Source organism: Leptolyngbya sp. 7M (genome assembly GCF_018128485.1).
The window spans coordinates 2,210,172-2,267,842 of record NZ_CP070897.1; the positions used below are offsets into that span (position 1 = coordinate 2,210,172).

The 57,671-nt window shown below is 50.3% G+C and carries 45 protein-coding genes and 2 pseudogenes (2 of these 47 cut by a window edge); 29 read left to right on the forward strand and 18 right to left on the reverse strand.

All coding sequences use genetic code 11. From position 1 onward, the window contains the following. On the reverse strand, positions 1–1,660 hold the 5' portion of the coding sequence (gene fusA / locus JVX88_RS10555; protein ID WP_211627266.1) for an elongation factor G. The gene continues 446 nt to the left of window position 1, outside the view; the window shows 1,660 of its 2,106 coding nt (coding positions 1–1,660); its start codon is at positions 1,658–1,660; its stop codon lies off the left edge, out of view. Between the two features lie 491 nt (positions 1,661–2,151). Here fusA and JVX88_RS40540 point away from each other — a divergent pair, with 491 nt between their 5' ends. After that, positions 2,152–2,277 (forward strand): hypothetical protein, encoded by a 126-nt coding sequence (locus JVX88_RS40540; RefSeq protein WP_263975490.1) that lies wholly within the window; start codon positions 2,152–2,154, stop codon positions 2,275–2,277. 162 nt (positions 2,278–2,439) lie between these two features. After that, on the forward strand, positions 2,440–4,281 hold the full coding sequence (locus JVX88_RS41820) for a tetratricopeptide repeat protein (protein WP_211627267.1): 1,842 nt from the start codon (positions 2,440–2,442) through the stop codon (positions 4,279–4,281). 37 nt (positions 4,282–4,318) lie between these two features. Here the strand turns inward: JVX88_RS41820 and JVX88_RS38220 are convergent. After that, a pseudogene (locus JVX88_RS38220) lies at positions 4,319–4,873 on the reverse strand (S1C family serine protease); the annotation flags it as partial. Positions 4,874–4,948: 75 nt separating this feature from the next. Continuing rightward, positions 4,949–6,232, reverse strand: a complete 1,284-nt coding sequence (locus JVX88_RS10565) for a hypothetical protein (protein ID WP_211627268.1) — start codon at positions 6,230–6,232, stop codon at positions 4,949–4,951. A 107-nt stretch (positions 6,233–6,339) separates the two neighbouring features. Here JVX88_RS10565 and rpiB point away from each other — a divergent pair, with 107 nt between their 5' ends. From rpiB to JVX88_RS10620, 11 genes are all read left to right on the forward strand, one after another. Further along, positions 6,340–6,774, forward strand: coding sequence for a ribose 5-phosphate isomerase B (rpiB, locus tag JVX88_RS10570; protein WP_211627269.1), 435 nt, complete (start codon positions 6,340–6,342; stop codon positions 6,772–6,774). A gap of 26 nt (positions 6,775–6,800) precedes the next feature. Continuing rightward, entirely contained in the window at positions 6,801–7,703 is a 903-nt protein-coding gene (locus JVX88_RS10575) for a DUF5996 family protein (protein ID WP_211627270.1), read from the forward strand. 5 nt (positions 7,704–7,708) lie between these two features. Continuing rightward, on the forward strand, positions 7,709–8,194 hold the full coding sequence (locus JVX88_RS10580) for a DUF1772 domain-containing protein (RefSeq protein WP_211627271.1): 486 nt from the start codon (positions 7,709–7,711) through the stop codon (positions 8,192–8,194). Positions 8,195–8,225: 31 nt separating this feature from the next. Then, complete coding sequence (locus JVX88_RS10585) at positions 8,226–9,332, forward strand: DUF2911 domain-containing protein (RefSeq protein WP_211627272.1); 1,107 nt, start codon at positions 8,226–8,228, stop codon at positions 9,330–9,332. Positions 9,333–9,360: 28 nt separating this feature from the next. Further along, entirely contained in the window at positions 9,361–11,082 is a 1,722-nt protein-coding gene (locus tag JVX88_RS10590) for a cadherin-like domain-containing protein (protein ID WP_211627273.1), read from the forward strand. 36 nt (positions 11,083–11,118) lie between these two features. Further along, positions 11,119–14,154: a filamentous hemagglutinin N-terminal domain-containing protein gene (locus tag JVX88_RS10595; protein WP_211627274.1), complete on the forward strand. Its 3,036-nt coding sequence runs from the start codon at positions 11,119–11,121 to the stop codon at positions 14,152–14,154. Further along, positions 14,121–14,645 carry a V4R domain-containing protein gene (locus JVX88_RS10600; protein ID WP_317134620.1) on the forward strand — a complete coding sequence of 175 codons (525 nt, stop codon included), beginning with the start codon at positions 14,121–14,123 and terminating at the stop codon, positions 14,643–14,645. Before JVX88_RS10595 ends, JVX88_RS10600 begins: the two co-directional genes overlap by 34 nt. Continuing rightward, positions 14,642–14,956: a hypothetical protein gene (locus tag JVX88_RS10605; RefSeq protein WP_211627275.1), complete on the forward strand. Its 315-nt coding sequence runs from the start codon at positions 14,642–14,644 to the stop codon at positions 14,954–14,956. The genes JVX88_RS10600 and JVX88_RS10605 overlap by 4 nt, the downstream gene beginning before the upstream one ends. 89 nt (positions 14,957–15,045) lie before the next feature. Next, positions 15,046–15,534: a hypothetical protein gene (locus tag JVX88_RS10610; RefSeq protein WP_211627276.1), complete on the forward strand. Its 489-nt coding sequence runs from the start codon at positions 15,046–15,048 to the stop codon at positions 15,532–15,534. Positions 15,535–15,587: 53 nt separating this feature from the next. Beyond that, positions 15,588–16,250 carry a V4R domain-containing protein gene (locus JVX88_RS10615; RefSeq protein ID WP_211627277.1) on the forward strand — a complete coding sequence of 221 codons (663 nt, stop codon included), beginning with the start codon at positions 15,588–15,590 and terminating at the stop codon, positions 16,248–16,250. Between the two features lie 156 nt (positions 16,251–16,406). Further along, on the forward strand, positions 16,407–18,335 hold the full coding sequence (locus tag JVX88_RS10620) for a serine/threonine-protein kinase (RefSeq protein WP_211627278.1): 1,929 nt from the start codon (positions 16,407–16,409) through the stop codon (positions 18,333–18,335). Positions 18,336–18,355: 20 nt separating this feature from the next. On the opposite strand, the gene JVX88_RS10625 is transcribed toward JVX88_RS10620, so the two are convergent. The 4 genes from JVX88_RS10625 to JVX88_RS10640 all read right to left on the reverse strand — a co-directional run bounded on the left by JVX88_RS10625 (position 18,356) and on the right by JVX88_RS10640 (position 23,115). Further along, positions 18,356–18,715: a thioredoxin family protein gene (locus JVX88_RS10625; RefSeq protein ID WP_211627279.1), complete on the reverse strand. Its 360-nt coding sequence runs from the start codon at positions 18,713–18,715 to the stop codon at positions 18,356–18,358. A gap of 49 nt (positions 18,716–18,764) precedes the next feature. Beyond that, complete coding sequence (locus JVX88_RS10630) at positions 18,765–19,079, reverse strand: NnrU family protein (RefSeq protein ID WP_211627280.1); 315 nt, start codon at positions 19,077–19,079, stop codon at positions 18,765–18,767. A 185-nt stretch (positions 19,080–19,264) separates the two neighbouring features. Beyond that, the gene (psaA, locus tag JVX88_RS10635; protein ID WP_211627281.1) at positions 19,265–21,532 is read right to left on the reverse strand and encodes a photosystem I core protein PsaA; all 2,268 of its coding nucleotides are present in this window, start codon (positions 21,530–21,532) and stop codon (positions 19,265–19,267) included. Between the two features lie 1,127 nt (positions 21,533–22,659). Beyond that, the gene (locus tag JVX88_RS10640) at positions 22,660–23,115 is read right to left on the reverse strand and encodes a toll/interleukin-1 receptor domain-containing protein (RefSeq protein WP_211627282.1); all 456 of its coding nucleotides are present in this window, start codon (positions 23,113–23,115) and stop codon (positions 22,660–22,662) included. A gap of 415 nt (positions 23,116–23,530) precedes the next feature. On the opposite strand from JVX88_RS10640, the gene JVX88_RS10645 reads away from it, so the two are divergent. Then, positions 23,531–24,094 (forward strand): hypothetical protein, encoded by a 564-nt coding sequence (locus JVX88_RS10645; RefSeq protein WP_211627283.1) that lies wholly within the window; start codon positions 23,531–23,533, stop codon positions 24,092–24,094. A 118-nt stretch (positions 24,095–24,212) separates the two neighbouring features. Here JVX88_RS10645 and JVX88_RS10650 read toward each other — a convergent pair whose 3' ends face one another. The 6 genes from JVX88_RS10650 to JVX88_RS10675 form a co-directional block, all read right to left on the reverse strand. Beyond that, positions 24,213–25,001: a hypothetical protein gene (locus JVX88_RS10650; RefSeq protein WP_211627284.1), complete on the reverse strand. Its 789-nt coding sequence runs from the start codon at positions 24,999–25,001 to the stop codon at positions 24,213–24,215. A 98-nt stretch (positions 25,002–25,099) separates the two neighbouring features. Next, on the reverse strand, positions 25,100–25,891 hold the full coding sequence (locus JVX88_RS10655; RefSeq protein WP_211627285.1) for a glycerophosphodiester phosphodiesterase: 792 nt from the start codon (positions 25,889–25,891) through the stop codon (positions 25,100–25,102). Between the two features lie 2 nt (positions 25,892–25,893). Next, positions 25,894–26,556: a class I SAM-dependent methyltransferase gene (locus JVX88_RS10660; protein WP_211627286.1), complete on the reverse strand. Its 663-nt coding sequence runs from the start codon at positions 26,554–26,556 to the stop codon at positions 25,894–25,896. Positions 26,557–26,559: 3 nt separating this feature from the next. Then, positions 26,560–27,990, reverse strand: a complete 1,431-nt coding sequence (locus JVX88_RS10665; protein WP_211627287.1) for a TlpA family protein disulfide reductase — start codon at positions 27,988–27,990, stop codon at positions 26,560–26,562. Between the two features lie 3 nt (positions 27,991–27,993). Beyond that, entirely contained in the window at positions 27,994–28,989 is a 996-nt protein-coding gene (gene thiO, locus JVX88_RS10670; RefSeq protein WP_211627288.1) for a glycine oxidase ThiO, read from the reverse strand. Beyond that, complete coding sequence (locus JVX88_RS10675; RefSeq protein WP_211627289.1) at positions 28,955–29,773, reverse strand: hypothetical protein; 819 nt, start codon at positions 29,771–29,773, stop codon at positions 28,955–28,957. The genes thiO and JVX88_RS10675 overlap by 35 nt, the downstream gene beginning before the upstream one ends. A gap of 323 nt (positions 29,774–30,096) precedes the next feature. Here JVX88_RS10675 and JVX88_RS10680 point away from each other — a divergent pair, with 323 nt between their 5' ends. The 5 genes from JVX88_RS10680 to JVX88_RS10700 all read left to right on the forward strand — a co-directional run bounded on the left by JVX88_RS10680 (position 30,097) and on the right by JVX88_RS10700 (position 36,305). Next, a complete protein-coding gene (locus tag JVX88_RS10680) occupies positions 30,097–30,516 on the forward strand; it encodes a prepilin-type N-terminal cleavage/methylation domain-containing protein (protein ID WP_211627290.1) in 420 nt (139 codons plus the stop codon). Positions 30,517–30,628: 112 nt separating this feature from the next. Further along, complete coding sequence (locus JVX88_RS10685) at positions 30,629–32,143, forward strand: hypothetical protein (RefSeq protein ID WP_211627291.1); 1,515 nt, start codon at positions 30,629–30,631, stop codon at positions 32,141–32,143. Between the two features lie 246 nt (positions 32,144–32,389). After that, on the forward strand, positions 32,390–33,811 hold the full coding sequence (gene glnA, locus JVX88_RS10690; RefSeq protein ID WP_211627292.1) for a type I glutamate--ammonia ligase: 1,422 nt from the start codon (positions 32,390–32,392) through the stop codon (positions 33,809–33,811). A gap of 140 nt (positions 33,812–33,951) precedes the next feature. Further along, positions 33,952–35,754, forward strand: coding sequence for a tail fiber domain-containing protein (locus tag JVX88_RS10695; RefSeq protein WP_211627293.1), 1,803 nt, complete (start codon positions 33,952–33,954; stop codon positions 35,752–35,754). Further along, complete coding sequence (locus JVX88_RS10700; protein ID WP_211627294.1) at positions 35,751–36,305, forward strand: carboxypeptidase-like regulatory domain-containing protein; 555 nt, start codon at positions 35,751–35,753, stop codon at positions 36,303–36,305. The genes JVX88_RS10695 and JVX88_RS10700 overlap by 4 nt, the downstream gene beginning before the upstream one ends. 158 nt (positions 36,306–36,463) lie before the next feature. Here the strand turns inward: JVX88_RS10700 and JVX88_RS10705 are convergent, their stop codons facing one another. Next, complete coding sequence (locus JVX88_RS10705) at positions 36,464–38,893, reverse strand: serine/threonine protein kinase (protein WP_211627295.1); 2,430 nt, start codon at positions 38,891–38,893, stop codon at positions 36,464–36,466. Between JVX88_RS10705 and JVX88_RS40545 the strand changes: the two genes are divergently transcribed. From JVX88_RS40545 to JVX88_RS43990, 9 genes and pseudogenes are all read left to right on the forward strand, one after another. Further along, positions 38,872–39,141, forward strand: coding sequence for a P1 family peptidase (locus JVX88_RS40545; protein ID WP_211627296.1), 270 nt, complete (start codon positions 38,872–38,874; stop codon positions 39,139–39,141). The two genes, JVX88_RS10705 and JVX88_RS40545, sit on opposite strands and share 22 nt — an antisense overlap. Before the next feature lie 13 nt (positions 39,142–39,154). Then, positions 39,155–40,621, forward strand: a complete 1,467-nt coding sequence (locus JVX88_RS10715) for an aldehyde dehydrogenase (protein ID WP_211627297.1) — start codon at positions 39,155–39,157, stop codon at positions 40,619–40,621. A gap of 10 nt (positions 40,622–40,631) precedes the next feature. After that, positions 40,632–41,942 (forward strand): peptidase T, encoded by a 1,311-nt coding sequence (gene pepT / locus JVX88_RS10720; RefSeq protein ID WP_211627298.1) that lies wholly within the window; start codon positions 40,632–40,634, stop codon positions 41,940–41,942. A 4-nt stretch (positions 41,943–41,946) separates the two neighbouring features. Beyond that, on the forward strand, positions 41,947–42,519 hold the full coding sequence (locus JVX88_RS10725; protein ID WP_211627299.1) for a hypothetical protein: 573 nt from the start codon (positions 41,947–41,949) through the stop codon (positions 42,517–42,519). Then, positions 42,516–42,950: a RidA family protein gene (locus JVX88_RS10730; RefSeq protein WP_211627300.1), complete on the forward strand. Its 435-nt coding sequence runs from the start codon at positions 42,516–42,518 to the stop codon at positions 42,948–42,950. The genes JVX88_RS10725 and JVX88_RS10730 overlap by 4 nt, the downstream gene beginning before the upstream one ends. Positions 42,951–42,965: 15 nt before the next feature. Beyond that, positions 42,966–43,880 carry an NAD(P)-dependent alcohol dehydrogenase gene (locus JVX88_RS10735; RefSeq protein WP_211627301.1) on the forward strand — a complete coding sequence of 305 codons (915 nt, stop codon included), beginning with the start codon at positions 42,966–42,968 and terminating at the stop codon, positions 43,878–43,880. Positions 43,881–44,032: 152 nt separating this feature from the next. Continuing rightward, positions 44,033–45,766, forward strand: coding sequence for a caspase family protein (locus tag JVX88_RS38235; protein ID WP_225931382.1), 1,734 nt, complete (start codon positions 44,033–44,035; stop codon positions 45,764–45,766). A gap of 104 nt (positions 45,767–45,870) precedes the next feature. Beyond that, on the forward strand, positions 45,871–47,031 hold the full coding sequence (locus JVX88_RS10745; RefSeq protein ID WP_211627302.1) for a hypothetical protein: 1,161 nt from the start codon (positions 45,871–45,873) through the stop codon (positions 47,029–47,031). A 146-nt stretch (positions 47,032–47,177) separates the two neighbouring features. Next, positions 47,178–48,530: pseudogene (locus JVX88_RS43990) on the forward strand (AAA family ATPase); the annotation flags it as partial. A 151-nt stretch (positions 48,531–48,681) separates the two neighbouring features. Here the strand turns inward: JVX88_RS43990 and JVX88_RS10750 are convergent. Beyond that, complete coding sequence (locus tag JVX88_RS10750) at positions 48,682–50,442, reverse strand: ABC transporter substrate-binding protein (protein WP_211627303.1); 1,761 nt, start codon at positions 50,440–50,442, stop codon at positions 48,682–48,684. Positions 50,443–51,108: 666 nt separating this feature from the next. Here JVX88_RS10750 and JVX88_RS10755 point away from each other — a divergent pair. Next, positions 51,109–52,917 carry an ABC transporter ATP-binding protein gene (locus JVX88_RS10755; protein WP_211627304.1) on the forward strand — a complete coding sequence of 603 codons (1,809 nt, stop codon included), beginning with the start codon at positions 51,109–51,111 and terminating at the stop codon, positions 52,915–52,917. Between the two features lie 46 nt (positions 52,918–52,963). On the opposite strand, the gene JVX88_RS10760 is transcribed toward JVX88_RS10755, so the two are convergent. The 3 genes from JVX88_RS10760 to JVX88_RS10770 form a co-directional block, all read right to left on the reverse strand. Beyond that, positions 52,964–53,659 (reverse strand): serine hydrolase, encoded by a 696-nt coding sequence (locus JVX88_RS10760; RefSeq protein ID WP_211627305.1) that lies wholly within the window; start codon positions 53,657–53,659, stop codon positions 52,964–52,966. Beyond that, the gene (treS, locus tag JVX88_RS10765; protein WP_211627306.1) at positions 53,634–57,023 is read right to left on the reverse strand and encodes a maltose alpha-D-glucosyltransferase; all 3,390 of its coding nucleotides are present in this window, start codon (positions 57,021–57,023) and stop codon (positions 53,634–53,636) included. Before treS ends, JVX88_RS10760 begins: the two co-directional genes overlap by 26 nt. A gap of 502 nt (positions 57,024–57,525) precedes the next feature. Beyond that, positions 57,526–57,671, reverse strand: partial view of an Hsp20/alpha crystallin family protein gene (locus JVX88_RS10770; RefSeq protein ID WP_211627307.1) — the final stretch only. The gene runs 295 nt beyond the window's last position; the window shows 146 of its 441 coding nt (coding positions 296–441); the start codon falls outside the window, past its right edge — the gene reads right to left on this strand; its stop codon occupies positions 57,526–57,528.

The following is a 57,671-nucleotide window of genomic DNA, read 5'->3' on the forward strand; positions in this document are numbered from 1 at the left end:
CTGCGACGTAGCCGGACTGGGCTGCTTCGAGGATCCCTTTTTCAACCGCAGGACGGAAATTTTGTGGGATAGCCCCGCCAAAAATCTTATCGACAAACTCGAATCCGGCTCCGCGTTCAAGCGGTTCGAAAATACATTTGCAATCGCCAAATTGTCCGCGTCCGCCGGATTGCTTCTTGTGGCGGCCTTGCACCTCGACCTGGGCCGTGATGGTTTCCTTATACGGAACCTTAGGTGGGTGAAGAGCGACCTCTACGTGATAACGGTTCTTAAGCTTGTCCACAACGGTCTCGATGTGGAGCTGGCCAGAGCCAGAGAGGATAAATTCTTTAGTTTGCGGGTCTCGGTCGAAATGAAGCGATGGGTCTTCCTCGAGTATTTTATGCAATGCGACGGAGATCTTTTCCTCATCGGCCCGTGACTTGGGCTCGATGGCGAATGCGATGGCGGCCTCAGGGTATTCGACCTTAGGAAATACTATAGGCGATGCCTTATCGCAAAGTGTGTCTCCGGTCTGAGTTTCCTTTAGTTTCACGACGGCGATAATGTCGCCCGTCTGGGCCTCGTTTACCTTATCGAGCGTCTTACCTTGGATCACGTGAAGGGAGCCGAGCCGTTCCTGAGCGTCACGTGTCGAATTGAACACGGTGGCGTCTGCTGCGACCTTGCCGCTAACAACCTTCATCACGTTAATACGACCCGCGAACGGATCAGCGATGGTGCGAAAAACGTATGCAGAGAAAGGTTCATCATTGCTGTATTTTCGCGTGATGCGCTCGCCGCCCTGATCGGCATCGGTAAAGCCGTACTCGGCTTCGTGGGTTGCCGGATTCGGCGCAAATTCAACTATGTGGTCAAGCAAGATCTGTAGGCCGACAAGATTGTTAGCCGAAACGGCATAGACCGGACAAAGCTTGCTGTTTGCGATGGCTTTTGCAAGATTCGGATAGATATCCTCTTCAGGAAGAGTTCCGTCCGAAAAATATTTCTCCATTAGCGCATCGTCTGATTCTGCGACGAGTTCGATCAGCCTTTCACGTGTGCGGTCAAAAATGTCTTTGCCTTCCTCCGGAAGCGGCACCTCTTTGGCCTTGCCTCGGTCGTCGAATTCGTAAGCTTTTTGATGAACAACATCTACAACGCCTTTGAAATCTCCTTCCTTTCCGATCGGAAGCGTAAAGGGAACTATGGAACGGGCAAAGCTGGAGGTTGCGGTTTCGAGTGCGTGGCCGAAATCGGCGTGTTCTTTGTCGATCTTATTGATGACCATGAACCGCGGCAGCAGGAATTCATTTGCATATTGCCAGGTTTTTTCGGTCTGAACCTCAATGCCGTGCACACCATCAACCACGACCAAAGCGCAGTCTGCAACACGGAGCGCAGGCCGTGCGTGTGCGACAAAGGCCGCATATCCTGGCGTATCTATAAGGTTTACTTTTGTGTCCTTATATTCGAGGTGTGCAAAGTTGTTGTTGAGCGTGATCTTTCTTTCGATGGAATCTTCTTCAAAATCTGTAACGGTCGTGCCTTCATCGACCTTTCCCCAGCGTGTTGTTGCTCCGGCGACGTGGAGTAGGCTGGACACTAGCTGGGTTTTACCCGCGTCGCCGTGTCCAATGACAGCCAGATTCCTGAGATTCTCAGTGGTAAAAGCTTTCATGTTCGGCAAGTTCTCCTTTTGGTTGGATTTGGCCTGACGAACCTTTGCCCGCGGATGGCGAGAGCGGAAAAAGATAGTTCATACGGAAAAACGAATATCCCAGGAAACATCTTCCGCTACTCTCGGACACAGATTGTAGGTAAGAACTAAATTTAACGACTTTGTAAACGCTTGGCAAGCATCTCCCGCTCTTCGTGGTTGGAGGTCATCGACTCAAGTTCCACTAAATGTGTTAACATTCGTCATTATTGACCATAAGAGAATTTGGGTCTTTGATCGAAACACTCGGCCTTTTTAGCGAGATAACAAGTCGATCTACTGATTCTAACAAGACATCGCTCCATGCTATTCAGAATGCTATTTGTGGGCTGCAGAGAGAGTAAAAGCGAGTAGATAGATATCTTAGGATCGGCTCATATCTCGGCGGTAGTATTTAGTCGCACCTTTTGGATGAGCGGTAATCTCGCATTCTTTCGATAGATAAACGTCCGATGATGCAGCCCGATGCGGGAGGTTTCAATTGGGGTTATCTAAACAATTCCACCGACCGGATGCTCAAAAATCTTCGAAAGATCGATCCCAACGCGGTCGATAAGATCGCAATAATAGATGGCTGAACGTTAATTCTCGCTTGTTGGCGGCAATGTCAGTCAATAGCATAGAAGTTAGGATAGTGCATATACCGCAAATTCTGTTTCGGGCTTCGTCTTTTATTATTCCTGCATCATATTAATTTGATGTGGGAATATAGTCGCTTTTAGGTTGGAAAGGTCCATACGATGAAAAAGTTTAGGTTAAAGGATCATTTGTTCGCTTTAGTGGTGGCGGTATCTCTTGTTTTCGGAAGCATACCGATTTTTGCCCAGTCGGACCTCGTGCCGGTCAAGGATATAACGGGCGGGTCGAGCGTATTTGTCTTACGTGGTGGTATCAAGGCTGCCCCGAAGACATACGTTTCTAAAGCGAGAGCGAGCCGCACTAAGGAGCAGCGTAATGAAGCAACAAGGCGCGTTAGCCGACAGTATGTTGAACTTGCGAAAGTTGCCCCACGGCGTGATCGCACAAATGCTGTAAATCCTGATCGGCTACCGGACATCCGGAGAATGCCGGCCGCGGAGGCGTCAGTAATGTTTGCCGGTGTGGGGGAATATTGGGTCGATCGCAATGATTATAAACAGGCCGCCGAATTCTTTGACGAAGCGTATCGGCTCGATAAAACAAATAACGTAGCGCGGCTCGGATTGAGTGAAGCTCTTGCTTTGATCGGAAACGAAGAACTTGCTCAGGATAATGTCCCCAGCGCACGGTCGCGTTTCCGCGAGGCTCTCCAGTTCAATGACAAGAACGCGCCGGCATATTTTGGCCTTGCCGAAATAGCAGCCGCGGCAAATGATGAAGAGGTCGCCACCGAGAACTATGAGAAGGCTCTTTCGCTTGATAAGGATCTAACTGAGATATATGTACCGCTCGGCATCTTGTATTACCAGCAGGGACAGATCGCAAAGGCCGAAGATCTGTTGGTGAAAGCGATAGCTAAAGATGCCAACAATGCACAAACGCAGTTCTTTATTGGCCTTATTCGCTTCGCGCAGAATAACAACAATGCGGCGATGGCGGCATTTGAAAAGGCGAGAAGCCTGGATCCGAGCTACGAAGAAGCTTCATATTACATCGGTGAGGTGCATTCGCGACTTGAGCGTTACAGCGAGTCCATCCCTGAATACAGGAAAGCGATAGCTTTACGGGATAATTATTTTGAGGCATGGTTCGGCCTTGCGAATGCTCAGTTCGAACTTGGTCAGTACCAGGACGCGATCGCGTCTTACAACCGGGCACTCAGGTTGCAGAACACGAATGTTGAAGGCTACATAAATCTTGGTGATTCTTATCGCCTGCTCGGCCAATACAATGATGCTGAAGCAAATTACAGCATCGCGACGAGCTTTATGGAGCGAACGCCGGATCAGGATAAGACCGAACTCGCTGAGGTTTACAGCAAGATCGGTTATGTGATCGCAAAGCAGTGTGAGATCGATCGGGCCAGAAATCGCGCGTGCCGGATGGCCGGTTCGCTGACTGCGATGGAGAAAGCGGCCGCGCTGGATTCATCGGTTGTGAGCAACGGGAATCTAGGTTGGGCTTATGCACAGGCCGGACGCGAAGATCTTTACAACAACCGACAGGACGCGGGACGAGCGAAGCTTACGCGGGCTAAGGAATTGCTTGAGCAAGCTGCTAGTTCGGGCGGGCCGAATGCCGAAGGTGCTCTTCTTAACCTTGCCGGTGTGCACAAAGCACTTGGTGATAATGTCGCTTCGGTCAACGTTCTGAAGCGTGCGGCAGACCTAAATTCGCGGTCACCGTTCGTTCTTAAAGCAGGGAATTGCAGAAAGCCGCCTGATACCATGCCTCGGCGTAAGATGCGTCGAGTTCGGCGGCCTTTTCGAAGAAAGGAAGAGCACGGGCATAATCATCACGCGAAAGCTGTGCGACGCCCTGTGAATAGAAACGTTCCGCGGTCGCACGTTTGTTCTGTTGGGTCTCGACGGAGAGCGATGCAAAAGAGCGTGCTTCACCGACGCGAAGCTGCAGGATCCGTTCAGCAGGAACCGCAAAATTAAGACTTTGGCCTTCGGCAGCCTGAAGTGTAGCAACACCGATGACCTGGCCGATCATGTTCACGACCGGCGATCCGGATGAGCCGGGCGAGATCGGAGCAGTTATCTGAATTATTCGTCCGTAGCCCGCAATGTCTCGAACCGCCGAAACTATGCCATTCGACACGCTTCCCTCAAGGCCAAAAGGATTTCCGACAACCACGACCGATTCACCTTCCTGAGGCACTGTGCGCACGATCGGGAGCGGCCTTGCCAATTGAGGCGGAATATCCACCTGAAGCATTGCAAGATCGCCTTCACCATCAATCGCCAAAACGCCTTTGACCGGAAATTTTCTGCCGTCCGAGAGATGTATCACTACGCGAGCTGAACGCTCCAGAACGTGGCGATTCGTTATAACACGGTCATATCCGGTGAAAAAACCGCTGCCGCGCGAGATGGTCTCGCCGCGGACATCAAATGTTTCGATGGCGACTGCGGAAGGTTTTATGCGGCGGACAAGCTCGGGAAGATATTCCTGTGCGTGGGCTGACATAGCTCCTACGAAAGGAGCGACCATCAAAACCACAAAAAAATATCGGGCAATGAAAAACATCGCGAATGAGATCTATCTCATTCGCGATTATATTAGTTTCCGCTTTGCCGAACAAACTATTTTCTCTCGCTGGTGTCAACGGGTGATGCCGTTGCCGTCAAGTGCTGCATAAACATCTGTGCTATAAAGCCCGAGCCAGGGATCGCTGTTCGGTGTTTTGAAAAGGTCGGCATAAACACGTTGATTGAACCGGTCAACGTCGGGCGAGGTTGCTTCATAGTTCAGCCATTCGTAGATCTTAAGGTGATAGACAACGTCATTCCGTGTCGTATCCAGAGCGATGTATTCCTTCAATCTAGCCAACATGGAGCTAAACTCGGCAGTCGTCCGTCCGGTGCCGCGAACCTGCCGGCGGATGAATTCAAGGCTTTCATTGCTCAAACGGATGTTCGGCGAGTATGCGGCCGCGAGTTTTTTCCAATCTGAGAATTGGAGCAAAGGCTCGAAGCGAGCGAAATCATCGTATCGGCGGAGCAGCGTTATCTCATCGGTCACGAACATCTTTGCGACCGCGATCGGTGCGGCACGAAATGCCTCTGTACCGGTTTCCGGTTCCGTAAGTTTGATGTCTTGCTGCTTGATCGCATTTTCCCGGCGTTCGCGTATGCGGTCAAAACTTAGGCCGCGATACCGTCTTATTGCAAGGGACTTTCGGTCCGCGGAATAGCCATCGATAGCGTCATTGACCTGTTTGCCCTGTTCCAGATAGATCAAAAATGCGGCCGGGCTGTAAATCCCCGGGAGCCCATCGATGATACGCCCGTCCTCATCTAGTATGTAGTGTATGGAATTGCCCGTAACTGTGCGCTCTATCTTTCGTCCGTCGCCAAAGTCGATGGTGATACGCGGTGCCGGGCGGACGGAGCTCCAATGCAGCACGTAATTGTTCTTTAAGAATCCGGATAGCTTAGGATCCGCATAAAGTAGAGCGCGAAAAAGACGGCTGTTCGCGCAAGAAAATTCCTCATTCAAATTTCCAAGCAAACGCAGTGAGAGTACAGGCCTGTCCGTTGCCGCTGCCAGTTTTTGTGCGGCTACCAGATCGGTGAACCAATACAGTCCGGATGCATACGCATCCTTTTGCATCGCCACCTTGTCCAATGCACCAGAAACCCGCAGCCATTCTTCGGTCGTTTCGCCTGACCTTGAGAATTCCGCTATCTGCTGTGAATACTTGGCAAAAAGCACATCCAGCCCCGCCTGGCCTTTCGCCCGCAATTCAGATATAGCGGCTTCTGCACGCTCGCGATCCGGCGAGGTCGCACCTGCAGCCAATTGTTCAAGATCCGATGTTGCCAATGCAGACGCATATAAGAATAAAAGGATAAAGACTGCGGCCACAGATCTTGTTAGAACCATTTTCTCTAAATTGCCTCCACGCGGATAGAACGTAACCGTTTTGAGAACTTGCGGATTATTTTGGTTGCTTTTGCCGATTTGAATTCAAGGTGTTATAAAATGCGGTCATGCCAAAAAAGATCGCTATAGCCGCCGACCATGCCGGCTTTGACGAGAAAGAATCTATAAAACAAACACTGAAAGAACTTGGCATCGAGTTCGAAGACCTCGGTACGGATTCACACGAATCGGTAGATTATCCCGATTTTGCCAGGAAGGTCGCGGAGAAAGTTGCCTCGGGCGAGGTCGATCAGGGGCTTTTGGTCTGCGGATCGGGCACGGGAATGGCGATCTCCGCGAACAAGGTAAAGGGAATTCGAGCGGCCGTCGCCTGGAAGCCGGAGATAGCTCGGCTTGCCCGCGAACATAACGACGCGAATGTTCTTGCTCTTCCCGGTAGGTTCACGACACCAGAAGAGGCGGCTGAGATAGTAAAAGCTTGGTTTGCTGCGGATTTCGAAGGCGGACGCCATGCCCGCCGCGTGGAAAAGATCGAATCTTAGATGGATCACCTATCGGCGGTGAAAATATGAAGAATTCACAATTCCCTGAGATACCGCTCGAAGCCTGGCGTCCGACCAAGAATACTCTCCATCTCTATTGCCAGATCGTCGGCAAGATACGGCTCGGAATGCATCCGCATTTGAATCATTGGTGGCACGTTCCGCTGTATGTAACTCCACGCGGGCTCTCAACACATACGATACCGTTTAAGAGCGGTAACTTTGAGATCGAACTTGATCTTTGCCAACACCGCCTAGTGATCAAGACCAATACAGGACGACAGGAGGATTTTGGCCTTTACGATGGCTTGACCGTCGCCGACTTTTACAGCAGCGTCCTTGCCAATCTTGCAAAGCTCGGTATCGAACCAAAGATCAAGCCTATTCCATACGAAGCACCATCGACGACACCTTTTCCCGAAGATATCGAAAATAAGTCTTACGATAAGGAATATATTGAACGGGCACATCAAACGTTGGTCATCGTCGATGGTATATTGAACGAATTCAGAGGACGCTTTCTCGGCAAATCAACTCCCGTTCATATGTTCTGGCATAGTTTCGACCTGGCGTTGACGCGATTTTCCGGAAAGCGGGCACCTGTTCGTGAAGGGGCGAACCGGGTGGAACGCGAAGCGTATTCACACGAAGTGATCAGCTTCGGTTTCTGGTTCGGAGATGACCGAGTTCCGGATCCGGCTTTCTACTCATATACTGCGCCAGAGCCGGAAGGCTTGGCCGCTGAGCCGCTTGCTCCTGCTTCGGCCCAATGGGCTGAGTCAAACGGGGGCCATCTTGCACTCTTGATGTACAGGGACGTCCGAACCGCAGAAGACCCACATGGAAGAATTGTAGAATTTCTCGAATCCGCCTATCAGGCGGGTGCAAAGCGAGCCGGCTGGAGCATCTCCGAGTTTTCAGCTTATTGATCCCGATGCGAAACCTGATCTCCGCACTTATCCTTGTGTCATTGACGATGTCGGGGGTAGTTGGCGGCGTTTTCTTCATATTTTCAACGACGATAATGCGCTCGCTTGCTGCAAGGCCCGTGGAGGAAGCGGCAGAGACGATGAATGAGATCAATCGAGTCATCGTTCGCACACCGTTCATAGCTTTGTTCCTTGGCAACTCGCTCATCTCGATCCTTCTGATAGGGTTAGGTCTCTTAGATAGTGCTGTTCCGGGCCGATGGTTGGTGGTTTCGGGCGCATCGTTTTACCTGGTTGGCGGGTTTCTGGTTACAATAATATTCAACGTTCCGCGAAATAATGCCCTTGTCGCGGCTGATCCCGGCGATCCGGTCGCGGCAGGTCTGATATGGCAAACGTATCTTCGCGAGTGGACGTTTTGGAATCACATTAGGACAATTGCCTGTATCGCATCAACAGTTTTACTAGCGCTTTCGCTGGTCAAAAGGTAGGTTCAGGTCACATTTTTACATGGAGGTTGATATGAAGTTTGGTATTTTGTTTTTTGCTCTTGTCATACTCACCGTCACAGCTTTTGGCCAGGGCCAACAGGGCCCAAGTTTGAAAGTCCCGATCTTGAGTCCCGCGACCGAGATCTCACAGGAAGTTGGGCTTACCGAGGTAAAGCTTAGCTATGCACGCCCAAGCGCAAAAGGCAGAAAGATATTTGGCGATCTTGTTCCTTTCAATGAAATATGGCGGACCGGTGCGAATGCTTCTACCAAATTGACCTTCACCGAAGATGTAAAGATAGCGGGGAATCCGCTGAAGGCCGGAACCTACGCACTATATTCCATCCCTGGCGAGAAGGAATGGACGATGATCATTCATTCTAACCTCCGTCATCGCTCGCTTGCAGGTAATGTTTATAAACAAGACGAGGATGTTTTCCGATTTAAGGCGGTCCCAACAAAGACTGCCGGCTTTGTCGAGACTTTTACCATCGCATTTACGGACATCACTTCCCATTCGCTTAATGTGTCACTTTCCTGGGAGAATACCGAAGTAAAGTTCCCGATCGAATTCGACGTCGATTCGCGCATAGCTGCCCAGATCGCTGAACTTGAAAAAGCTGAAGGCGGTATGAGCGCGATGAATTATTTCCTCGCTGCCGAGTACAACTTTCACAATGACAAAGACCTGGATCAAGCCCACCGCTGGATAATGACGGCTCTTGAAAAGAGTCCTAAGAATTCAAGGTTCGGCCTGCTCCGCGCTCGGATACTTCATAAAGCGGGCAAGAAGGACGAGGCTCTGAAGGTCATTGCCGAGGCAAATGCCTGGGCACGCGAGGCAAACAACGCCAACTACACCGAACAGACCCCCACGGAACTGCGGTTTTCGCTGTTGCCCAATACCAATCGCCTGCAAATTATTCCCTTTGTCGAAGCAGGCCACGGCTGGAACAATGACACTCCTGATCCCGATCCCGATACACTCGTCAGCTTGGGTCTGGGCTTGCGCTGGCTGATTACACCGGATTTATCGGTCCGTGTGGATTATGGCTTTCCTTTAATTGATGTCGAAGACGAGGGTAGTTCATTGCAAGATAGTGGATTATATTTCTCGGTACGTTACCAACCGTTTTAAAGCATCTGTTTAGAGGAGCATCTTTATCATGGCAAAAGATCCAGGCGATACACTTAAAAATGCATTCAGGTTGAGCATTGGCGACAAACCTCGCAACTTCTCAAACCAGATTGGTGGCAGCGATAAGCGTGACCTGTTTCGGATTGTGTTGGAGCGACGTAGCAGCCTCAATTTGGCTCTGACCAGGTTAAAAGCGAATGCAAATCTAGCTTTACTGGATAGTCGAGGCAAAAAAGTGATTGCTCAATCGCGTCGAGCCGGCAAACAAAGTGAATCGATGGTTGTTTCTCTGGAGGCAGGCACTTATTATGTTCAAGTGACGCCGGGGCGTGGTCGAGCCAAAACACGCTACCGTTTGACGGCCTTTAGCGGAAACACCGTTCCCGTCCTGACGCTCAATACTGGTCTAAGTTTAAACCGGGGTGGCTCGGTTGCGATTGGCGCGAATGCCCTAAAAGTGACCGATGCCGAGCAAAGACCCAACGAGGTTATTTATACGCTAACCAGTTTGCCACAAATTGGCAGCTTACAGCTCAATGGTGTGATGTTAGGCGCAGGTAGCCAATTTACTCAAGCTGATATCGACGCCAATCGCTTGAGCTATACGAGCTTTGGGGTAAGAACCCAAATAACAAATAATGCTGTCAATGAGTTATCTGAAGGAGTGGATGGAGCAAATATCATCTGGAATCAAGGCAACAACCTAGGCCAAATCTTTAACGGCTTTTTTGATCGCAGTCAGATTACTAGAGCTTTCTTCTACAACGGTAACACCGGAATAACGACCCCATTGAAAAATCCGAACACAGTTAGTGAAATTGTCCTAGGAATTTCTGGTTCAAATGCAGTCTGGAATGGAATTGACGGCAGTGATATTGAAGTGTTTTTATACAATGGTACAACAGGGTTATCTACTCAGCTAACTAACAACATAGTGGATGATATCGCCGCCGGGATTTCTGGATCCAATGTGATTTGGAATAATTTTGATCAAAATTTTGTTTTTAGAGCATTCTTTTACAATGGAACTACCGGACAGGTGACTCAGTTGCTTCATCCCAATAGCATCAACGATCAAGCGATTGCTATTTCTGGTTCTAATGTGCTGTGGAGTGGTTTTGATGGTAATGACTTAGAAGTATTTCTCTATAACGGTACAACATCCATTCAGCTAACCAATAACAATGTTGATGATATTCCAGAGGAAATTTCTGGTTCTAACGTAATTTGGAACAGCATTGAAAATAATGCAAATAAAGCTTTTTTCTATGATGGTAGTACTGGACAAATTACTCAATTGACAACCCCTGGAAGCACGCAGCAAGCCGCAGTAGGAATTTCTGGAGATAATGTGGTGTGGAGTGCGCAAATCAACGGCACCTCGGAAGTCTTTTTGTATAATGCTTTAACTAGGAGAAGCACAAGATTAACAAACAACGGAGTTAATGACGTGCCGCTTGGGATTTCCGATACCAATGTTGTGTGGGGCACAGAGCAAGCAGGAGTGACGCGACTATTTTTCTACGATGGTGAAGGCACTGTCACACCCATTACTGATCCGAATATCAGGGCAGCCTTCGGTGGTATTTCTGGCTCTAGAGTGGCTCTTACTATATCGCAATCAGATGGCACAGACCCAGAAATCTACTTCTACGATCTCAAGAATTTTGCTCCTACCGACAGCTTTAATTTCACCGTAACCGATCAGCAAGGTAGCATAGAAGGAACCTTCCAATTCACGATTAGTTGACCTTTTGGTACTCAACAAGAGCATTGAATCATGGCAATGAGTAAACGGCGCAAGAAGCATATTACTGGTTTTAGGAGGCTAGTGATCTTTCCGATTGGGCTGTTTGCATTCAATCCGGCTGCTATTGCTCAGATTACGCCAGATACGACTTTAGGTAATGAAGGCTCTAGAGTTATTCGAAATGTAAGAATTCGCGATCTTGAAAGTGACCGTATTGATGGTGGGGCAAGACGAGGGGCTAATCTTTTTCATAGTTTTGAACAGTTTGATGTGCCAGAAGAACAGGGAGCCTATTTCACAAATCCATCTGGGGTTCGCAATATTTTTAGCCGCGTTACAGGAGGCAATCGCTCAGAGATTTTGGGTCAGCTTGGTGTGATTCAGGCTGGCTCCGACAGCATTTTGGGAAATGCAAATTTATTCTTCATGAACCCAAACGGCATTCTATTTGGCCGCAATTCTAGATTAGATGTAGGAGGGTCATTTATTGGTACAACGGCTAATACCATTCAATTTGGAGAAGATTCTTTTAGTGCGAGTAATCCAACGGTGCCTTCACCACTACTAACTGTCAATCCGTCTGCACTTTTGTTTAATCAAATTACTGCTCAAGCAACTGATGGAATTGAAAGTCGAGGATTTCTTTCTGTTCCAACTGATCAGAGTTTGTTATTAGTGGGAGGAGCGGCTGGCCCAAATCTGGCCACTAGAGGTGTTGTCATCAGTAATAGCGCTGTACAAGCTCCAAATGGTCAAATTGAAATTGTAGGCTTTTCAGGACTGGGCAACTTAGGGCTAAATTACACGAATACTGTTCCATACTTAGGAGCGTTTCCAAAGGCTGCGGCAAGATCAGATGTAGCTATTGAGAATTCTACGCTTGACGTTTCTGGGATGGAAGGTGGAATAATTCGAATTGATGCTGAGAATTTGAGGTTGGCTGCTAGTACCTTGCTAAGCAACTCCAGTCAAGGGAATTTTTCAACTGAGATGCCAGCATTCGTTCAATTGGATGCCAATCAAAGACTTGAAATCATCAAAAGTGAGATTGGTAATTTGTTGCTGTCTAATTTGTCTGGTGGCAGTAGCATCAGTATCCGAGCTGGATCGCTGGCTGTGAGAGATTCTCGTTTAGAGACAAGTAATTTGGGAGCAGGAAGGGCAGGCGACATCACTCTGCTGATTCGAGGGGAGGCTCTAATTGATGGTGCAACGACTCGTCTCAGAGCAGCGGCAAGTGGCAATGGTGATGCAGGAGATATTCAAATTCGTGCCCGATCGCTGCAAGTAACCAATGCGGCTCGATTGACCACCAGCACATTTGGCCAAGGTAATGCTGGAAATATTACTGCCACAATTGCAGAAAATCTTGCGCTTGAGGGGTCTGGTCCGAACCGCAGAGGTGGCGGACTTTTTAGTTCGGTTGAACGTGGAGCTAACGGAAATGGAGGTAATATTCGCATTCAAGCCAGATCATTATCAGTACAGGGTGGAGCTGGCATCTTGACTCGAAATAATGATGGTGAAGGACGTGCCGGAAGTATCACCCTTGAAATTAATGGCACTGCCTCTTTTGACGGTACCAGTACTGATTCCAATCCAATTCCGAGCGGAGTTTCTTCTGAAGTTACCGATGATGCCAGCGGCGATGGTGGCAATATCACAATTTGGACGGGTTCCCTGCTGGTGACAAACGGTGCTCAGTTGAGTGCTACAACTAGTGGACAGGGCAATGCAGGTCGTTTAGTTATCCTTGCCCGTGATCGAGTGATCTTTGACGGCATCAATTCCAATCAGGCTGGCAGTGGTGCTTTTACTGGAATCAATCAACTAGGTGCAGGTAAGGCTGGGAATCTCAGAATCTCGGCTAATGCCTTATTTGTAATCAACGGTGCTCAACTTTCCTCAGGTAGCTTGGGGCGTGGCAGTGCCGGTAACGTGGTGATTTCAACAGGTGATAGGGTTGTTGTTCGCAATGGGGGCACGATCTTCAGTAACTTGGGCGCAAGGGCAGTTGGTCGCGGTGGTGATATTCGGATTACGACTGGTGTTCTAGAGATATCCGACGGGTCCCAGCTACGAACCGACACCTTTGGGCAGGGTCCAGCGGGCAACGTGGTCATCCGCGCTCGGGATTCGGTTGTGCTGAATGGCTTAACTCAAGAGTTTTCCAGTAGCATCTTCACGATTGCGGCTCCGGTTGCCGATGGGTCAGGAGGTAATGTTGAAATTATGACTCCACTATTACGAATCTTGAATAATTCTGTTATTAATACCAGCACTGCTAACGCTAATGCAGCAGGTCATATTGTTATTAGCGCTGATGTGGTTCAATTAGTAGATGGTGGTCAACTGGTTACAACGACTTTAGGAGATGGACGAGCTGGCACTATCGACCTGACGGCAGACACGCTGGTTCTCTCTGGACGGAATCCTGCCTTCCGATCTCGTTCTAGTCAAGCAAGACAGGACATTATTCAAGACGATGGTAGAAGTGGTTTATTTGCTAGTACGGGTGAAAACTCTAGCGGCAATGGCGGCAATATCATGGTAAATACAATCTTTTTGGAGTTAGACAACGGAGCGCGGATTTCGGCTCGCAGTCAGGGAAGTGGTATTGCTGGTAACATCAATGTTAATGCGAATGGAGCAATTGTGATTACAGATAGCGATATTACAACCTCTGCGGCAAACTCCTCAGGTGGTTCAATCAACTTAACAAGTGAGCGAATTCGTTTGCGAGGCGATGGTGACATCAGAACCGAAGTGGTGAGTGATGTAGGGAATGGTGGTGACATCACTCTTACAGCCGATTCCGTTGTGGCTTTTGATGATAGCGATATTCTAGCCTTTGCGGGCAACCAGGGGGGTGATATTAGCTTTAATACACCCGCTGTTTTCTTCGAGGGAGGCCGCCAAGCTGTAGCTGCATCCAGTACGGCTAACCTTGATCAAAATAATCAGGTGAATATAAACGCAGATGGAACATTATCGATTGGAACGGAAGTCAAAACATTCTCACAACTGAAGATTTTATTGTGGGTTTGGTTGAGGGACTGCAAGAGGAAGTAGGGGATGCTTCGGCTGCCACGATGTATACGATTGGTTGCGAATGGGGTCAAAAAGATGCTTTCTTCTTCGAAAAATGGTTTGAAAAAGAATTTGATCAAAACATCCGCCAAACCAATTTGCTATTTCTATTGGAAACCTGGTGGTGGCCCTTCACCGCTCAAGGCTGGGGGCGCTGGGAAGTTGACATGGGCGATCGCAAGCAGGGGTTTATGTTCATCAACATTTTTGACTCTGCCGTGGCCCGCACCCTAGGTGATGTCGGTAAGCCAGTTTGCTATCTCTATGCTGGTTTGTTCGCTGGATTCTTTACTGAGTTAGTGCGAAAACAGCTAAGCTGCATTGAGATTCAGTGTTACTCAATGGGTGAAACCTACTGTAAGTTTTTGCTGGGCGGACAGGATCGCATTGATGCTGCTGCCTTTTGGATGAATGAAGGGGCAACAGCCCGCGATATTGAAAAACGTCTACGAGCTGGTGAGGTCTTACGATGAATCAGGCTGCCCTTCTCCAGACTAATGGTGCGGCTGCCCACCCTCCGCAGACTTGGCTGAAACAAACGGTGCAGCAGTTTTTTGGCTCGATCAATTGGGAGGATCAGCCGCCAGAAATCCAGCATTTGCGTCTAGTAAATGCCCAAACCGAACCCCAGCCCCTCAGTTTATTCTTAACCGTAGACCAGTTCTTTAGCGCCTTTAACTGGGCTGGAGATGGCACCATACCCACGCCTCAACCCTTAATCGAGCCAACGCCTAATTCAGAATCGAATGGGTTTACGCTGGAGGATTTTTCCGATTTGTTCTAGTGCGATTTGTTCTAGTCCGCTTGAGTGAGATTCGTACTGGCTAGCATTAGCCTTTTCTCTCCGCAGTCCATCTTTGCCCTTCTACGCTTATGCATCCACAACTTGCCAGTATTTTTGATGAAGCAGAAAATCGCTATCTCAAAGTTGAAGAGCTGAAGCTGATTAGCCAATATGTTGCTTCCATGCCAGAGCGGTTGGACACCTATCGCAACCTACGAGACCGCGAGCTGGAGATTATGCAGGCGGTTGTTGACCAACTGCAAGCCGCTCTACCTGAGGAGTCGGAAGAAAATTTGGAACGCTGTATCAAACATGCACTGCTGATGTTGCGCTACTGTGCGTTGAGTTTATTGATCAACGATGAGAGCTTGATTCAGAAACGGTTTTTGGATTGGGTGGGGCCGCTGGCACAAGCTTACGATACAAAGACGATTGACGCAAAACTCTACCGCCTATTGAACCAGCAATTGTCGAAAATGTTGACGGCCAAGCAAATGGGCTATCTCAGTCCTGGTTTGGCGTTAGCGCAAGAAGCGTTGTTGTCCCAAGCGATGAACCCCGCTAATGGGCGACGTTGAACTGGGGCGTAGAGGTTTGAGATGTATAGTTTTTCCTGGTTTTTCTAATTCCTATGATTTCTGTTGCTGATCTTCTGACAAACAACCGAATTCCGGGTAACTTCTATGCGCCTGATGTTTATGTCCGGGGTGACCTAGAGGTAGGTCTACTGGAAAACCGGCAGGGTGATCGGCTGCTGGCAGTGCCAGAAACCTTAATTCAGGCGATCTATTCGGGGCTAGACAAAGAGACCGGTCAAGCCGCTCGGCTGGTTTTGTTTAACTGCGGCAAATGGTGGGGCAAAAGTTTCTATACCCGCTTTTGTGAACAAATCAGCGGCTACTATGGGACACCGCTTGCCAATGTTGCCATGATCGAATTCCTGCAAGCTTTGCAAGCCTGTTGGATCGCCCATGGCTGGGGCCAGATCGATCTGGATCAAACCTATCAGCAGCGGGGATTCTTGATTGTAAAAACCTGGAATTCTGCCTTTGCGCGGCTGGCTCCTAGCCAAAATCAACCGGTCTGCTATTTAGAAGCAGGAGCCTTGGCCTCTTTCTTCAGCCGACTTACGGGTAGAGAACTGCACTGCGTTCAAACTAGCTGTGAGTCGATGGGAGCTGACTGTAATCGCTTTTTGCTGGGACTGCCGCAGCGGCTAGAGCCGGTGGAAACAATGGTGACTCATCTAGACCACGATGCCATCATGCAGCAGATGTGCCAGTCTGGGCTATGAGTTGCTGAGTGGGTTTGAGGCTTTGCAACTAATGCCTTAAAACCTCTAATTTCGAGAATCTTCATAGCGAGGCACAATAGAAGAAAGCACGCGCGAGTCGGTTCTTGAGAGTAGAGAGGACATGCTGCTCTCGCCCTGGATCAATAGCTTCTACAGGTGTTACATCCATCAGAAACCGAAATAAAGCGTTCCAAGTATCGCCTGCTAGGTCTGATTGGGCAGGGACAGTTCGGGCAGGTATATTGTGCAGTGCATCGCCTGACTGGTCGCTTGGTGGCGCTAAAAAGTTTAGCTCATGAACGGTTCCCAACCCATAAGTTTCTGCGGGAACTGCGGTTTCTGTTAAGTTTGCAGCATCCCAATATTGTTACTTGTCAAGCGTTGGAGCATACAGCAACCGGGCGCTATCTGGTAATGGACTACTGCGAAGGCGGAACCTTGCGAACATTGATGACTGAAGAATCCCGTCTAGCCGCGCCCTACAGTTTGAAGATCGTGGCAGATGTGTTAGCAGGGTTGGAGCATGCCCACAGTCGCGGTATTGTCCATTGCGACATCAAACCCGAAAACATTTTGCTGCATGTGCATACGGGCGGTTGGACGGCTCGGATCTCGGATTTTGGCATTGCGCGTCTGAGTCGCGAGATTGTGCGGCAGGATGGCAACACGGGTTCACCGGCCTACATGGCTCCAGAGCGGTTTTATGGTCAATATTCGGTAGCGTCGGACCTGTACTCGGTCGGGATTTTGCTGTTTGAACTGCTCGCTGGCTATCGGCCATTTTCCGGCACTCCGGCTCAACTAATGTCGGCCCATCTAAACACTCCCCTGCAGCTACCGGATACCATTCCGAGTGTTTGGCAGCCATTAATTACCCAAGCCCTACAAAAGCTACCGGCTCGCCGGTTTCATTCCGCTAGTGAGATGCTAACCGCAATCCACACGATTGCTAAACCAGAAGCCTCAATCGACTCAGCAGAGGCATGGATGGATTGGTCAACCGCGCCAACGCCTTTGTTTTTTACAGTGGAGTTACCCCCTGAGTGCCAGTTCCAGCCGCAGGAGCAAACCCCACTCAAGCAAAAAATTACGGTTCTTGCCGTTGCCCAGCCAGAAGACACGGTGCCTGCTGCTCCACCTGCCAACTGGACTGATGCCACTGCTGCCTCTTGGGTAGTGTACCAAGCTGCTGGACACCAGCTTCAGCAGGTAAGAGGCCGTTTGTTGGCAACATCAACTGAGTCGGAACAACCGTTTCAGCCTATTGCTACAGTCAGTGGAGAACCCATTGAGCAACTATTGGTACGGCCTCAGGGGTGTTTTGTGGTGACAGCACAAACAGTCCAACTGATGCCATTGGCCTCGATCAGCGAGGGTAGCATGCCGCTTCAGCCAATTGCCGTTTGGCCGCAACCAAGTCGAGTTGCGATTAGCTCAGACGGAAGCTGGCTAGCGGCGATAGTTCCTTCAGTAGGTGAAAGCCACTTGCACTGGCAACGGATCGCAGAACGCCCCAATTTTGCCGTTGCTTCCCAACCTGTGGCTTTGCACCTGCCGGATGTACAATCTGTAAGCTTGTTGCCCTTGGACTTGCGCCACTTAGCAATTGCTACGACTAACCCTCCAGCTTTTGCATCCGACTCTTCCAGGCAGCAAGCTTCCGGAACCACGATTCGCGTTTTTACTCGACGCGGCGCGTTGCTCGGTTCGCTGCCTCTAGCTGTGCGCTTAGAAACAGTAATTCTCACTGCTAATCCCTATCAATTGCTGGCAGCCGATGCGGATCATACCGGGGCCTTGTTACTGATTGATCTCAAACCCTATCGCATCAAGCGGCTCTGGGTGGAAATTACTCCTGCTTTTTTAGCGGTAACAGGCTGGGGCTACATTGTGGCCGAAACCGCTGGGCGAATTGTATTTCTGGATCAAGAAGGGCGACAGATTGGCACAATCCATAGTCCGGCTGCGATTACGGCTATCGCAACAATGCAAGGAGATAGATTGCTGATTGCTACCTGGGATCACGATCATGGTGCTCTCTGCCGCTTCGATCTGCGGGATCTCGGTTTGGATCTGGTGTTTTAAGCAAATCTAAGTAAACCAATTTAAGCAGAATAGCTGTAGCGCAACATCACTCGCTGCAAGACTGTCTGTAAATCGGCGGCAGCCCGGCTAAAATCTTCTCGCCCTTTGAACTGATCCAAGCGGCAAAGCACCTTGCCCTGATCAAACAGCATCACGGTGGGTAGGGTAGTGAGTTTGTGAGCGCTGGCCAAGCGTAGATTCTCATCTGCATTAATACTCACGAGCTTAATTTGCCCGCCCCATTCAGTCTGAAGCTCTGCCAGCATTGGGTTTACTAGACGACAGACCCCGCACCAAGGTTCCCAGAAGCTAACTAGAACAGGTGTTGATGATGCTAAAACTTCGTGTTTAAAGGTCAGTTCGTTAACTGCTAGTGCCATGACACCTCATTTATTTTATAGAGTTCTTAATGCTCGCTTTGGGATCATGCTACCAGCCTATGCTGCCTGACGCACGAATGATTATTGGATGTGCCCACCAAAATAGCAGGACAAACAAGGCGATCCCAAGATAAGCAGGACGCAGAAACTCCTTCCACTCAAGGGTTTGCCGCCCCTGCAAGATCGCTAAAAAAGGAATGACCGAAGTGCGAGATTTCAAGATTTCAAAGGATTCACCGTAACGGGCGCGCCAGCGTCGATCGCCATGCCAAACGGCAAACAGGTGATGCAGGATCAAGCCAGCTGAAGTCACAACCATGAAGCTGGTACCAATCCAGAGCAATTTGGGGAATTTAGTTGCCATAAGTCCTAATTGAAGTTCTCAATTAGCTAGTAGCGTTTCAGAGTTCAGCCTCTAGTCTACCGGACTGGAAAGGATGGACCTAGACCACATCCCATCGATTTGCTTTTGATTTTCAGTGGAAAATCTTATCGTCGGCTATGGCCTAGAATCCACCGTCCAGCATCTAGAGAGAAGAAGCAAAGCAACTAGCCGCCTACTGCAATGATCCGGGCTAGGAAGAACGACCAGGTCGTAACAATTCCTCCCAGGAGGTAGTGAGCGACGCCCACCGCACGGCCCTGAACAATGCTCAGAGCGCGAGGTTGAATCGCAGGAGCCACTCTCAGTTTATTGTGTGCCCAAACAATCGATTCGATCAGCTCTTGCCAGTAGCCGCGACCGCTGAACAGGAACATCAAGCTAAAGGCCCAGACGAAGTGCGCACCCAGGAACAGAATGCCATAGGCAGACAGAGCTGAACCGTAGGAGCCAATCACCTGAGCTGCTTGTGCCCACAAGAAGTCGCGCAACCAGCCATTGATGGTAATAGCGCTTTGAGCGAAGTTACCGCCCGTGATGTGAGAGATCGTACCGTCTGCGTTCACCGTACCCCACACATCCGATTGCATCTTCCAACTGAAGTGAAAAATTGCCACCGAAAGGGAGTTGTACATCCAGAACAGTCCCAGGAAGACATGGTCCCAACCAGAAACCTGGCAGGTGCCACCCCGTCCCGGACCATCGCAGGGGAAGCGGAAGCCCAGATTTGCCTTGTCTGGAATCAGACGCGAGCTACGGGCAAACAGCACGCCCTTGAGCAGAATCAACACCGTCACATGGATCGTGAAGGCATGGATGTGGTGCACCATGAAGTCTGCCGTACCTAGCGCAATCGGCATCATGGCGACCTTTCCACCAACTGCAACTACATCACCACCGAAGGCAAAGCTAGCAGGAGCCAAAGCATTCGGAGCAGTGTTGCCAGGGGCGAGGGTGTGGATATTTTGAATCCACTGAGCAAACACCGGCTGGAGCTGGATCGCCGTATCCGAGAACATGTCTTGAGGACGGCCCAACGCCCGCATCGTGTCGTTGTGGATGTACAGACCAAAGCTGTGGAAGCCCAGGAAAATGCACACCCAGTTGAGGTGAGAGATGATGGCATCGCGATGACGAATCACCCGATCCAACAGGTTATTCACGTTCTTGGCCGGATCGTAATCCCGCACCATGAAGATGGCACCATGCGCGCCTGCCCCAACGATCAGGAAGCCACCAATCCACATGTGGTGCGTGAAGATGGACAACTGAGTCGGATAATCCGTTGCCAGATAGGGGTAGGGAGGCATCGAGTACATGTGCTGGGCCACAATGATGGTCAAGGAACCCAGCAAAGCCAAGTTGATGGCCAACTGCGCGTGCCAAGAAGTCGTGAGGATCTCGTAGAGACCTTTGTGGCCCTCACCAGTGAAGGGACCTTTGTGATTCTCCAGAATTTCCTTGATGCTGTGGCCAATGCCCCAGTTGGTGCGATACATGTGACCAGCAATCAAGAACAGCACCGCAATCGCCAAATGGTGATGGGCTGTATCCGATAGCCAGAGGCCGCCCGTCACCGGGTTAAGGCCACCCTTAAAGGTAAGGAAATCAGCGTATGCGCCCCAGTTGAGGGTAAAGAATGGGGTCAAACCCTGAGCAAAGCTGGGGTAGAGATCAACCATCAACGACTTGTTGAGAATGAATTCGTGGGGTAAGGGAATATCCTTAACAGCCACGCCTGCATCAAACATTCTGTTGATTGGCAGCGAAACATGAATCTGGTGACCTGCCCAAGACAGAGAACCCAGACCCAGCAGACCTGCCAAGTGATGGTTCAACATGGACTCCACATTTTGGAACCATTCCAGCTTCGGAGCACGCTTATGGTAATGGAACCAGCCTGCGAACAGCATCAAACCAGCCATAACGAGACCGCCGATTGCTGTGCAGTAGAGCTGAAATTCGTTTGTGATACCGGCAGCCCGCCACAATTGGAAGAATCCAGAGGTTACCTGGATGCCGTGAAAGCCACCGCCAACATCTCCATTCAAAATTTCTTGACCAACAATGGGCCAAACCACCTGGGCACTCGGTTTGATGTGCAGGGGGTCAGCCAGCCAAGCTTCATAGTTTGAAAACTTAGCGCCGTGGAAGTACATGCCGCTTAGCCAGACAAAAACAACGGCTAAGTGACCGAAGTGAGCGCTGAAGATCTTACGGGATATATCTTCTAGGTCACTGGTATGACTATCGAAATCGTGAGCGTCAGCATGCAGGTTCCAAATCCAGGTTGTCGTTTTCGGACCTTTAGCTAAGGTACGGTCAAAGTGACCCGGTTGCGCCCACTTCTCAAAAGAAGTTGGCACGGGATCCTTATCAACGACGACTCTGGCCTTTGGTGTTGCTGCCTCTCGCTCCCGCGAAGTAGTTGTCATTAGAGACTCTCCTCTCTCTAGACAAGGAAACGAGTAGTCCCACCCAAGCTCACTTGAATCGTTCCCTACCGGCGCATCAGCAAGATATGCAGATGACTTAATAGAACGAGGCGGAATCAGACCAGATGGGAGCGTCTGAACAATCTAGACTTTGCCCAATCTCGCTGGAGGGAACTCACCAAAACGATTGCCTAGCCTGAGATTTGCTTAAACCGAGCAATCAGAATGGCTTGGTGAGGTACTGCGAGCATTATAGAACTGTATTTCGGCCCTCTTTGCGCAGGTTAACAATAATTAAAGTGAGAAACGCTTGATTCATCGGCCTTTCAAGCAGATCATCAGCAAAAAATATCCTAACGATTGACGATAATTTACAAATCGAAATTATTGATTGCAATCATAGAAAATATCTGGACAATGCGCCTGTTCGATGCATTAAACTAATTGGTTTTGAAATTTAAGCGAATTTTAGTCTTTAGAACAAAATCAGCAATTTACCTAGAGATACTCTAGGTCTTTGATAGAGATAAATCGATTTTCAATAAGCATAGAAGAGTACGTTTCTCAAGATCTTCTTCACTAGAGTTCACATTAGAATTATTGTTAACTTTCGCAAATACGCTACTTGTGAATACCGTGAGCAAAATGTTCCAGCAGCAAACGGTGAATAAAGATGGAGCTACCACCCACTTTTTGTAAAAAGAGTCAGATGTTTGCGCTTCTGTTGCATGGTCAAGAAATCGAGCGTAGTTCCAGGGAATCAGTTTTTTGGAATACATAACTAGACACAAGGTGAAATGGCGGATGCAGGCTTGACCGCCTCCTAAAATCAGGCCGAAAAGCAGCCCAAACGAACCACAACAGGCAGCAATGGTGGTCTCGGAGTCCATCTGCTACACCGAAAATGCAGCTGACGGTCAACATGGTAATCAGCACCAGACCCAGGGAAAACCATTCTTGATGTTTTAGAAAAGTTTGATTGATCAACTCCAGAATTAGCTCCAGCAGCAGTCCATAAATCAGCCCGTAGAATAACCCTTTCACCAGTCCTCGTGCTGCCGCTCTCCAGGATCATTTCAAGGTTTCAACCGTTCGAATCGTTGTATCACCCAATCCGACAAATAGTCCTAACGGTACTCCCAAATCAACCATGCAACTAACACATCCGCAGACCATCTAAACAGTCCTCCAGAAACGGCCGCAATCAACCAGCAGGTCAGTGCCCCTATCAGTACGGCACTGATGCGGTAACCCATTTGTTCAGTTCGGGTGAGTGACCAGGTAGGTTGTAAATGCTCAATCAGAAAGATGGTTTGAGATTGTTGAACCATTTGTTGAGCCAGCCAATTCAACCAATGCACAGCCTGTGGTTGCGAATAGTTTTGCCCAGCCCGGCGGCGCTTAATGGCGTGTTCAATTTCTTCATGACAGGCCGCAGAATTGACTGAGTCAGGACTGATTAGAAAAACAAAATTGTCCGATTTCTCGATGCCTTCCTGAATTTCTTCACGCCATTTTGCAGTTAAAGGAATGCTGTCCTGATCCCACCAAATTCGCTTGTGGGACTGCGAAGGACTTGCCACAAACGACAAAAAAATTCCTTGTTTTGATGAGAATACGAGATGAATAGGTCATAACCATCCCGTTTCAAAGATGAATTAGGAGAGGAATCATTCAGCATGTTATCCCCTTCGTCTAACACTTAGGTTCCAGAGGACTAAGCTCAACTCCAGCAATGCTCATTTGTGAGTTTACTGGATTAGTCAGATGATGCAAGGTATAAAGCATTTCTGAGATTGCAGAATTAAGTTAGATGAATCCTGACGTTGATGGCGTTTAAAGCATCTACGATCCGGTTTCTGATCCTGATATAGTTCCCTAGGAACAGATTTTTCGATGTTTGAGCAGCCAGCAGGCTCAGGAGTGTGCGACGTGTTGGGGATGAACTGGCAAAAAAGGTGGTTACAAGAAAGGCCATTACAAAGGATACTGGCTGTTTTGTTAACAGCTGTCTTGGCATGGGGCGTAACAAGCTGTAGCCCACCCTCGGAGAGAAGCGGCGCAAAGGCTGGCTTGAAACCTACACGGGGACGGTTAACTGAAGTATCGCCGCCCTTCGCCATTCAAAATCTGAAGCAGGATCTGGAGATCTACCAGCCGCAGGTGAAAATTTTGAGTCCGCGGCCTAACCAGGTGCTGGAAGACACCGAGGTTGAAGTGCGATTGCAGGTCAACGATTTGTCCCTGTTCAAAGACGAAGCGCTGGAGCTGGGTCCGTATTTGCAGGTGCTGCTCGACAATCAGCCCTACGCCCAGGTGTCTGATACCAGTGAACCGCTAAAGTTGGACAATTTGACTCCAGGGACCCATACCCTGCGCGTCTTTGCCGTGCGCCCCTGGCACGAAAGCTTCAAAAACGAGGGAGCCTTTGCCCTAACTACGTTTCACGTCTTTACCCAGACGCCCGAAAATAACCCAGATCCGAAAAAACCGCTCCTGACCTATAACTACCCTAAACGCACGAAAGAACAGGGCCGCCCGGCATGTGACGACTCGCCCTGAACGGAAAGGAACATCTCAGTGATACGAAGCGTGTTGTCCAATAAATGAATTTAGCCACGGATCGGGTGGATGACACAAATCGCCGTAGGTAAGAAAGGTCATTAGTCCCAGAATCGCTTCACGCGAATTCGGTCGTTACCCAAGGAATTTCACCGCCAAATTTCGCGTCGCCATGTCTCGGATCGTGAGGTCCATACAGGCTTCCGACCCGTCTCGTTGTTAACGGCGAATTCGAAATTATTTTCCAGGTTGCGCCTCCGTCCATCATCGGAACATTGGTCGTGAGTTCGAATCGCGCCTTCAGATCGGGCTGATCGAACACTGGGAACGCCGTGCTGGCGTCCGACGGGACAAAGAGCGAGTAGATATACTCGGATCCATCTTCCTTACCCACATACCGCGTTATCGCCGACCCACTGGTCAATATCGGCGAGGTGAAATCGAGCTTGATGACGTTCTCGCCTAAACGAACGCCGTCGCGGAAGATGAGGTGTTCGTTAAAGTCAGAACCGCCTGCGTCAGCGGGCGGCCAGTTCGTTGACAGCGAGACCAGCTTACCATTCACAGAAACGTTCGAGACAGTCGATTTTTCCTCATGGCCTGCGATCCGTCGCCAATCGAGAATGATCGGTGGGGTCTCGCCGCCGGCCATTTTGCCGCGCGCCGACGCAGGCGGCTCTGACACGTTGACGCGTATCTCGATCGTCCCCTTCACCACCGGCGACATCTTCTCGAGCGTCAGATTAAGCTTGTATCGAATGTCGGAATAATGCGCGGCACGCCATTTCGCGAGCTCAAGCGACACGCCCGGTTCGATCGGCGGCATAGTGACCATATTTGACTGTGCATCAGATCGAAAGCAAAACACCGCCGTTATCAAAATAAGGAAAGCAGAGATCTTCTTCATATCGAAGCCCATTCCGTGCGCCGAAGTAGCGGAAGTTAATAATAGCTTAGGCGCGGAGGGGTTCGGAAGAGTTTCATCTGGAGCGAATTTGATGTTGATCAGGCGGTGGAAAGCCGAGCTTCAAGCGAACGCCGCTTTTCCAGAAGACGGCCGGGGTCGTTTGTGATGATCGCGCAAAGGCCGAGTCGGAAGGCGCGTTTGACCCAGCGTGGATTGTCCGCGGTCCAAATGGCAACACTGAGCCCGTGTTTGCGTGCCTTTTTTATCAGCTTTCGAGTAGCAAGCGAATAATGTACGGATATCTGATCGGCCCCTGTATCTTTTGCCAAACGGACCAGATACTTATCCTTCCGCAGAAGATTCTTGATCTTGGGAGCAAAAAGCGCCGCCGTGCGGATACCCGGACAGAATTCTTTGATCAGCGGGATAGCGGCGAGTTTGAAACTCTTTACTATGAAACGCTCGGTACGACCAGATGCGTTTATGATCTCAGCAACACGGCGTGTAAGCGGCTCAACGTCCGCTTCGCGACATTTGATCTCGACATAAATCGTCCCGTCGAATTCTGCAAGCGAATCTAGAGCTTCGCCTAACGTTGGCACGGTCTCATTTGCGAACTGCGAAGCTTTGCCATTCCCGTTCGCTCGGTCGAACCATGAGCCGACGTCAAGATTCTTGGCCTCAGCGGCGGTCAGCTCAGCTAACTTTCCCTTTCGGCGGGCCGTACGCTTCAGGGTGCGGTCATGGAAAACAACGGCCTCTCCATCGCGTGTAAGGCGCACATCAAACTCGATGCCTTCTGCACCGTCTTCAATAGCACGGCGGAATGCGGCGATCGTATTTTCGGGCGCGTGGCGGCTTGCTCCCCTGTGCGCGATGATCTTTGGCATTGTCATTTGAGATCCGTTGGCTTTTCCAGCAAAAAGATGGTCTTTGACCATGCGATAGGCTCCTTTAACGGAAATTCATGGTTACCGACAATGTTAAAGTAGCGTTGTGAAATCCGTCTTACATCTGCAGGTTTGTGTGCCTTGAACTTATAGAGGAATTCCAGCATCGAACCGACAAGCGAAGGCTTGACCGGTATGAACACAAGCTTTCCGCCCGGACGGATAACACGGGCAAACTCGCGTAGGCCATCTTCAAGCGGCACGTATTCCAGCACGCCGCAGGACAAAACCACCTGAAACGTCTCATCAGCGAACGGCAACTGAAGAACGTTACCCTGAACAGATTCGAAACTTCGTGCCGTTCCGTTCTTCTGCTTGGAGAATTGTTCATTCGCGACCTTTAACGATCTGTGGGATAGATCAAGGGCTATGGTCTTTCGAGTTCTCAGGCCCGTATCGGAAAATCCAAGTGTTACGATGCCGGTTCCGCTGCCGGCATCAAGAACATATGAATTAGGCGTTATACCAAGATCCAGCGAGCGAAGGTATTTTGCGACCGAAGCCCGATAACCGTTCACCCGGAGAGCAAGATTGTGGACCTCAGCGATACGGTCGTAAAAGGTCTGAGTTTTATTTCGGTTTCTTTTCGTGCCGGGTTTTGCCATCGATCATTTTTCTTCAAGAAGTTTCAGTACCATTGAACGAAGCTCTTCTATGCGCGTCGGACTTGAGCCGGTCTCAAGATACCTTAGCTTTCCGTTCCTGTCGATCAGGGCGGCGGTCGGCAGATTGACGGCGCCGTATGTTGTCTGGAGCTTATTGTCCTTTGTTACCACAAAATCGTATGGGAGCGAATATCTTTCGCGAAAACGCTTAAGGAAGATTATCTCGTTGGTTTCATCCACGTTAAAGCCTTCGGCCCGCCCGTAATAACGAGTTATGCCAAGTATAACGAGGCCTTTATCAGAAAGATCTTCGTGCCATTCGCGGAAGTGAGGAAAAGCGTCAAAGCACGGGCCGCACCACGTGGCCCAGAAATCCAGCAATACCACCTTCCCGCGAAGTTCAGCTAACGTTGACGGTTTACCCGGAAACCATTGGTCGATACCGAATAGTTCTAAGGCTGTTTCGCCCAAAAGGTCATAATGCCGTTTTCGCAATTTCAGCCGGTCGATCGCTTCGTTCTGAGCACCCCTTGCGGCGGGCAGATCACGCCCCGCCTGAATGAGTGAATTGAGGTAGGTCTCCATCGCAAGGGGCTTTCGCCCGGTGGCTATCTGGTGGAGGATCAGTTTGTCGGTCGCATAGTAATAAAATATGGCATTCTTGATGTCTGCCGCGGTCTGCCGCATATCCTCCAGAGCGGCGTCGGCTTCTAATATCTTGCCCGCCTCATTCCGGGCCTCAAAAAGCAGCATTCCTGTATCGAGCGCGGCATCAAGCGGATTCACACGTGAATTTGGATCGGAAATGAGCGTTTTAGCAGCCTCGTAAGCTCTTTTTGCATGGTTCTCTGCGTTCGAAAAACCTTTAATAGTAAGATAGGCCTTTGCGATCTCAGCATTCATTCGCCATATTTCGCTTGGTTTGATCGGTTTTCGTCCGTCGTAATCAGCGAGGAGCCCTACCGCAGTATCGAGTTTGCCCTGTTTGGCATACGCGAAAACGATTATGGCACGAGCACTTTGAGCACGTTCTGCGGAAAGCGGGTTCGATTCAAGATAACGGCTCAACATCTCCGCGGTGCCGTCAAGATTCTCGGCGATCCAGTAAAGCATTCCGGCGTAATAAAGGTCATCCGGCTCCGAGAGTTTCCGCTCGGCTGCGATAGCGGCGTATTTGGCGGCAAGCTGCTTGCGTTCCGCCTCTGTTTTCGAACGAAGCTGTTCGCTATAAGGGATCTTTTTTTGTTGGTACTCGGCGAACTTTACTCGATTGTATTCGTTCACCTCATCAAACATCTGCTTTAGGGGCAAGTCATTTTCCGCAGATGTGGCGGCCGTTAAAACACTTCCGGTCGCACGACGGGACTGCGCGTCTCCTGAACCGGTGGCAACGAAAATGATCAGCAATAGTGAAACAAAAAATTTCAATTTCATAGGTCAAAGGTTTGTCGCCTTTGCATTTCGCAATATTCGTTCCGGACCGAACGCATCCAGAAAAACAGAGGCTCTGCCGTTGACAATGTGTTCGCAAATCACCTTTGCCGTCATCGGTGCGAGCAGGACCCCATTTCGGTAATGCGCTGTCGCCACATACAGAGATGCGGAGCCAGGTACTTCACCGATGATCGGGAGTCCATCGGCCGCAAAAGGACGCAGCCCACACCAGCTATCATTTACCTCGACGTCTGAGAGTAAGGGCAAGATCCTACGGGCATTATCTGCAAGTCTTGATATCGCTGCGTCTCGCAATGTCTTATCAAACCCTACATCTTCTACCGTCGCTCCAACAAGAACACGTCCATCCCCACGCGGTGTAAGATAAACGTCTGGTCCAATGACCACTTTCTCCAATGGACGCCGGAGCGTCGAAAAAGAAAGCATCTGGCCTTTTATTGGTCTGATGTCGAACGGGGCCGGATGCTCGCCGAATTTGATGAGTGATGTCCACGCACCCGTTGCAAGGATCGTAACGTCAGCAGTAAATGTACGGCCACCATCGCTTACGCCGGTAACTTGCTCCTTCTCAATAAGCAGAGTTTTGATGGCAAAGTTCTCTATTATTCTGATACCGTGATCATGAGCATATTGGATGAAAGCCTTAAGCATCAACCGGTTATCTACGTAGCCATCGTCAGGATAATAAATACCCCGGATCACATTGCTTGATATATCTGGAATTAATGAAATGATCTCGCCGGCGTCCAAAGCGATCGCGTTGATGCCTAATTTGTTTTGAATCTCTAGTTTCGCGGCTATGCGTATGGCATGGTCTTCATCAAATGCCGCCTCTAACGTTCCGCATTTCTGGTGGTCAATGGTGATACCTGTTTCATCGGTAAGTTGGGCCACAAGATCTGGGTATAGATCATTCGATGCCAGACATAATCGGTGAAAATTGTCAGCCCGATTTGCCTCTGCGTTCGGAGAAAGCATTCCGGCCGCGGCCCACGACGATTCGCGACCGAAAGTGAAGCAACCGCAGCATATCGACCCGGCCCGCATCGTTCAGTTGCCGTATGACATCCAGGATCTCGGTGGTGGTCAGCCCGAATTTCGCGGCCTCACCGCCTGATTTCTCCCATTTCCCCGAACCCTTGGAATATAGCTTCACGCGGACGCCGATCATCGGAAGCTTTGTGTCGGGATTCTCCTTCGTGGCTTCTTCTGCCAGCTCGATGGAATGTTTTAGCTCGCTCATCTTTTCTATGACGATGACAACATTCTTACCCGCAGCGGCTCCGGCAAACGCCAGTTTGATAAAGTCCCGGTCTTTGAAGCCGTTAAGCACCAACAAGCTGTTCGGCGATTGTTCAAGGGCGAGGGCTGCGTAAAGTTCAGCCTTCGATCCTGCCTCAAGGCCAAAATCGTAACGAGAACCTTCACGCAAATACTCCTCGATCACGGCTCGGTTTTGATTCACCTTCATTGGATAGACACAAAGATGTCCGCCCTCATATTCAAATTCCTTGATGGATTTCTTGAATGCGGTTTGGAGCTTCCGTATTTGGCCTACCAATAGCTGAGGGAATCGCAACAAGACAGGCGTGTTCACGCCGCGCTTCTTAAGATCGTCGATGATCTCTTTGACATCGGCTGTAAGATTTTCGTTTTCGGGGGCTATAACGATCAAGTTGCCTTTACGGTTGACACCGAAGTAACCCGCTCCCCAATTTTCAATTCCGTATGTTTCGGTTGTCTGTTCTATGATCGTGCTCACGTGTTCTCCCCAAGACCGCAAATATCCGCCGATTTGGCCACAAAAGGTCAAAGTGTAATAAAAATCGAGGAAAAAATAAACACCCCTCTATGGTCCTTAAATTTTATGTCGATTTTTGCCTGATCCGACCGATAGATCTGGTGGCACATACCTTGCATAAATGTAGTGCGGCGGAAGCTGCTAAAATTGGGCCGGTTCGGAAGTTATTGTAATAGAAGAAGTTCCGATATTTGGTTAAGTTAGTAAACAAGCAATCTGTCAAATATTGGTGTCAAAAATTGTCAGTTATCGCGTGTTTACAGCATCAAGGTTAAGCTCGAGTTATGAACAAAAAGAATGAAAACGGATTCTCATTAATTGAGGTGCTGCTGGTCGTTGTTATACTTGGCGTTGTTGTCGCTCTGGCGGTTCCGGCGTTTCAAAAAGCGTTTCGATCAGCTGAGAATGGTGCAGTTCTAAGCATTCTTCGAGTGATCTCTTCAACCCAGGTTTCATATTATGGGCAGCATAATCGCTTTGGACGCCTTGCTGAGATCAACCCGATCGTAGGAAACGGTTTAGGGACCATAACCGGTGACAGAATGGTGCGGGGAAAATTCTTATTTGAAATGACCCCTGTCGTGCCGACCGATGCAGAACTAAAGACCGAATATATGATAACCGCCACGAGGAACATCTCCGGAGAGGAGATCTATCAGTATGAGATCAACCAAAGCGGGGAGATCGTTCAGATAAGGCCCTAGAGCACCGTCTCCAATTTGAAATTTAGCCCACCTCCAAACGGAAGAGCGGTGTAAACACGCTCTTCCGGCTCTCTCCACCCCCGAATAAGACATTACAAGCCGGTGAACACAAATGAAAGTATTTGAAGAACTGATAGAGGAACTAAAGGACGAGAACCTCATCGAGAGTACGATCTTCGAGATCGAGCCAAGCGTGGATACAAGTTCTTCAGAAAATGTTGACGAAGTACCTTTAACCGCAGAATCTGAGAACTTTGTTGAAACTGATAAAGACGCGGGTGAAGCGGACGGTCATGAGATCTCGCCAAGTGAAGCTTTTAGAAAGCAGGCAATGGAGGAAGTGTCGGCTCTGCAAATGGTCGAGCATGTGTTTTCTGGAATAGAGCAGAAAGCCGGAGATGCGAGCGGGGGCTCCTTCAACGATCTTAGAGCCAAAAAGGCTCTTCACGTTTTTCTCCAAGTAGCAGATGAGATCGGGTCAGAAGCTTTCGAAGAGGCACGAAAAGATCTCCGCGAACAAATGGAGATCTGGTGCACAGCTCTAGCCGAACGCGATCGGGAGATCCGAATCATCGATCTTCGCTCATTCTGTGAAAATTCGCGACCGGTGCTGAGTTCTCAGGCTTTGATAGCTCTTGCCAGGTTCTATAGGAATGCCCCATTCTCAAATGACGTACGTGAGAAGTTCGATTTCATAATTACAAGATTGTTCTCGCGGGAAAGTGAAGATGGAACCCGCAGATCGCTTTTTGGGATGTCAGAGATGATAGGCCATCTAAAGACCCTCTATTCAAGATGGGAAAGCCTTTCTCTCTTTGCGGCCGAAGATTATGCAGACATCGTCAGAGAGCACTCGATCGGCCTCAGTCACCTTGCTTCCGAAGCCGAATCATATGCTAGTCTTGATTCACTTGTCTCTTCGGAGATCTTCTCGCGCCTGCAGGACACACGAGAAACTTTGTCTGAGATGTTCTTTGTACCCGAGATCACGGCAGCAGCCATTGACTGCAATCTCAGAATTGGAAACAAGATCATCCAGCTCATCTGGAAAGAGCACAGCTCTGGGAATAATGCAGCGCTAGAGAGCTTCGAGGATCATTATGATGAGGCTATGTCGCGGGCCGCGTGCAAGACCCTAAACTTCGCTGCTGTATTCAACTCAACACCCGAAAATGTAGCCCAGATCGAACCTATAAGGCCGACTCGCCGCAACGTCATTGAGTTTGAGCGTGCCCCTGTAGTTAATGACGAAAGCCGATCGTTTCTCAAGGTCAATAAATGGCTGCTTGCAGCAACAATTCTTGTGTGCTTGATCAGCGGCGGGGTTTATCTTTGGGCGGAACAATATGAATCCTCACAAACCGTTGGCAAAACGGCCGCCGCCTTTAACTTTGGAGGATCCGGCGTAGAGAAATACATAGGCAACGCGAAACGTACCACTGAGACCGTTTATGGAATAACACAACCTGAATGGGAGATGCTGGACGAGAAAGCACAAAAACAAGTGCTCCAAGATGCTCTGAATTTTGCGAAGGGACAAGGCATCAAGAAGATCCAGCTAACTAATGGTAAGGGTAGGACGGTCGGGTTCGTCTCAGATGGTAGAATTGATGTTTACCAGCAATGATATACTACAATACTGTAGTATAGAATCTAGAAAACTACAAAAATGTAGGAATATCATTGCATCAATTTAGTGGACTTCTGCTGCTTCCTAGTCTAAATCCCTAAATAAGAACAAAATAGGCATTATTGCCGGAACGGCACAGGATTTGAAATACCCTGATCGTACCGGCTTTTTATTTTCTTCTTCATTTCAGGATGCATAAATTTGCCGTACGGGATAATCGATAAATAGGACGCAAAAAAAATAATGAATGCTAAGAATGTTCTCCATTTTGCTGCCGACCAAGGCGCAAAATTTGTTTCGGTTCGCTTCACAGATCTTCCGGGTGCCTGGCATCATTTAACCTATCCGATCAGCCAATTGACCGAGGATTCCTTCGAAGACGGTTTCGGGTTCGATGCATCAAGCCTGCGAGGCTGGGCGGCGATCAATGAATCCGATATGCTTTTGATCCCGGATCCCGGCCGCTTTTGGATGGACCCGTTCGCAGATGAGCCGACGATGTGCTTGATAGCAAATGTCGTGGATCCGATCACGAAAGAAGGTTATGGGCTTGACCCGCGCTCGGTAGCTGTTCGTGCGGAAAGCTATCTTCGTTTTACCGGGGTCGCAGATACTATTTTCGTCGGTCCCGAAGCTGAATTTTTTGTTTTTGACAACGTATCATTCAGAAACGATCAGCACACCGCGGGGTTTTCTGTTGATTCCGAGGAAGGTCATTGGAACACGGGCAGGGCAGGGCAGGAAATCTTCCCTAATTCGGGTTATCACATCCGCCCGAAAGAAGGTTACGTGCCGGTTGCTCCTATGGATACTCTCATCGACCTCCGTAACCATATATCGAATCTCCTATCTGACGTCGGTATTAGCGTGGAGTGTCATCACCATGAGGTAGCGACCGCCGGGCAGTGTGAGATCGATTTCCGATTCGCCAATCTTCTCCATACGGCCGACAATGTGATGCTTTTCAAATATGTCGTTAAGAATGCGGCCGTCTATCATGGCAAGACTGCGACATTTATGCCGAAGCCGCTCTATGGTGACAATGGTTCAGGTATGCACTGCCATCAATCACTTTGGAAAGATGGAGAACCGCTTTTTGCCGGGGATGGTTATGCCGGGCTTTCCGAAATGGCCAGATTTTATATCGGCGGGCTATTGAAGCACGCTCCGGCTCTGGTCGCCTTCGCGGCACCGACCACGAACAGTTATAAGCGCCTTGTTCCGGGTTTTGAAGCTCCGGTCAATCTGGCATACTCGGCAAGAAATCGTTCGGCGGCGGTAAGGATACCGATGTTCTCCGCGTCGCCGAAGGCTAAGCGGCTCGAATTCCGTCCCCCGGATCCAAGCTGCAATCCCTACATCACGTTTGCTGCCCTTCTTATGGCGGGATTGGATGGTGTTCAAAATCGTATCGATCCCGGTGATCCACTAGACAAAGACATTTACGATCTTCCGCCGGAAGAATTGCAGAATGTTCCTTCGTTGCCGGGAACGCTCGATGAGGCACTGACCGCATTGGAGAACGACCATGATTTTCTTCTGAAAGGTGATGTTTTTTCCAGCACGATGATCGAGCGATGGATCCGTTACAAGCGGGACAAGGAAATAACGCCACTGAGGCTGAGGCCCCATCCGCTTGAATTCTCAATGTATTACGACGTTTAGTTAAGCAGTGTCGAAAGGCTCGCCCGCATCTCTTTTCAAGAGGTGCGGGTCTTTCAGTTCTGTTGAGGATAGACTGATTTCATCACGTTTGGATTATGAAGTAAGATAAGAAATGCTTTGGGCAGCGATCGGGCGGCTTTTTGTCAAATAGCTTAGGATTAGCGGTTTGGGCCGGCTCACAGCTTGGTGGCATCGCCGCCAGCGAGTACGTCGTGACTGCAGATCCGCGAATGAGTGATGCCAGGCCGCCGACGCCCGGCAGTCCAAGCTATATCCAGAATCAGAATCTGTCTGCTCAGGCTTCATCAGGCTTTCACATCTCGGGCAATGGCCGTGCCGACGGCACCCTGACCGGAAACATTGTCGATGCGACCACGCAATATAACATCGGCAGCCAACGGGTGCTAAGCGTAGGGGGTATTGACAATACCTTCATTGGCCGCGGAGCTGGCGTCGCCAACACGGGGTTTTTCAACACTTTCGTCGGGCACAATGCAGGCAACACAAACACTTCCGGACAGCAGAATTCCTTCTTTGGCAGGTTTGCTGGTTCATCGAACACCACGGGATCTCTGAACGCTTTCTTCGGAGACCAATCGGGGCAAAGTAATATCAGCGGACAGAACAATGCTTATTTTGGATTTGGGTCAGGAAGTCTTGCGACTGGAAGCTTTAACGCGTTCTTCGGTTCACAGTCGGGGGTAAGAACGACCGGCAATGGCAACGCCTTTTTTGGTTATTTTTCGGGACCCGAAAACACTATCGGTGCCGATAACGCCTTTTTCGGCAGTTTTGCAGGGCGATTCAATACAGAGGGGGTACGCAACTCATTTGTTGGACCCTCCGCAGGTTTTGCCAACACGACCGGCTCCGCCAACTCATTTTTTGGCTTTTTTGCGGGACGCTCCAATACTACCGGCTTTGCCAATTCCTTTGCCGGTACGGGGGCGGGCGAATCCAACACGACTGGCGCCGAGAATTCGTTCGTCGGCAGAAGCGCCGGTTTCAACAACTCAACAGGCAACAACAATTCGTTTGTCGGCAGAAACGCAGGTGATGTCAATACAACTGGCTCTAACAACACCGCTGTCGGTGCAGGCGCGAATTTTGCTTCGAACAGTCTGACGTTTGCCACCGCAATCGGCTCCGGCGCGGTCGCCAATTTAAGCAATTCGGTCTTTCTTGGACGCTCTGCGGATACCGTCAGGATACCAGGTAATCTTAATTTGTCAGGCACACTCACCGGCACGGTCGTTGTTGGGACAGGTAACGGCGGAACGGGCCTTTCCTCTTCCGGTGCCGCCGGTAGCTTTCTGCGAAGCAACGGGTCGAACTGGACGAGTTCTGTATTGCTCGCCGGAGACATACCCTCCGGAAGCACGAACTACGTGCAGAATCGGACGACGGCTCAACCAGGCACAAATTTCAACATCTCCGGGACGGGACAAGCTGATCACTTTGTGGCATCGTTGGCCTCATTTTCGACTACTAATGCGGGACGTCTGCTGATCAGCACCAGCGCCTCTGAGCAAGGAACGCTCCCGATCTGTTTGGCACCGCCCAATAACCGACTTAACCTTTGCTCATCTTCGCTTCGGTATAAATCAAATGTGTCTGATCTTACGAAAGGAATCGATCTTGTAAAGCGCCTTCGCCCGGTTACTTTCGACTGGAAGGACAGCGGCACGCCCGACTTCGGACTGATAGCCGAAGAAGTTGACGCGGTGGAACCACTGTTAACTTTTTCTAATGACGATGGACAAATACAAGGCGTCAAATACGATCGAATCGGCGTTATTCTCATAAACGTCGTAAGGGAGCAGCAGCAACAGATCGAACAGCAGCAAACGATCCTTAACCGCCAACAGGCAATGATCGATGCTCTTCGTTCGATCATTTGTAAAACAGACCCGCAGGCCGGCATCTGCAAGGAGGAACAATGAAGCCAAAACCAAGTCCGGTCTTATTTCTCTCGTTTATCTGCCTTATCTTTTCCCTCGCTGGCACTCAATCCTCCCCGAACATACACGCCCAGGCGGGCGGGGACTTCGATCTGTCACACTCCGTCATTGCCGGAGGCGGCTCGGCCTCTAGCGGCGGGGCCTTTCGGCTGGATGGTACCGCAGGCCAAGCTCTCGCCGGTACATTGAGTACCGGTATCCCTCCCGCCGGCAATGGGTTAAGGCTTCGCGGAGGTTTTTGGGCATTTGACCAGATCGGGCCGACTTCTGCATTGGTCTCGGTTTCCGGCCGCGTTACCACTTCGGGTGGCTCAGGCATCCGAAATACAGTGCTCAAACTTACTGCACCAGATGGAAGCATCACGATGGCTCAGACCGGCAGCTTCGGAAATTTTATATTTGCATCCGTCCAGGCGGGGCAGACCTACATCCTTGAAATAATTGACGGACGCCATACGTTCGCAGAACCGGTTCGAATGATATTTGTATCAGAAGAGATAACAGATCTTCTATTTGTGACTAAGACGTTCTGACAGAATGGAGCGGTAAATTGTCTTCTCGAACTGAGCCTATGCCTGGAAATTGAATTAAATAAAGATTTGATTAACTCTGTTCCATCTGTCTTCCTCCATCGTATGATGATTTAAGAAAACTCTGTTTCTGAGGAGTGCATTTCGAAAGGCAGCCGGCCCTAAAAATAAGCCTTACCGGGAAAATAATCTCCAACTTTTTCTTGCAGGATCGCATGATACTTTGATTCTTCTGTTTTGTGTAAGGCAGCTTCCTTATCTTTTCCTATACGTATCAAGAGCTTCGCGGCTTTTTGATGGAAGTGAAACAGGTAGTAAGTTAACTCTATATTCGAGGGGTCCGACTCTGCGATCTCTTTTGCGAGGCTGATAGCATTCTCAATGTTCGAAATGGCATCCTGCAATTTGCCTTGTGCAACCAAAAGATCTTGGTCTGTGTGAGCAATGCGTAAAAGGTCAAGCCTGGCTTCCTTATTGCTTGGGTCGAGCCTAAGCTGGCGATTATACTCTTTCGCTTCCGCCATATATTTTTGTCCGACCCCTAGCTTTCCAAGACGGATGTAAGCATCACCTAATGAAAGCGCGATACCATACTTTCTACGAATCACAATAGTTTTATTGTTCAGGTGAGGAATAACTTCGAAGCTGTATCTTTCAAATTCTAGATAGTGATATAAGGCACGCTCGTACATTTTTCTAGCCTCGTCATTCCTTACTTCATCATCAAGATCGTAACCGGCGAATCTAGCGGCGTTACCCGCGAAGCTTTGCACTTTCGCCATCTGGTCCTTGAACCTATACTCATCGGGATACTGATTTATAACAGCTTTAAGTTTTTCGACCGTTTCAGAGTAGCCATCGTATCGGTTGGTATTGCTGGTAATATAAGCCGGACGCTGGCGCAGGATCTCATTTAAAACATATATTTCATCGACTCCGAGATCATTTTTTCTCTCTTCAAGTATGGCTATGCCTTTATCCAAATGATCTAAGCCGAGTGCTGAGTTGCCGCTTCGTTGAAATGCATTGGCCAGAGTGTTATAGGAATGTGCCAATTCTCTCCTGGCGTCTAGACCGGCCGGATCCATAACCAACAGTTTTTCGTGTAACTGAACACTCCGCTTGTAATTCTCCAAAGCACTTCTCAGATCACCTGAATTGGGAATATATGAGGCTCCTTGCACATCACCGATCTTCCTGTAGGCGATCGCGAGTTCATTGATAAGTTCCGGGTCGTTGATCTCTTCGGCGGCGATGGCATCCAAATAACTTACCGCATCTGAAACAAGCTTTTCTCTCAATGCGATGGAGCCTTCCAGCTTGGCGATCTCGTCGTGATAATCAAATATGAGGGCGTTGGCGACCTTGCGGACCTGTTGAAAGCGGGATTCAGCAAGGCGTTGTTGTTCGCGGGCAATGGAAGATTGATAGACTGCTGAACCGGAGCCGACAAATATCAAAAGCAAAGCCGCCGCCGCTGCGGTGACCAAAGCCCGGTTTCTGCGAATGAATTTTCGTGCCCGATACATCTTTGACTGAGGATGAGCCAAAACCGGCCGCCCATCCAGGTATGCTTTCACATCGGCCAGCAATTGATCTGCCGAGGCATATCGCTGTTCGGGTTCTTTGTTCAAGCACTTCAGGACGATGTTATCCAGATCGCCCGAGAGAGATCGGCTTGAGCGAATTCCTTCGCCGCGATCAGTTCCGGCCGTATTGCGGCCCTCACGGTTGGCCGCAGTCGAAGGCGCAAGCGGTTCATCGTTAAGCACGGCTCGGTATAGATCGAGCCCGCCGGTCTTGTAGATCGCATTCGGCGGAAGATCGGTTAGAAGCTCAAACAGTATCACACCGAGGCTGTAAATATCGCTTGCTGTGGAGATCGGCTTTTGGGCTATCTGTTCCGGCGAAGCGTATTCCGGTGTCATGGGAGCCCCGGCTGTCATTGTGCCGCTTTCATCCTCCAGCACCTTTGCAATTCCAAAATCGAGCAGCTTTACATCGCCGGTTTCGGTGACCAGGATATTCGCCGGTTTAAGGTCACGATGGACGATCAGATTTCTATGAGCATACGAAACGCCTTCGAGCACATGTGCGAACAGATGCAAGCGATCTTTGATGGAAAGCTGATTATCGCGGCAGAACTTGGTAAGTGGTGTGCCCTCGACATATTCCATTACGTAATAAGGAATGTGATTGCCGGTAACGCCGCCGTCGAACAGGCGTACAATATTTGGATGTTCGAGCTGGGCAAGTATCTGCTTCTCGTTGCGAAAACGGCGGATCAATTCTTCCGAGAAAAGATTATGACCGGTCAGCTTTATCGCCACACGTTTGTCGAAATCGCCGTCTTCGCGGACGCCTTCGAATACGGTTCCCATTCCACCGCGGCCAAGTTCGCGAACGATCCTATACTTCCCGACCATCTCGCCGATAATATTCGGCGGGTCGTAGCGAAATACCGGCTCTTTCATAAACTCGCTTGCTTTCGTATCAACCGTTAGAAGGCCCGCGAGTTCGTCGAACAACGTCTTTTCGCCGGATTCGAATTTGGCTAGATACTCGCGTCGTGCATCAGGGCCGAGTTCCACTGCCTCGTCGAAGATCTCTTTTAACCTCTGCTAACCGGATCGACGCGTCGCAGACGGTCCGTGATATAAAGGTTCTCGGCAACGACGCGATGTCGCCGCTATTCCAAGCTGTCATCGAAGCGACGGAAGAAGCGATAATCAACTCCATTCTCAAAGCCACGACCGTTACAGGCAACGGACGTACAGTTGAGGCTCTGCCGATAGATAGGCTCCGCGAGATGCTGAAAAAATACGGACGAACAAAGTAGGCGAACGAAGTAGATGATGAAGATCGAAAACTACATCGGCGGCGAGATGGTCGAGCCGGCGTCCGGCGAGTATTTTGATAATTTTGAACCGGCGACGGGCGAGGTGTATTCGCTGATACCGGATTCGGATGATCGCGACGTGAACCTTGCGGCGGATGCCGCGAAGGCCGCTTTCCGTGCGTGGGCGGCGACGCCGCCGGAAGAAAGATTTGCGATATTGATGCGGCTCGTAGGGTTGATCGAACGCGACCTGGAGCCGCTCGCCGCGGCTGAATCGAAAGACAACGGCAAGCCTGTTTCTCTGGCCCGCTCGGTCGATATTCCGCGTGCGGCTGCGAACTTTCGTTTTTACGCGACCGCTGCAATGCATCTCGCTAACGAATCGCACGATACGCACGGTGCCGGCGGCGTGCACGCGATCAACTATACTTTGCGGCAGCCGATAGGGGTCGCCGGCTGCATAAGCCCATGGAACCTGCCGCTTTACTTATTCTCCTGGAAGATCGCACCGGCTATCGCCGCGGGCTGCACGGTCGTCGCGAAACCAAGCGAGGTCACGCCGATGACAGCGTATATGCTGTCCAGGCTTTGCATCGAGGCGGGCCTGCCTGCGGGCGTTTTGAACATCGTTCACGGCACGGGCCCGAAGGTCGGTTCGGCGATCGTCGGCCATCGCGATATCAAGGCAATATCGTTCACAGGCGGCACAAAAACCGGCGAAGAGATCGCCCGCACCGCTGCACCGATGTTCAAAAAGCTCTCGCTCGAGCTCGGCGGCAAGAACCCGAACATCATCTTTGCGGACTGCAATTACGATGAAATGCTGACGACGTCGGTGCGTTCGTCGTTCTCGAATCAAGGTGAGATATGTTTATGCGGTTCGCGGATTTTTGTCGAGCGGCCGCTGTATGAAAGATTCAAAACCGATCTTGTTGAACGAGTTTCAGCCCTGAAGGTCGGCGATCCAAACGACGCGGCAACCGACGTAGGAGCAATAGTTTCGCGGCAGCATTTCGAGAAGATCCTTTCTTATATCGAGCTTGCTAAAACCGAGGGCGGCTCAATATTGTGCGGTGGCAACGTGTCAGAACCGCCTGCATCAGCAAGCGGCGAACCACTTCGCGGTTGGTTCATCGAGCCGACCGTAATCGAAGGCCTGCCATTCGATTGCCGCACGAATCAAGAAGAAATATTCGGCCCGGTCGTTACGATCATGCCGTTCGACACTGAAGATGAGGTCTTGAAATATGCAAACAGCGTCCGCTACGGTCTCGCGGCGACGGTCTGGACCGAAAACCTTTCGCGTGCTCACCGCGTAGCATCTAAGCTGGAAAGCGGCATCGTCTGGGTAAACTGCTGGATGCTCCGCGACCTTCGCACGCCATTCGGCGGCGTAAAAGACAGCGGTATCGGCCGCGAAGGCGGTTTCGAAGCGTTGAGGTTCTTTACCGAAGAGAAGAATGTTTGCGTGAAATTATAGGAATATCGAAATGAGATCATTTTTTACGTTTTTGTTGGTTTTCTTGATTTTTTCTGCTGTTCCGGCACAGCAGAAACCGCCGTCCGAATCTGTGATGGATCGGTTCTTGCGGTATGTGAAGATCGATACGCAATCGGCCGAAGATGCCGGGAAATTCCCGAGCACGGAGAAGCAGCTTGTGTTGGCCAGGCTGCTCGAAAGTGAGTTGAAGGCTCTCGGCGTGCAGAATGTCCGTATCAGCAAAGAGGGCATTGTTTACGGCATGGTGCCGGGAAATATGCCCGACAACAGCAAGGTCCCGACGATCGGGTTTATCGCTCATATGGACACTTCGCCGGCGGTCAGCGGAGCGAACGTCAACCCTATCATTCACAAGAATTATCAGGGCGGCGACATCGTTTTGCCGAACGATAAGACGCAGGTCATCACTGTCGAACAAAATCCTGCTCTCAAAGATCTGATCGGCGACGATATCATCACCGCAGACGGAACGACCCTGCTCGGTTCGGACGATAAGGCGGGCATTGCGGAGATAATGACGATGATCGATATTCTGCGAAACAATCCGCAGCTCAAACACGGGAACATTGCGATCGCGTTCACGCCCGATGAAGAGGTCGGCGGTCCGATGGACCTTTTCGATATTGAAGGCTGGGGAGCGAAATACGCTTACACGGTAGATGGAGGCGAGCTCGGCGAGATCTCTGACGAAACGTGGTCTGCACGAACCGCGACTCTCACATTCCACGGCAAATCGACACATCCCGGTTATGCAAAGGGCATCATGATCAATTCGGCATATGCGGCGGCAGATTTTCTGACGCGATTTCCGCCGGACATGCTGCCCGAAACCACCGAAGGGCGTGTCGGGTTTGTGCATCCTTACATCGCGAATCTCGATGTCGAGACATCGACCGTTAAGGTTCTGATCCGCGATTTCGACCTGAGCGGCGTCGAGGCAAAAGAGAACATGCTCAAACAAATGGCCGAGGCCGTCCGCATCAAGTTCCCCAATGTTCGCGTCGAATATTCGAGCACATTGGGCTACCTGAATATGAAGGAGGTCCTCAAGGATCATCCGAAACTTGTCGAATACGCCAAGGAAGCCACCACGCGAGCGGGCGTGAAACCGAAGATGAAACCTATTCGCGGCGGAACTGACGGTTCGCGACTGACGGCCCGCGGCCTGCCGACGCCAAACTTGTTCACCGGCGGTCACAATTTCCACGGGAAGCTTGAATGGAATTCGCGACGCGGACTGGAAAAATCGACCGAGATGTTGGTAAATCTGGTGCAGATCTGGGCTGAAAGATCCAAGTAGTTTTATGAAGAGAATATTCTTATTCAGCGTTATTGTGCTATCACTGGCGGCTGCCGCATCCGCCCAGTCAAAGGCGAGTGTTCAGGCGGCGATGAAAAAGTTCCCCGGCGTCTCAAAGGCGCACATGGAGCAAATGATCGCCGCGAAGCAGGTGATGCAGATCGCACTACCGACTTGGGTGCCCGCCGGTTTTACGGTCGAAAGGATCAAGTCGCGGCTCGGCCGGGCCGTCGCGATCGAAGACCGCGAGTTCGTCATCATCTATTCGCGGACGCTGCCTAACGGCAAGGTGCAGCGTTTTGCGTTCGAGGCAGGTTTCGACGGGCTGGGCGGTCTTATGTACGAAGGGGCGAAGACCCTTTTAACGCCAATTGGAAAAATATACTTGCTTTACGAACCGTTCGATGCCGATGAAAACAAGAAAGTCGACAACTATGTCATGACCGAGTGGTTTCAGGTCGGCCGGCAAGATTGGCATTACATTGGCATGTACGGGTATGACGAATCAGCCGACGACCTGGCAATGATCTCGCTTACCGACACGGAACGAATTCTAAGATCGTTGAGAAAACTATGAGCGGCGGCGACACAGAGATACTTAACTCCGAACGAGCCCCCGAACCGGTCGGGCTTTATCCGCACGCCCGCCGCGTGGGAAATCTGTTATTTTTGTCAGGCGTCGGCCCTCGCGAGCGCGGGACCAAGAAGATCCCGGGCGTCGAGCTGGACAAGGCAGGAGATATCATTTCTTACGATATCGAAACGCAGTGCCGCTCGGTTTTTAAGAATGTTAGGTATATTTTAGAGGACGCAGGCTCTTCGTGGGAGAACATCGTGGATGTGACCGTATTCCTTACGAATATGAAGCAAGACTTTGAGGTGTATAATAGGATCTACGCAGAATATTTCGCTGAAAACCGGCCGTGCAGGACAACAGTCGAGATCAGTTCCCTTCCCACGCCTATTGCGATCGAGCTAAAAGTGATCGCAACGATAGATAAGCCATAAGGAAGGTACAAATAAATGACAGCACCAGCAATCACAGGAATATCTACCCGAGGCTTCGCAACACATAGCCCTGAAGCGAAGTTTGAACCATTTGAGTTCGCACGGCGTGAGGTGGGGCCACATGACGTTTTGATAGAGATCGAATACGCAGGAATTTGCCATTCGGACATTCATCTTGCAAAAGACGAATGGCACGATCTGATGCCGGCGATGTATCCGATGGTGCCTGGTCACGAGATCGTTGGCCGCGTGACTCAGATCGGCAGCAATGTAACAAAGTTCAAAGAAGGCGACATCGCCGGTATCGGTTGTTTCATCGACAGCTGCCGTGAATGCGTCGCCTGCGGAGCCGGAGTTGAGCAGTATTGCCTCAACGGAATGGCGATGACGTATAACGGTACCGAGATGGATCGCACGACGCCGACATACGGCGGCTATTCGAAACATTACGTCATCGACGAGAACTACGCACTAAAGGTCAACGCTACGGGCGATCTGTCGGGAGTCGCGCCGCTGCTCTGTGCAGGCATAACGACATATTCGCCGCTGAAGAAGTTCAACGTCGGGCCCGGACAGCGTGTCGGAGTTGTCGGCCTAGGCGGCTTAGGACACATGGCCGTGAAGATCGCGAAAGCGATGGGGGCAGAGGTTACGATTTTCAGCACTTCACCCGGCAAAGCTGAGGATGCGAAAAAGCTCGGTGCGGATAATTTCGTCATAACTCGCGACCCCGAAAACCTGTCACCGCTTGCGAACAGCTTTAACCTGATAATCGATACGGTCTCTGCCGATCACGACATCAATCCCTATCTGAATATGGTCGGGCTGAATGGTACGCTCGTGGTCGTCGGCCTGCCGCCGTCGCCAAATGTTATTCACAACGGCAGCTTGATAATGGGGGGATTTAGTCAAAGTTGGGTTCAACTCTAACTGTGAAATAAGTAGGTGAGCATAATTAAACATAAAACCCAAAACCCTGTGCAGCGGGCGCTGCAGGGTTTTGAATCTGGTTTTTAATTATGCCGAGGTACTTAAATCGTTCCAAGACATGGAACTGGATATGGAAAAGGAGGGAGGCAGCCGTGGTGAACGATCGGTTTGAACAAGGTCATGCCTGTGTGATTGGCATTGGTGGAGATTTACCGAACACAGTTGGTGATGCGAAAGGGTTGGCGAAAATTCTCCAGGATCCAGAATGGTGTGCTTATCCACAGAATCAAGTGGATTTGCTAACTGGTGAGGAAGCAACTCGAGCGAATATCATTACCACCCTGGAAACATTGGCAAAAACAACCAATGCTGAGTCCACAGTGCTGATCTACTTTTCTGGCCATGGGTATCAACTGACAAAGCCAATTAAGTCTTATTATTTACTGCCGCATGGATATAACCCGGAGGATTTATCGGAAACAGCAGTGAGCGGCAATGAGTTTACAGAACTTCTGCGGGAGATCCCGACTCAAAAACTGTTGGTGGTGTTGGATTGCTGTCATGCAGGTGGGCTAAATAATCTGCCTGGATTTCAAATTGTCAAGGCTCCGCTGCCTCCTGAAGCCCAAAAGCTGTTTGTCAAAGGCGGTCGGATTATGATTGGCTCTTCTCGACCGGATGAGTTGGCCTACGCAGGTAAGCCCTATAGTGCCTTTACCTATGCGTTGATCAAGGGGCTATGTGGAGCTGGAGCCATTAAACAGGATGGATACATCCGGGCAGCGGATTTGGCAATGTATGTCAGTCAGGTTGTACCTATATTGACTGATGATAAACAGCATCCAGTTTGGGATGTTGAGAAGGCAGATAATTTTATCCTGGCGTATTATGCAGGGAGGCAATTGCAGCCGAAGCGCCTGCCGCAGGAATTGAGGGAACTGCCTAAAGTTGAGTCTACATCCAGCGAGTTCAACGATCAGCTGGTGCATAACACTGATACTGTGGCGTCAGGGGATCGTGCTATTGCAGTGGGTGGAAACGTCAGCGGCAGTACGTTCGTTACGGGCGATGGCACTGTAATTGGCAGTGGCAATGTGGTTGGCAGTGGCAACGTTGTACAGCAGGGAAAATACAACATCAATGCCTACTCTGTAAGTGACTTACACATCGGCGATACCTATACTGACCAGCCGTCGAAGCCGCAATCTGATAGCCAATCTGGTCAGGGCAATGATGCTGAAGGAGCTAACTCTGTTCGCCGCAAAACGATTCTAGTTCTAGCCGCCAATCCGAGCGATTCAACCCGACTGGCTTTAGATCAAGAAGTGCGGGAAATTGAGGAAGGTCTGCGGCGTTCTAAACATCGAGATTTATTCAAGGTAGAGCAACGTTGGGCTGTTAGAACCTATGATCTGCGTCGGGCACTACTGGACCTGGAGCCGCAAATTGTTCACTTCTGCGGTCATGGCACTCACCACTCAGCAGCAGGCAGCACTACCGATGCGTCCAGAAAGCTGAGTGTCGTCTCTGAAGAGGCGGATGAAGGCGGTATTGTGTTAGAAGATGAAACCGGAAAGGCCACGCTGGTCAAAGGGCAGGCGTTGACCAATTTATTTTCTCTATTTAAAGATCAGTTGGACTGTGTGGTGCTGAATAGCTGTTACTCAGAGGCACAAGCGGAGCTGATTGTGCAGCAGATCCCAATTGTGATTGGCATGAGGCGGGAGATTGGCGATCGGGCTGCGATTGAATTTTCCAGAGGCTTTTATGATGCTCTAGGAGCTGGACGATCGATCGATGCAGCCTTTGAGTTCGGGTGTAATGCGATCGATTTACAAAACATTCCAGAACATTTAACTCCTGTGATTAAGCGTCGTGATCGGTAGAGCATAATTCGAACATTGAAGCGATTCTGTAGTTTCCGGAATTCAGACTATATTCATTGATATCTTCTAAATAAGGGCAATCGCAACTCCCCTCAGTGCTCCCTATGCCTGTAGATGACACCCTATCCAATCCGATCGACCAGAATGTGCAACAGTCCGGTAAATTTGGGGTGAATATTGGTCAAGGGCAGGAAATTCATATTGGTGATATTTACCAACAGATTGATCCTGAAACCGTTAAGCAAATCGTTCGAGAAGAGCTACGTCTACCCCAGAAAGAATATGGTAATTCGGTCGGTCGGGGTTTGGCTGCTCTGGCTGAGCTGATGCATCATTCCGAGGCTCGTTCCGCTGTAATTACCTTCGGAGCAGATTTTCGAGCCGCCTGTGAACAGATCGATGTGATTGCGAATTACAAAGAATTACACGATCTGCTTCATACACTGGAATTTCAATGCTACAGCGGTATTCTTCAGGAAGCGAAACGGTTCTCAGATCCTGAGGATGACACTGCACTGGAGATTCTAATGGAGCACGAATTGACGTTGCAGGGAATTTTGAGAGAAGTTAAAAATGTTGCCGGACGAGAAACCATTGCTATCAGTGAATTGCTGTGGTTAAAGCATCTGGAACACGCCCAGGGTGAATTGCATGCTGCGATCGAAACACTAGATACTCGACGGCTCCAACGAACTATTTGGCTATTAAGCCGAATTCTGGCCATTCAACCTTCACGAATCAACCCCAATCTTAATGCAGCTGCTAAAGCGCTGAGACTTCCGGCACTAGTCAACGCGATGCAAGCGATTTGGAAAAGCCTGGTAGAGGCTAACTTGAATCAGGAGAAGATTCAACAATTCCAGATAGGTGTTGTAGTGCTGGCAGAGTTGAATCAGCGCTTAACCGCCCTCATCTATGGACACGACTGCTGGCAGGAATTCGATTTAGAGTTGCGCCGAATTGAAACAAATTTGGACAAAGACTTGATTGAGCTGGAAATGTCCTGGCCCGATCTCAAGGAACGAACAGAGTCCCTGTTTGACCCTACTGCCGATCAGTGGACGCTGGCATTTCAACAAGATAGCCAGAATTTGGATGCAGCACTTCAGGCCAAAAATCCTGCCAAGATCAAACGCTATTTTCGGATGTATCGTAGACGGGCCAGCGAGCGCTTTTATCAAGTCGATGTCACATTAAGACGTTTGTGTGAAGAACTTCGAGAAGTGGGTGAACCACTCGCGTCTGTGTTGAGGATGATCGAATGAATAATACTGAAACTACAGCCAACCCTAAAGCAGATGAGATTCGCTTTCCATCCTTATCTTCTCTGCGGGTCGCCCACAGTGAGTTACTCAAGCTCCATCGGGAACAGGGAAACCAGGCGGATGTTTTAACCCAGATTGAGCAGTTTATGCTCAAAGGACGGGCAACCGGAGCGGTTCTAGATAATGAGGATGATCGCTGGGCCGCGCAGGGCATTCTCGATTACTGGAGTTCACTCCTCTATCGGGCTGGGCAGGAGCCACCCGACACAACTTTGGTGGATTTCGATCCGTCCCTCGCTCCTGACTTGAGTGACGATCGCTGCCCGTATATAGGCTTAGAGGCGTTTCGCGAGCAGAATCAACAGCTATTTTTTGGGCGGCAACGGCTAGTAGAAAGACTGCTTAACCACTTAACAACTAACCGCCTGCTGGTTGTGGTTGGCTCGTCTGGGAGTGGCAAGTCGTCCGTGGTTTTGGGAGGCTTGTTACCCAGACTTAAGGCTGGGGCATTGCCAGATAGCCAGGACTGGATCTATTACGAACCGTTAGTCCCCGGTTCCGATCCTTTAGTGGCTCTGGCGCAACGTTTGCAACCGCCTGAGAGTGTACCAACGACATGGATTACACAGCAGGTCGCAGCCTTGAAACAGAATTCCAAGCATCTTGTCCAACTGCTGCAGCCAGAAAAGCATCCAGCCGTGTTGGTGATTGACCAATTTGAAGAGGTGTTTACCCTCTGTCAGGATGACGAAGTCCGTCAGGCATTTATTAGCAATCTGCTCAATTTTGTCCAAACTCCGGAGGCTCAACATGTCCTGATTTTGACCATGCGGACCGACTTTGAGAGTTACGTTGCCCGGATTCCGATGCTGTGGGAGCACTTTGAACAATCTGCTGTACGAGTGTTTCCGCTCGATGCCAGCGAACTGCGAGAAGCCATCGAGAAACCAGCCGAACTGGTGGGTTTAAAGTTTGAAGCGGGACTGGTCGATAAACTCCTGAACGATGTGTTGGGTGAACCTGCTGCCCTGCCGCTCTTGCAATTTACCCTGCTCAAACTCTGGGATCACCGCGAACACAATCGCATTGTTTGGGACGCTTACCAGCGGTTGGGCGGTGGACGTTCGGCCCTATCCAACAGTGCGAATGAGTTCTATAACAATCTGATTCCTGAAGAACAGCTCACCGTAAAGCGGATCCTGCTGCAGATGGTACGCCCTGGCGAAGGGTTGGAAGTGACCAGCAATCGCATCCCCCGCAAAGAGCTATATCGCAAAGGAGAAGCGATCGATCGCGTCGATCGGGTTCTCGATAAATTGGTGGCTGCTCGCTTAGTGCGCCTAACGGACAGCGATATTCCTGAAAACGCTCAGGTCGAGGTGGCCCATGAAGCCTTAATCCGCAATTGGTCACGCCTAGTAGATTGGCTGGAGGATGAGCGGGTCACACTCCGGCAGCGGCTCGATCTGAGGAGAAAGGCAGAGCGGTGGCAAGCCCAAGGCAAGGACCGGAGCTGGTTACTGCGGGGAAGTGCGCTGCAGGAGGCTTTGGGCTATGAAGACCTCAACGACCTCGAAACTCAGTTTGTTCGAGCTAGTCGCCAGGATGAACAGCGGCGAAAATTCCTCTCCCAACTTACAACGGGTCTGATTATTGCCCTCTCAATGAGTGTTGCAGTTGTCTCAGGGGGTGCTGCCTGGTTTGCTGATAGAGCACGTAAAAACACCGAAATTCAATCCCTAAGCTACCTTTCTCAACGGTTTCGAAAGACTCGCTACCAAAGGGGCTGGGCTGCCAATTTGCGATGTTAGAACGCTGAGCCAGCAATGGTTCCGAGTGAACGACAGGAATACGCACCGCTTCATCCAAGGCAATTTTTTCGACCTGGGAATACATCTGGACGCGCTTAGCCTGATCCGATTCCTTGCGGGCATCTTCTAACAGTTTGAAGGCTTGCGGATTCTTCCAGTCACCAATATCCTTGGTACCGCCCGGACCAAAATGGTAGTAGAGGAAGTTGTCCGGATCGCCATAGTCGCCAGTCCAGCCCAGCATAAAGGCTTGATAACCGGGTGACTTGAGGCGGTCATCTAGATAGGCAGCCCAGTCCTTGGTGTTGAGTTTGACCCGAATACCAACGGCACCCAAATCAGCCGCAAATGCTTCGGCAATTGGTTTAGGTGTGGGAAAGTAGGGACGCGAGACGGGCATGTACCAAAGCTCTAGATCAAAACCATTGGGATAGCCCGCATCAGCCAGCATCTTCTTAGCTTGGTCAGGATTGTATTCATAATCGCTCTGGCTAGCGTCATAAAACTGCTTCAGCGAAGGTGGCATAAAGAACCCATCGCTCGTGGCCAACCCAGACCAGAAGGAATCCACGATCGCTTTGCGGTTGAGCGACATCGCGATTGCCTGCCGCACTTCTTTTTTAGCCAGTGGTTCATAGCTGGTATTGAGAGCCAAATACCCCACGTTAAAAGGCGGGCGGCGCACTTCTTGCAGGTTGGGGTCACTCTTCAGTTCGTTTAACTGGTCCGGAGCAATGTCGATCGTGAAGTCAATGCTGCCGGCTCGCAGTTCGGCCAGCCGAGCAGAAGGTTCTTTGATGAAGCGAAACACCACCTGTTCAGTTTTCGGGAAGCCCGATTTCCAGTAGCTGGGGTTCTTCTCCAGCACGATTCGATCACCCGTGCGCCATTCTACAAACTTGTAGGGTCCGGTACCAACTGCCACAGAGCCAGCGGTGCCATAGTCTGCGCCGGCTTTTCGAATCGCATCTGGGCTAGCAATCCCGAAGTAGCCAGAGGCAATCGCAGCAGGAAAGGCGGCAAAGGGATTTTTCAGCACAAACTCAATGGTTGAATCATCAACCACGTTGACGGCCTGCAAAATCGAGTTTTCGTTACCCTTGGATCCGCCAAATAGCCCTTCCCAAATGGCATAATCCTTCCCGGCATCGCGAAAACCCAGAGAATTGTTAGGATCCCACCAGCGCTCAATATTCACTTTTACGGCTTCGGCATTGAAGTCAGTGCCATCATGGAACTTAACACCTTCTCGCAGTTTGAACGTCCAGGTCAGGCCATCCTCGGATGCTGTCCATTCGGTTGCCAGAGCAGGTTCCAGGTCAGTTGTACCAGGCTTATAGTCGATCAGGCGGTCGTAGATTTGATGCTGCACATAGGTCGAGTTGCTGTCCTCGATATTACCAGGCTCTAAGTTGGCGGGATCGCCCGCAGCACCAAAGATTAGAGTAGAAGCATTAGCAGTCGAACCAGCGGGACTGTTTCCGGGAGACGCGCCGGTAGTAGGAGCCGTGGTTTGGGGTGCACAATTGGAGAGCGTAACTGTTAAAACAGCCGTGAATGCAAATAGTACGGCTTGCCATCGTTTTAAGCGTTGAATCATAAGTAATCGCTTCCTTTCAGAGGCTGATTAAAGATAAAAAACGTCAGAAAAATAGAGCAGGCGCAACGAAACAATCCGTCACACAAAGTCACAGGAATTTAGATAAGTTTCGTTAAAAGAATCGAAGCTGGGGCTAAGTGTAGAGCAGATAGCAAAGAGCTATAATAATACGCGATTGAAATGATCTAAGTCCATCTTTGGGAGGAAAGATCGAGGAATCAATTCAAGAGAAGTCGCAACCTTACACCTTGTAACTCAACTGAAGATTTTGATTAAACAGGGAAAGTCTTTGATTCCACTATCTGCTCACTTTTGCTAAGTAAATCATAGCTTGCAAATCTATCCAAAGGAATAGGCCAGTTGTTTAGAGTACTTTGTGCAATGAAATGTTGACATTTTGAAATGAGATGTCGCCTTTGCTTAAACTTTTCCTCTAAAATAAGTACCTCGGCATAATTAAAAACCAGATTCAAAACCCTGCGCCGCCCGCGCAGCGGGCGGCGCAGGGTTTTAGGTTTAATTATGCTCACCTACTTGATTCAACTATTCAATTAACATAATCTCTATCCAAGCTAAGCGAGTTGGCTAACTAGTAGTTATTGATTCAATTGCTAACAGAATTGGTGGCTTGGGTTCATTCTTTATCATAAAAACTGTGTTAAACCTATGAGCACCCCCATCCTCGATATTCGCAATCTCTCAGTTGAATTTCGGCAAGAGCAGCAGCGGGTGCAGGTATTGCAAAGTATTTCGTTTTCGTTATTGCCACGAGAGACAATTTGTGTGGTTGGCGAGTCGGGGTCAGGCAAATCAGTGACAGCGCTGGCGGTGATGGGGCTATTGGTGACTTCGGCTCAAGTCACCGGCGAAATTTGGTTCCGCAATCCGCACAAGCAAACCGACCCCATTAATTTGCTGGCACTGCCCATCGAAGAGCGACGCCAATATCGGGGAGGGCAGATTGCCATGATTTTCCAAGAGCCAATGACCTCGCTCAATCCGGTTTATACCTGTGGTGATCAGGTTGTAGAAGCCATTTTATTGCACTCGGATATATCACAAGAAGATGCTTATGGACGGGCAGTAGATTTATTTCGAGAAGTCAAGCTACCCGATCCAGAAGGCATGATGGAACGTTATCCCCATCAGCTTTCGGGTGGGCAAATTCAGCGAGTGATGATTGCAATGGCCCTGAGCGGAAATCCAACGTTACTTATTGCGGATGAACCAACGACTGCGTTAGATGTCACGATTCAGGCTACGATTTTGGAACTACTGCGAGAAATTCGCGATCGCCGCAATATGGCAATTCTGTTTATTACGCACGATATGGGTGTGGTGTCAGAAATTGCCGATCGGGTAGTGGTGATGTATCGCGGGCAAGTCATGGAAATTGCCAACGTGTATGATCTGTTCGCTAATCCCCAGCATCCCTATACCAAAGGGCTACTGAACTGCCGACCTCGACCCGATCAACGGCTTAAACGCCTGCCCACAGTTTCCGACTTTATGCAGGTCACCACGATGCCCGATGGTCAGCCTGAAATCATTCCTCAGCCGCTCAGTATTATCGAAAGTAATCCTCGCTTTACACCAGTGACCCAAGCGGAACAGACCGATCGCATGCAGCAATTGTTGCAACAGGAACCGCTGCTGTCGGTGCGGCATTTAACCAAAACCTATCCGATGCGGACTGGGCTGTTTGGACCGATAATTCCGTTCCATGCCGTTAATAACGTCAGCTTTGATGTCTATCCGGGTGAAACTTTGGGGCTGGTCGGCGAGTCGGGCTGCGGCAAAACTACCTTGAGCCGCGTGCTGCTGCGCTTGATTGAACCTACTGCTGGCGAAGTTTTTTTTGACGGTAAGCCCGTATTCAAACTAAATGAGACCGAGCTGCGCCAGCTTCGTCAGGCTATGCAAATTGTGTTTCAGAACCCCTATGGCTCGATGGATCCGCGGCAAAGTGTTGGCTCAGCCCTGATGGAGCCGATGATCATTCACGGTATAGGCAGTTCTCGGCAAGAGCGCTACCAAAAAGCAGTGGCCTTGTTGGAGCGGGTTGGCCTAGACGCCAGCGCCATGAACCGCATGCCCCACGAATTTTCTGGAGGACAACAGCAGCGCATCTGCATTGCCCGCACGCTCACCTGCAATCCGCGCTTCATTATCTGCGATGAATCGGTTTCAGCCTTGGATGTATCAGTACAGGCCCAGGTGCTGAACCTGCTCAAAGACCTGCAACAAGACTTTGGTCTCACCTACATTTTTATTTCCCATGATCTGAGCGTGGTCAAATTTGTCAGCGACCGCATTATGGTGATGAATCAAGGCAAAATCGAGGAAATTGGCCCTGCTGACCAGATCTACAACCACCCCACCCGTGACTACACCCGCCAACTGATCCGCGCCATCCCCAACGCCACACTAGACGATATCCAAAGACGGCAAGCACAGCGCTCACTGGCAGTATAACCCGCCTAACTGAGGCTAACTAAAGGCCCAACTGAAGAGCAATGGGTTAGCGGCTTCCACCCCAGCCCCTCTCCGATAGAGTTTCTGGCAAAAAGGTCATATCGATGGCTTCGCTGGATCCATCTTCCGGGTCCAGGTTTGCATCCACTTCAGCATCCTCTTGGCTGGGATCAGCCTCTGGCTCAGGGTTGGCAGCTTCTGATTCGGTTGGTGCCGGCTGCTCAATCTCTGGATTGGCCATACCGGGAGCCACCGGAGATGGAGCAGCCAATTGCGGACCAGGAGCGATCGGAGCAGCAGGACTCGGCATCATACCAGGTTGATTCCCCGATGGAGGTATGGTACTGGTACTGGGCTGGGGTATAGGCTGCTGCATCCCCGGAGACGGCACCCCTGCAGGAGCTGGCATGGTTGGAGCCATAGGTTGCTGGGGAACTGTCTGGGATGGCGAAGGAATGGGGCTAGGAACCAACACCGGCTGCCCTCCAAAATGTTCGTAGACAATGGCAGCAATTTGCCGGATCAGGTCTTGAGCACGGACATCGTTGTGAGGGCGCTTCACCATCGTGGCAATCGCATAGCGCCGACCGCTGGGCAGATCCACCAAACCGATATCCCCCAACATCGACCCAATATCGCCAGTTTTGTGAGCGATGGCCGAACCAGGCGACATGACGCTGGGCAGCAAACTGTCATTCGCCGTGCGTCGCATAATCTCAAACGCGCGATCGCGAGATTTCATTGAGATCAGTTTGCCGTCGTTGAGAAGCGCCCTCGTAGCCCAACTCATAGACAGCCTTTTCTAGCAGGTAGGCATCGAGTAAGACTTGTAATTCCTGATGGGTCCGGGGTAGGAACGAGGCATTGCCGGCGGTGGTCAGGTAGCTCTTGATAAAGGTGAGACTGGCCCAAGCGTGGAAGAACTGTGCCCAAGATTGCATCAGCTCGCGGTTTTCTGGACGAATTAGGCCACTTTCGACCTCATTACGCAAGGCAACCTGAGAGGCGTAGTAGAAGGACTGCATCATGCTGGCAATGTCGCGTAGCGGAGAGCGTTTCATCCGGCGTTCGCTCAGCAGCCGGTTGGGTTCGCCCTCAAAGTCAATCACAACGAAATCCTTGCCGGTGTAGAGCACTTCCTCTAGGTGGTAGTTGCCGTGGCAGCGGATACGCATGCCGGTAATTTGCAGATCCAAGACGCTCTTGAATCGTCCTAGTAGGTCTTCCCAGTGGCTCAGGATCGTGCGAGCGGCGGATTGGGATTCGTTGGGCAATTGCCTGATTTGTTTTTTCAATTGCAGCAATACCCGTCCGGCGTGGTTGCGCATGTACTGGTAGATCGAGCGCTGATAGAAGGACGAAAATTCTTCTGGCGCAAAGTTTGGATCGTCGGGATTGGACGCCAGAGCCAGATGCAGCTCAGCGGTGCGTTGTCCGAGCAGCTCGGCAGCTCTTACCTGAGATCCCATCAGCTCATTCACCATTTCGGGCATTTCGGTAGCGAGCGCTTTTGAGAGTACCGTTGACGGCATGGAGATGTCATCTAGCTCGATTTGGCTAACCATGACGCGCTCGAAGCAGTCCCGCAACCCGTCGAGGGCATAGGACCAAGCATCCCGCGCTTCTGGGACATAATGTTGCAGCATACCAATTGTCATCGGTTCGGCCCCTTTGCGCTGATATTCCAGTGCCCCCAGCACCGGAGCAACCAGTTTCTCAGCCGACAGACCGAGCTGCTCGGACATGCGGGTGAGGAAACGGCCAATTTCCCAATCTGAGTTAATGCACTCGTCCACCTGACGAAACAGCTTAAAAATATAGCGATTGTGGGTAGAGCCGCCTTCTGCGGAAGCGCCGTAGACAATTAAGGCGTTGGTATGGTTGCCGCGCTGCAAATGCGGTTCAATTGGTTCGGTCTGTCCTTCCTGCCATACCTGGGATAGGGCATTGGTAATGCTGGCGGTGATTTCGCCGCTACTGCCGCTGTAGCGAGCTTTATGGACAATCGCCTGTAGCGGAATTTCCAGAAACGCCCGGTCTCCTAATGCATCGACGAGGATGCCAGTTTCGGTTTTGCCGACCAAACGCACCAAGGCTCCATCCATGGCTTTGATGTCTGCAGCTTTGTCTGACACAAACACCAGCGGCAACACAAAGGTATCGGGCATACCCTCGGTATATTCGGCTCGGACCAGCACAATATCAAAGTTGGACGTACCGTCTGGAAGCGATTTGGTGCTATGACTACCTTCGGGAAGGGAGATGGGAATCGCATCCACTAACTGAGCCGTCTGGAGAATCCGGCCTTTCTTAAACCAATTGCAGGTCAGCAAATAATCGGGCAGGATGCCTTCTAGGGCTTTGCGAACTTCGGTCCGGGTGTAGACATCACGCCAATTGCCATTCACCGTTAGCGTCGGCAATTCCGATTGGGGTCGGGCGGCCAGAGTCGCTTCCTGGTATTGCAAAGTAAACCAGAAGAAGGCATGGGGACCCAAGCTCAGGAAGTAAGGCGATTCGCCAATACGCGGAAATTCAGTGCGGCCAAAGATTTCTACCGGCACCATACCCTGGAACGGCGACAGATCCAATTCCACCGCCTGCACAAACCGCGACAGGTTCGCCACTACCAAAATATGTTCGCCCTGGTAGGTGCGCGTAAAAGCCAGCACTTTGCGGTTTTCGGGATAGAGCAATTCAAACGTCCCGCGACCAAACGCCTTGTAGCGGCTGCGAATCGCAATCAACCGCTTCATCCACCACCAGAGCGAGTTGGGATTGGCCCGCTGCGCTTCCACATTCACCGTTTCATAGTGGTACTCCGGATCGACGATGACCGGCAGAAACAGCTTTTGAGGATTAGCGCGACTAAAGCCGGCATTGCGATCACCGCTCCACTGCATCGGCGTGCGCACCCCATTGCGGTCGCCTAGATAGATGTTGTCTCCCATGCCAATTTCGTCGCCGTAGTAGAGCACAGGAGTACCCGGCAACGACAGCAGCAGGCTATTCATCAGCTCAATCCGGCGGCGGTTGTTGCTGAGCAGTGGAGCCAAACGGCGGCGAATTCCCAGGTTAATGCGGGCCTGCGGATCTTCGGCATAGACGCGATACATATAGTCCCGGTCTTCGTCAGTCACCATTTCCAGCGTCAGCTCATCGTGGTTGCGCAGAAATAGCGCCCACTGGCAGTTGTCGGGAATGTGGGGCGTTTGTTGGAGAATGTCGATAATCGGAAAACTGTCTTCCATCTTCAGCGACATAAACAGCCGGGGCATCAGCGGAAAGTGGAAGTTCATGTGGCACTCATCCCCTTCACCGTAGTAGGCTGCCGCATCTTCGGGCCACTGGTTGGCCTCGGCTAGCAGCATCCGGTTGGGGAAGTGGGTATCGACATGGGCACGCAGTGCTTTCAAGAAGGTGTGGGTTCTGGGCAAATTTTCGCAGATGGTGCCTTCTTCTTCGTAGAGGTAGGGAACGGCATCCATGCGCAGGCCATCCACGCCCAGCCCCAGCCAAAAATCAACCACGTCGAACACGGCTTTTTGCAGCTCTGGATGCTCGTAGTTGAGATCGGGCTGATGGGAATAAAAGCGATGCCAGTAGTAGGCTTTGGCGACCGGATCCCAGGTCCAGTTGGAGGTTTCAAAATCCTTGAAAATGATGCGCACGCCCTTGTATTTCTCCGGCGAATCGCTCCAGACATAGAAATCGCGTTCGCTGCTGCCTGGTGCGGCGCGCCGTGCCCGTTGAAACCAGGGGTGCTGGTCAGAGGTGTGGTTGACGATCAACTCAACAATTACGCGAATGCCGCGCTGATGGGCTTCATCGAGAAAGGTTTTGACATCGTCGAGATGGCCGTAAATCGGGTTGACGGTGTAGTAATCGGAGATATCGTAGCCATCGTCGCGCAGGGGTGAGGGAAAGAAGGGCAAGAGCCAAATAGCGGTTACACCGAGGTCTTGAATGTAATCAAGTTTCTCAGTTAAACCACGAAAATCACCAATGCCATCTGCATCACTGTCTGCAAAGGCTTTCACCGGCACTTCGTAGATAATGGCGTCTTTAAACCAAAGGGGGTCGTCGTTCAGCGTTGATCGTTGCATGTTCTCCACAGTCCAGTTCCCTTGAATCAAGTTAATGGTCGCATCCTGATTTGCCAATAACATACCTATCACTTTTGCAGATCCAGTGCAGATCTAGCGCAGATTCAGGACATTTCCTCTCCCCTGGTCTGCCTCCTCTACTAAGGCCAAGAGACCAGGAAACAGCGATCTGCTGACCTGCGTTTGGCTCACTCTAGCGCAAGTAGACCCAACAGCAAGTGATACAGCGTTTTTCACCCACGTAAGGTATAGGGGGTGTGGGGGCTTCGCCCCCACGCAGGGGCTGTGCCCCTGCACCCCAATTTTTGTACTTCACTAGCCTGGAAAAGGCTGTAAATCATCAGCTAAAACAAAGGTGCAGAGAGAATTTAATCCCTGCACCTCTTTTTGTAAAAATTGTCAGAAGTTTCTTAGGACAATCTCTTAGGATAAAAGAGAAGATGCGCCAACTCTAATCCGAAATACCTCGAAGATTTGACATCCTTCCCCGCTATTCAGGTTCCTATCCTAGATTCACTTTGACAACCTTGCGGCGTTCGTCTTCCATCTTAGGCAGCGTCAGCTTCAAAATACCATCCTTGTACTCAGCCTGCACTTTTTGGTTATCGATCTGTGCCGGTAACGGAATCACACGCTGGAATTTGCCAT

Bases quoted from the DNA above. Each gene is read 5' to 3' on its own strand.
- JVX88_RS40540 (WP_263975490.1), top strand. From the start codon at position 2,152: ATGATGCAGCCCGATGCGGGAGGTTTCAATTGGGGTTATCTAAACAAT.
- JVX88_RS41820 (WP_211627267.1), top strand. From the start codon at position 2,440: ATGAAAAAGTTTAGGTTAAAGGATCATTTGTTCGCTTTAGTGGTGGCG.
- JVX88_RS10565 (WP_211627268.1), bottom strand. From the start codon at position 6,232: ATGGTTCTAACAAGATCTGTGGCCGCAGTCTTTATCCTTTTATTCTTA.
- rpiB (WP_211627269.1), top strand. From the start codon at position 6,340: ATGCCAAAAAAGATCGCTATAGCCGCCGACCATGCCGGCTTTGACGAG.
- JVX88_RS10575 (WP_211627270.1), top strand. From the start codon at position 6,801: ATGAAGAATTCACAATTCCCTGAGATACCGCTCGAAGCCTGGCGTCCG.
- JVX88_RS10580 (WP_211627271.1), top strand. From the start codon at position 7,709: ATGCGAAACCTGATCTCCGCACTTATCCTTGTGTCATTGACGATGTCG.
- JVX88_RS10585 (WP_211627272.1), top strand. From the start codon at position 8,226: ATGAAGTTTGGTATTTTGTTTTTTGCTCTTGTCATACTCACCGTCACA.
- JVX88_RS10590 (WP_211627273.1), top strand. From the start codon at position 9,361: ATGGCAAAAGATCCAGGCGATACACTTAAAAATGCATTCAGGTTGAGC.
- JVX88_RS10595 (WP_211627274.1), top strand. From the start codon at position 11,119: ATGAGTAAACGGCGCAAGAAGCATATTACTGGTTTTAGGAGGCTAGTG.
- JVX88_RS10605 (WP_211627275.1), top strand. From the start codon at position 14,642: ATGAATCAGGCTGCCCTTCTCCAGACTAATGGTGCGGCTGCCCACCCT.
- JVX88_RS10610 (WP_211627276.1), top strand. From the start codon at position 15,046: ATGCATCCACAACTTGCCAGTATTTTTGATGAAGCAGAAAATCGCTAT.
- JVX88_RS10615 (WP_211627277.1), top strand. From the start codon at position 15,588: ATGATTTCTGTTGCTGATCTTCTGACAAACAACCGAATTCCGGGTAAC.
- JVX88_RS10625 (WP_211627279.1), bottom strand. From the start codon at position 18,715: ATGGCACTAGCAGTTAACGAACTGACCTTTAAACACGAAGTTTTAGCA.
- JVX88_RS10630 (WP_211627280.1), bottom strand. From the start codon at position 19,079: ATGGCAACTAAATTCCCCAAATTGCTCTGGATTGGTACCAGCTTCATG.
- psaA (WP_211627281.1), bottom strand. From the start codon at position 21,532: ATGACAACTACTTCGCGGGAGCGAGAGGCAGCAACACCAAAGGCCAGA.
- JVX88_RS10650 (WP_211627284.1), bottom strand. From the start codon at position 25,001: ATGAAGAAGATCTCTGCTTTCCTTATTTTGATAACGGCGGTGTTTTGC.
- JVX88_RS10655 (WP_211627285.1), bottom strand. From the start codon at position 25,891: ATGCCAAAGATCATCGCGCACAGGGGAGCAAGCCGCCACGCGCCCGAA.
- JVX88_RS10660 (WP_211627286.1), bottom strand. From the start codon at position 26,556: ATGGCAAAACCCGGCACGAAAAGAAACCGAAATAAAACTCAGACCTTT.
- JVX88_RS10665 (WP_211627287.1), bottom strand. From the start codon at position 27,990: ATGAAATTGAAATTTTTTGTTTCACTATTGCTGATCATTTTCGTTGCC.
- thiO (WP_211627288.1), bottom strand. From the start codon at position 28,989: ATGCTTTCTCCGAACGCAGAGGCAAATCGGGCTGACAATTTTCACCGA.
- JVX88_RS10680 (WP_211627290.1), top strand. From the start codon at position 30,097: ATGAACAAAAAGAATGAAAACGGATTCTCATTAATTGAGGTGCTGCTG.
- JVX88_RS10685 (WP_211627291.1), top strand. From the start codon at position 30,629: ATGAAAGTATTTGAAGAACTGATAGAGGAACTAAAGGACGAGAACCTC.
- glnA (WP_211627292.1), top strand. From the start codon at position 32,390: ATGAATGCTAAGAATGTTCTCCATTTTGCTGCCGACCAAGGCGCAAAA.
- JVX88_RS10700 (WP_211627294.1), top strand. From the start codon at position 35,751: ATGAAGCCAAAACCAAGTCCGGTCTTATTTCTCTCGTTTATCTGCCTT.
- JVX88_RS10715 (WP_211627297.1), top strand. From the start codon at position 39,155: ATGATGAAGATCGAAAACTACATCGGCGGCGAGATGGTCGAGCCGGCG.
- pepT (WP_211627298.1), top strand. From the start codon at position 40,632: ATGAGATCATTTTTTACGTTTTTGTTGGTTTTCTTGATTTTTTCTGCT.
- JVX88_RS10725 (WP_211627299.1), top strand. From the start codon at position 41,947: ATGAAGAGAATATTCTTATTCAGCGTTATTGTGCTATCACTGGCGGCT.
- JVX88_RS10730 (WP_211627300.1), top strand. From the start codon at position 42,516: ATGAGCGGCGGCGACACAGAGATACTTAACTCCGAACGAGCCCCCGAA.
- JVX88_RS10735 (WP_211627301.1), top strand. From the start codon at position 42,966: ATGACAGCACCAGCAATCACAGGAATATCTACCCGAGGCTTCGCAACA.
- JVX88_RS10745 (WP_211627302.1), top strand. From the start codon at position 45,871: ATGCCTGTAGATGACACCCTATCCAATCCGATCGACCAGAATGTGCAA.
- JVX88_RS10750 (WP_211627303.1), bottom strand. From the start codon at position 50,442: ATGATTCAACGCTTAAAACGATGGCAAGCCGTACTATTTGCATTCACG.
- JVX88_RS10755 (WP_211627304.1), top strand. From the start codon at position 51,109: ATGAGCACCCCCATCCTCGATATTCGCAATCTCTCAGTTGAATTTCGG.
- JVX88_RS10760 (WP_211627305.1), bottom strand. From the start codon at position 53,659: ATGAAATCTCGCGATCGCGCGTTTGAGATTATGCGACGCACGGCGAAT.
- treS (WP_211627306.1), bottom strand. From the start codon at position 57,023: ATGCAACGATCAACGCTGAACGACGACCCCCTTTGGTTTAAAGACGCC.